The organism is Proteobacteria bacterium CG1_02_64_396, from assembly GCA_001872725.1.
Taxonomy (GTDB): domain Bacteria; phylum Pseudomonadota; class MNWR01; order CG1-02-64-396; family CG1-02-64-396; genus CG1-02-64-396.
On record MNWR01000032.1, the window covers coordinates 1 to 49,649 of the forward strand.

The 49,649-nt window shown below is 61.1% G+C and carries 47 protein-coding genes and 1 pseudogene; 31 read left to right on the forward strand and 17 right to left on the reverse strand.

Going from position 1 to position 49,649, the window contains the following annotated elements; all coding sequences use genetic code 11:
• Both AUJ55_03955 and AUJ55_03960 read left to right on the forward strand, forming a co-directional pair.
• A pseudogene (locus AUJ55_03955) lies at positions 1 to 246 on the forward strand (hypothetical protein).
• 98 nt (positions 247 to 344) lie between these two features.
• On the forward strand, positions 345 to 857 hold the full coding sequence (locus tag AUJ55_03960; GenBank protein ID OIO59068.1) for a hypothetical protein: 513 nt from the start codon (positions 345 to 347) through the stop codon (positions 855 to 857).
• Between the two features lie 81 nt (positions 858 to 938).
• On the opposite strand, the gene AUJ55_03965 is transcribed toward AUJ55_03960, so the two are convergent.
• From AUJ55_03965 to AUJ55_03985, 5 genes are all read right to left on the reverse strand, one after another.
• Positions 939 to 3,404, reverse strand: coding sequence for a hypothetical protein (locus AUJ55_03965; GenBank protein OIO59069.1), 2,466 nt, complete (start codon positions 3,402 to 3,404; stop codon positions 939 to 941).
• Between the two features lie 88 nt (positions 3,405 to 3,492).
• Positions 3,493 to 4,932: a hypothetical protein gene (locus AUJ55_03970; protein ID OIO59070.1), complete on the reverse strand. Its 1,440-nt coding sequence runs from the start codon at positions 4,930 to 4,932 to the stop codon at positions 3,493 to 3,495.
• A 127-nt stretch (positions 4,933 to 5,059) separates the two neighbouring features.
• A complete protein-coding gene (locus AUJ55_03975) occupies positions 5,060 to 5,479 on the reverse strand; it encodes a hypothetical protein (protein OIO59071.1) in 420 nt (139 codons plus the stop codon).
• Between the two features lie 5 nt (positions 5,480 to 5,484).
• The gene (locus AUJ55_03980; protein ID OIO59072.1) at positions 5,485 to 6,036 is read right to left on the reverse strand and encodes a hypothetical protein; all 552 of its coding nucleotides are present in this window, start codon (positions 6,034 to 6,036) and stop codon (positions 5,485 to 5,487) included.
• Positions 6,033 to 8,189 (reverse strand): hypothetical protein, encoded by a 2,157-nt coding sequence (locus AUJ55_03985; GenBank protein ID OIO59123.1) that lies wholly within the window; start codon positions 8,187 to 8,189, stop codon positions 6,033 to 6,035. The genes AUJ55_03980 and AUJ55_03985 overlap by 4 nt, the downstream gene beginning before the upstream one ends.
• Positions 8,190 to 8,707: 518 nt before the next feature.
• Between AUJ55_03985 and AUJ55_03990 the strand changes: the two genes are divergently transcribed.
• The 11 genes from AUJ55_03990 (at position 8,708) to AUJ55_04040 (ending at position 19,694) form a co-directional block, all read left to right on the forward strand.
• Positions 8,708 to 10,078 (forward strand): hypothetical protein, encoded by a 1,371-nt coding sequence (locus AUJ55_03990; protein OIO59073.1) that lies wholly within the window; start codon positions 8,708 to 8,710, stop codon positions 10,076 to 10,078.
• Between the two features lie 90 nt (positions 10,079 to 10,168).
• Positions 10,169 to 11,818 carry a peptide-binding protein gene (locus AUJ55_03995; protein ID OIO59074.1) on the forward strand — a complete coding sequence of 550 codons (1,650 nt, stop codon included), beginning with the start codon at positions 10,169 to 10,171 and terminating at the stop codon, positions 11,816 to 11,818.
• Complete coding sequence (locus AUJ55_04000) at positions 11,815 to 12,798, forward strand: diguanylate cyclase (protein OIO59075.1); 984 nt, start codon at positions 11,815 to 11,817, stop codon at positions 12,796 to 12,798. The genes AUJ55_03995 and AUJ55_04000 overlap by 4 nt, the downstream gene beginning before the upstream one ends.
• Positions 12,795 to 13,640, forward strand: coding sequence for a peptide ABC transporter permease (locus tag AUJ55_04005; GenBank protein OIO59076.1), 846 nt, complete (start codon positions 12,795 to 12,797; stop codon positions 13,638 to 13,640). The genes AUJ55_04000 and AUJ55_04005 overlap by 4 nt, the downstream gene beginning before the upstream one ends.
• Positions 13,637 to 14,650, forward strand: coding sequence for a hypothetical protein (locus AUJ55_04010; GenBank protein OIO59077.1), 1,014 nt, complete (start codon positions 13,637 to 13,639; stop codon positions 14,648 to 14,650). The genes AUJ55_04005 and AUJ55_04010 overlap by 4 nt, the downstream gene beginning before the upstream one ends.
• A complete protein-coding gene (locus AUJ55_04015; protein OIO59078.1) occupies positions 14,647 to 16,317 on the forward strand; it encodes a hypothetical protein in 1,671 nt (556 codons plus the stop codon). The genes AUJ55_04010 and AUJ55_04015 overlap by 4 nt, the downstream gene beginning before the upstream one ends.
• A gap of 273 nt (positions 16,318 to 16,590) precedes the next feature.
• Positions 16,591 to 16,953, forward strand: a complete 363-nt coding sequence (locus tag AUJ55_04020) for a hypothetical protein (GenBank protein OIO59079.1) — start codon at positions 16,591 to 16,593, stop codon at positions 16,951 to 16,953.
• Between the two features lie 3 nt (positions 16,954 to 16,956).
• Positions 16,957 to 17,499, forward strand: coding sequence for an oligoribonuclease (locus tag AUJ55_04025; protein ID OIO59080.1), 543 nt, complete (start codon positions 16,957 to 16,959; stop codon positions 17,497 to 17,499).
• Between the two features lie 20 nt (positions 17,500 to 17,519).
• Complete coding sequence (locus tag AUJ55_04030) at positions 17,520 to 18,026, forward strand: D-beta-D-heptose 1-phosphate adenosyltransferase (protein OIO59081.1); 507 nt, start codon at positions 17,520 to 17,522, stop codon at positions 18,024 to 18,026.
• Positions 17,999 to 19,396 (forward strand): hypothetical protein, encoded by a 1,398-nt coding sequence (locus tag AUJ55_04035; protein OIO59082.1) that lies wholly within the window; start codon positions 17,999 to 18,001, stop codon positions 19,394 to 19,396. The genes AUJ55_04030 and AUJ55_04035 overlap by 28 nt, the downstream gene beginning before the upstream one ends.
• Before the next feature lie 25 nt (positions 19,397 to 19,421).
• On the forward strand, positions 19,422 to 19,694 hold the full coding sequence (locus AUJ55_04040; protein OIO59083.1) for a hypothetical protein: 273 nt from the start codon (positions 19,422 to 19,424) through the stop codon (positions 19,692 to 19,694).
• 61 nt (positions 19,695 to 19,755) lie between these two features.
• Here AUJ55_04040 and AUJ55_04045 read toward each other — a convergent pair whose 3' ends face one another.
• The 4 genes from AUJ55_04045 to AUJ55_04060 form a co-directional block, all read right to left on the reverse strand.
• Positions 19,756 to 20,160, reverse strand: coding sequence for a hypothetical protein (locus AUJ55_04045; protein OIO59084.1), 405 nt, complete (start codon positions 20,158 to 20,160; stop codon positions 19,756 to 19,758).
• Positions 20,161 to 20,384: 224 nt separating this feature from the next.
• The gene (locus AUJ55_04050; GenBank protein ID OIO59124.1) at positions 20,385 to 22,700 is read right to left on the reverse strand and encodes a carbamoyltransferase HypF; all 2,316 of its coding nucleotides are present in this window, start codon (positions 22,698 to 22,700) and stop codon (positions 20,385 to 20,387) included.
• The gene (locus tag AUJ55_04055) at positions 22,697 to 23,431 is read right to left on the reverse strand and encodes a hydrogenase accessory protein HypB (protein ID OIO59125.1); all 735 of its coding nucleotides are present in this window, start codon (positions 23,429 to 23,431) and stop codon (positions 22,697 to 22,699) included. Before AUJ55_04055 ends, AUJ55_04050 begins: the two co-directional genes overlap by 4 nt.
• Before the next feature lie 410 nt (positions 23,432 to 23,841).
• Complete coding sequence (locus tag AUJ55_04060) at positions 23,842 to 24,915, reverse strand: hypothetical protein (protein ID OIO59085.1); 1,074 nt, start codon at positions 24,913 to 24,915, stop codon at positions 23,842 to 23,844.
• A gap of 144 nt (positions 24,916 to 25,059) precedes the next feature.
• Here AUJ55_04060 and AUJ55_04065 point away from each other — a divergent pair, with 144 nt between their 5' ends.
• The 6 genes from AUJ55_04065 (at position 25,060) to AUJ55_04090 (ending at position 31,563) form a co-directional block, all read left to right on the forward strand.
• Positions 25,060 to 26,436: an MFS transporter gene (locus AUJ55_04065; GenBank protein ID OIO59086.1), complete on the forward strand. Its 1,377-nt coding sequence runs from the start codon at positions 25,060 to 25,062 to the stop codon at positions 26,434 to 26,436.
• Positions 26,437 to 26,560: 124 nt separating this feature from the next.
• Positions 26,561 to 27,154: a superoxide dismutase gene (locus AUJ55_04070; protein ID OIO59087.1), complete on the forward strand. Its 594-nt coding sequence runs from the start codon at positions 26,561 to 26,563 to the stop codon at positions 27,152 to 27,154.
• 274 nt (positions 27,155 to 27,428) lie between these two features.
• The gene (locus AUJ55_04075) at positions 27,429 to 28,457 is read left to right on the forward strand and encodes an ADP-ribose pyrophosphatase (protein OIO59088.1); all 1,029 of its coding nucleotides are present in this window, start codon (positions 27,429 to 27,431) and stop codon (positions 28,455 to 28,457) included.
• 297 nt (positions 28,458 to 28,754) lie between these two features.
• Positions 28,755 to 30,167 carry a nicotinate phosphoribosyltransferase gene (locus AUJ55_04080; protein OIO59126.1) on the forward strand — a complete coding sequence of 471 codons (1,413 nt, stop codon included), beginning with the start codon at positions 28,755 to 28,757 and terminating at the stop codon, positions 30,165 to 30,167.
• Between the two features lie 136 nt (positions 30,168 to 30,303).
• A complete protein-coding gene (locus AUJ55_04085) occupies positions 30,304 to 30,999 on the forward strand; it encodes a quercetin 2,3-dioxygenase (protein ID OIO59089.1) in 696 nt (231 codons plus the stop codon).
• A 9-nt stretch (positions 31,000 to 31,008) separates the two neighbouring features.
• Positions 31,009 to 31,563, forward strand: coding sequence for a hypothetical protein (locus tag AUJ55_04090; protein OIO59090.1), 555 nt, complete (start codon positions 31,009 to 31,011; stop codon positions 31,561 to 31,563).
• Between the two features lie 95 nt (positions 31,564 to 31,658).
• Here the strand turns inward: AUJ55_04090 and AUJ55_04095 are convergent, their stop codons facing one another.
• Both AUJ55_04095 and AUJ55_04100 read right to left on the reverse strand, forming a co-directional pair.
• Complete coding sequence (locus tag AUJ55_04095; GenBank protein ID OIO59091.1) at positions 31,659 to 32,120, reverse strand: hypothetical protein; 462 nt, start codon at positions 32,118 to 32,120, stop codon at positions 31,659 to 31,661.
• Between the two features lie 11 nt (positions 32,121 to 32,131).
• Positions 32,132 to 33,166: an EF-P beta-lysylation protein EpmB gene (locus AUJ55_04100; protein ID OIO59127.1), complete on the reverse strand. Its 1,035-nt coding sequence runs from the start codon at positions 33,164 to 33,166 to the stop codon at positions 32,132 to 32,134.
• A 160-nt stretch (positions 33,167 to 33,326) separates the two neighbouring features.
• On the opposite strand from AUJ55_04100, the gene AUJ55_04105 reads away from it, so the two are divergent.
• Positions 33,327 to 33,884 (forward strand): elongation factor P, encoded by a 558-nt coding sequence (locus AUJ55_04105; GenBank protein OIO59092.1) that lies wholly within the window; start codon positions 33,327 to 33,329, stop codon positions 33,882 to 33,884.
• Between the two features lie 73 nt (positions 33,885 to 33,957).
• Positions 33,958 to 34,920, forward strand: a complete 963-nt coding sequence (locus tag AUJ55_04110) for an EF-P lysine aminoacylase GenX (GenBank protein ID OIO59093.1) — start codon at positions 33,958 to 33,960, stop codon at positions 34,918 to 34,920.
• Positions 34,921 to 34,960: 40 nt separating this feature from the next.
• On the opposite strand, the gene AUJ55_04115 is transcribed toward AUJ55_04110, so the two are convergent.
• From AUJ55_04115 to AUJ55_04140, 6 genes are all read right to left on the reverse strand, one after another.
• Positions 34,961 to 35,413, reverse strand: coding sequence for a hypothetical protein (locus tag AUJ55_04115; GenBank protein OIO59094.1), 453 nt, complete (start codon positions 35,411 to 35,413; stop codon positions 34,961 to 34,963).
• A gap of 16 nt (positions 35,414 to 35,429) precedes the next feature.
• Complete coding sequence (locus AUJ55_04120; GenBank protein ID OIO59095.1) at positions 35,430 to 36,542, reverse strand: hypothetical protein; 1,113 nt, start codon at positions 36,540 to 36,542, stop codon at positions 35,430 to 35,432.
• Between the two features lie 53 nt (positions 36,543 to 36,595).
• Positions 36,596 to 37,375, reverse strand: coding sequence for a hypothetical protein (locus tag AUJ55_04125; GenBank protein OIO59096.1), 780 nt, complete (start codon positions 37,373 to 37,375; stop codon positions 36,596 to 36,598).
• A 92-nt stretch (positions 37,376 to 37,467) separates the two neighbouring features.
• Complete coding sequence (locus AUJ55_04130) at positions 37,468 to 38,271, reverse strand: tryptophan synthase subunit alpha (GenBank protein OIO59097.1); 804 nt, start codon at positions 38,269 to 38,271, stop codon at positions 37,468 to 37,470.
• Positions 38,268 to 39,464 carry a tryptophan synthase subunit beta gene (locus tag AUJ55_04135; protein ID OIO59098.1) on the reverse strand — a complete coding sequence of 399 codons (1,197 nt, stop codon included), beginning with the start codon at positions 39,462 to 39,464 and terminating at the stop codon, positions 38,268 to 38,270. Before AUJ55_04135 ends, AUJ55_04130 begins: the two co-directional genes overlap by 4 nt.
• A gap of 83 nt (positions 39,465 to 39,547) precedes the next feature.
• The gene (locus AUJ55_04140; protein ID OIO59128.1) at positions 39,548 to 40,168 is read right to left on the reverse strand and encodes a hypothetical protein; all 621 of its coding nucleotides are present in this window, start codon (positions 40,166 to 40,168) and stop codon (positions 39,548 to 39,550) included.
• A gap of 83 nt (positions 40,169 to 40,251) precedes the next feature.
• Between AUJ55_04140 and AUJ55_04145 the strand changes: the two genes are divergently transcribed.
• The 10 genes from AUJ55_04145 to AUJ55_04190 all read left to right on the forward strand — a co-directional run bounded on the left by AUJ55_04145 (position 40,252) and on the right by AUJ55_04190 (position 49,467).
• Positions 40,252 to 41,751 carry a hypothetical protein gene (locus tag AUJ55_04145; protein ID OIO59099.1) on the forward strand — a complete coding sequence of 500 codons (1,500 nt, stop codon included), beginning with the start codon at positions 40,252 to 40,254 and terminating at the stop codon, positions 41,749 to 41,751.
• Between the two features lie 51 nt (positions 41,752 to 41,802).
• Positions 41,803 to 43,284: a hypothetical protein gene (locus AUJ55_04150; GenBank protein ID OIO59100.1), complete on the forward strand. Its 1,482-nt coding sequence runs from the start codon at positions 41,803 to 41,805 to the stop codon at positions 43,282 to 43,284.
• Positions 43,285 to 43,309: 25 nt separating this feature from the next.
• Positions 43,310 to 43,966, forward strand: a complete 657-nt coding sequence (locus AUJ55_04155; GenBank protein OIO59101.1) for an anthranilate/aminodeoxychorismate synthase component II — start codon at positions 43,310 to 43,312, stop codon at positions 43,964 to 43,966.
• Positions 43,963 to 44,991 carry an anthranilate phosphoribosyltransferase gene (locus AUJ55_04160; GenBank protein ID OIO59102.1) on the forward strand — a complete coding sequence of 343 codons (1,029 nt, stop codon included), beginning with the start codon at positions 43,963 to 43,965 and terminating at the stop codon, positions 44,989 to 44,991. Before AUJ55_04155 ends, AUJ55_04160 begins: the two co-directional genes overlap by 4 nt.
• A complete protein-coding gene (locus tag AUJ55_04165; GenBank protein ID OIO59103.1) occupies positions 44,984 to 45,796 on the forward strand; it encodes an indole-3-glycerol phosphate synthase in 813 nt (270 codons plus the stop codon). The genes AUJ55_04160 and AUJ55_04165 overlap by 8 nt, the downstream gene beginning before the upstream one ends.
• A complete protein-coding gene (locus AUJ55_04170) occupies positions 45,793 to 46,197 on the forward strand; it encodes a hypothetical protein (protein OIO59104.1) in 405 nt (134 codons plus the stop codon). Before AUJ55_04165 ends, AUJ55_04170 begins: the two co-directional genes overlap by 4 nt.
• A gap of 9 nt (positions 46,198 to 46,206) precedes the next feature.
• Positions 46,207 to 47,106, forward strand: a complete 900-nt coding sequence (locus AUJ55_04175; GenBank protein ID OIO59105.1) for a hypothetical protein — start codon at positions 46,207 to 46,209, stop codon at positions 47,104 to 47,106.
• A 57-nt stretch (positions 47,107 to 47,163) separates the two neighbouring features.
• Positions 47,164 to 47,835 (forward strand): hypothetical protein, encoded by a 672-nt coding sequence (locus tag AUJ55_04180; GenBank protein ID OIO59106.1) that lies wholly within the window; start codon positions 47,164 to 47,166, stop codon positions 47,833 to 47,835.
• Positions 47,836 to 47,923: 88 nt separating this feature from the next.
• A complete protein-coding gene (locus tag AUJ55_04185; GenBank protein ID OIO59107.1) occupies positions 47,924 to 48,859 on the forward strand; it encodes a mononuclear molybdenum enzyme YedY in 936 nt (311 codons plus the stop codon).
• Positions 48,859 to 49,467 (forward strand): hypothetical protein, encoded by a 609-nt coding sequence (locus AUJ55_04190; GenBank protein OIO59108.1) that lies wholly within the window; start codon positions 48,859 to 48,861, stop codon positions 49,465 to 49,467. The genes AUJ55_04185 and AUJ55_04190 overlap by 1 nt, the downstream gene beginning before the upstream one ends.
• The last annotated feature ends 182 nt before the right edge of the window (positions 49,468 to 49,649 follow it).

Consider the following 49,649-nt stretch of genomic DNA (forward strand, 5'->3'; position numbering starts at 1 on the left):
CAACAGATTCTCATCAGCATGGACGGACGGGGCCGGGCGCTGGACAACGTCTTCATCGAACGTTTGTGGCGCACGGTGAAGTACGAAGAGATCTACCTGTACGACCATGCCGATGGGGTGGCGCTGCACCAGGGGCTCGACCGCTACTTCCGGTTTTACAACACCGAGCGCCCCCACAGTGCCCTCGGCGGCAAGACCCCAGAACAGGTCCATCAAACCCACGGCGGAACCACCCACCGCCACTAACCGTTTACAAATTTTCGCCCCCAAACTGTCCAAGGAGTGGGGTCCACCCCAAGGTGGGCAGCGATCTATTAACCTTTGAGGAGGGATTAAAAGCGGCAATGCGTGAAAATCCCGACATTATTCAGGCGGGGGAAATCCGCGATGTACGCATGGTTGAGATCGCCTTAACGGCTGCGGAGACTGGCCATTTGGTATTAGCCACGGTTCATGCCAACACCTCGCTCAACGCCTTGCTCCGCCTGTTGGCTGTTTTTAAACAGGAGGATCAACCGCTGGCCCGTTCCCGATTGGCCGAAAACCTTCGAGCCATCATAACCCAGCGTCTTCTTCCTAGAGTGGATCGCCCCGGTCGAGTGGCTGCCTGCGATGTGCTCATCAACAACAGCGTGATTCAAACCCTTATCCGAGACCCCGACAGAACCGACGAAATACCAAAACAGATGGCCGAGGGTCGGACCATTTACGGCAGTCAAACCTTGGATCAAAACCTCATGGAGCTTATCGAAGCCCAAGAAATCAAACTTGAGCACGCGCTGGAGCAGGCAGTCCATCCTGAGGATTTGCGAATGAAGCTGAACCTTTCAGGAAAATTTGACATGGAAGGTCTATGAGTTTTTTGGAATACCCAACCCCACTCCAATAAAAAATGGCCCCGATTGGGGCCATTTTTTATTGGAGTGGGGTGGAGTGAATTACCCGCGTTGGGCCAACTCCATCAATGTCTGAATCATCGAACCCTGTTCCAAATCCTGCTTAATCAAGAATGCATCCGCACCCAGCTCGAAGGACTTGCGTTTGTCTTCGTCCGACTCACGAGTAGTAATGAACACAATCGGAGTTTGAATAAAACGGCGATCACTACGAAGTTTCTGAATTAACCCATAACCGTCCATCCTCGGCATCTCGATGTCGGAAATAATGATGTCAACGGCGGTGTTCTCGAGTTTTTCAAGGGCATCCACCCCGTCGATCGCCGTTTCGACGTCAAAACCATTTTTTTCAAGGACCGCCCGTTCAACTTGACGGGCAATCAAGGAGTCGTCCACCAACAGCACCTTGACCGCCCGATTTGAGCGGCGTCCCGTTTGCGCGGAGGAGGGTCGCAGATCGGAAGCGGACTCAATATGCATCGGCGCCGTACGGGCCATCTCCTTGATACCTTGCGGTTCAAGGATCAACGCGATCATCCCATCGCCCAAGATGGTAGACCCTAAAACCCCTTGGAGCTGGAACCGCTTCAAGTAGGGGTCAAGGTCGTTCACCACAATTTCGACCTCATCGATCACTTGATCGACGATAAGCCCGATTTCGCCCTCAAGGTGCTTGGCAATCAAGATCGTCCGTTCGGTGTCGTCGCCACTATGGTACGACTCGTCGGTTCCGAAAATCCGTCCCAAATTCACCAATGGGATAATGTGTCGATCCCTGCGAATCACCTCGCGACGCTCAACCTTTAAGATCTCAGCATTTGCATGCCGGATCGCCGAAGAAACCATGTGCGACAACAGGGCGTAACGGCGTTTGCCCAGGGTGAAAATCACCGCTTTTTGAACCGCAATTGTCAGGGGAATGGTTAAAGTAAAGCGGGATCCCTCTCCAAGGCGGGTATCCACCTTGACCGACCCGGTTAGACGACGGACGGTGCTGCGAACCACATCCATGCCGACGCCACGTCCGGAGATATCAGAAATCCCCGATGCGGTTGAAAATCCTGGCCGAAAAATCAATTCGATTAGGTCGCCGGGCAACATCTCGGTGGCTTCTCGGGCCGTCGTTACGCCTCGACTAACCGCAACCCTTCGGATCTCTTCGTGGTCAATTCCGCGGCCATCATCCTCAATGTGGATGACCACCTCGGATCCCATCTGCCGCGCATGCACCCCAATGTATCCCACGGGGTTTTTCCCTTTTTCACGGCGCACATCGGGTTGCTCGACACCATGGGCAATAGCGTTGTTGATCAAGTGGATCAGCGGCTCCATCAACGCATCTACCACAGAGCGATCCAGCTCGATCTCCTCACCCGAGGTAATAAGCTCAATCTGCTTGTCGTAGCGACGGGCCAAATCGCGTACCGAGCGGGGTAGGGCCAGAAACAACGACGCTAATGGCTTCATTGCCAAAGCCAAAACTCGGTTTCGCAAGTCTTCCATCAACAAATTGCGGCGGAAAATCTCACTTTTCAGATCTTGTAAAAACCGCTCCAACCGACGTTGGATTTCTACAAATCGGCGATCCACATCCTGCAAATGCTCGACATCACCACCACTCAGGTAGCCTGAATCCTGCAAGAAGTCATGAATTTCAGTCCACGCCCGCAGTGTGTATTGATGATCGTCGACCAATCGCTGGAAAACCCGGCTCCCCTCCTCCGCCTGGGATTTATCGATAGTCAATTCAACAATATGGGTTGAAAGCGCCTCTATACGCTCAACTGGAAGGCGAACGCTCCGACCACTCGGGGTAAATGAAGAGGATCCGCTCCCTCCATCGGTAACTCGGTGATCGCTCGGAATAAAGGGGGAATCTTTGGAATCCTCGCGTCCACCGGTCGGGGGGGCGGCGCGGTCCCGTTTCTCAGGGGATTCCTTTTCTTTAGAGGGTTCTTCCTGCCGCGAAGGACGCACTTCGGCAGCTGGACGGGAAGAAGCAGGCACTTCATCGGATATTTGCTGCGGTTTTGGAGATGCTGAGGGTGGTGCCGCAGACGGGGGTGCCGCGACCTGGGAGGATGGCTCAGGGGCGGTTGCCACCCCTTTGTCTCCCGCCGCCAAAACCTGAGTCATCGATTTGGAAAAACGCTCCGTATCTAGCAATTTTGGCGCGTTTTGGGTTTCAAGCAGGGTACTCAAGCGCTCACCGAGCGCATCGGTCATTTCAAGAAGCAAATCGACCAGATCTCGACTGGCCTGTTCGGGATTGGTCTTGAGCCGATTGAGCGCATCTTCCATTACATGGCCGGTCTTACCGATGTCGGTAAGACCCAACATATTGGCCGATCCTTTGATCGTATGGGCGTTTCGAGCCATTTGGGCAAGGATGTCCTCATCCTTTTTGCCCTGTTCCAACGCCAACAACCCGCGGGAAAACTCCTGGAGTCGCTCGGTCGCCTCCTCCACAAACCCCGCGTAGAACGCGGTCATGTCAAGCTGGGTCATGGAGCGCTCCTGAATCGGGCATCAAACGAGTTGCAAACAGCTTGGCCAACAAAATTGCCGAGGTTTTCGAGCCTCGAAATATGAGGCGTCACACGATCTGCCGCAGGCGGGTTGCCTCCTCATTGAGGCGATAAGTGATGGCGCGGGTCTCGCCCATCTCCTCTGCGCTTTCGTTCAAAACGTTCGAAATCTCGCGCATCGTTTCGGCAATTTCTTCTGAACTCAGCTGCTGTTGCTTGGTGGCCAAGGTGATCTGTTTGGTCGCAAGCGCCGTCTTGTGGGTCATTTTCACGATACCATCCAACGCCAAACCGGCCTCACGAGCCACCGACGCACCCTTTTCACCCTCCTCCTTACCGATCTCCACCGCTTGCACCGAAGCCTGGGAAGCGCGCTGCACCTCGGTAATGATGTCCCGAATGTCTTCAGTGAATTCGCGGGTACGTTCTGCCAGACGCCGCACCTCGGCGGCCACCACCGAGAACCGTTTGCCGTATTCGCCAGCAGCAGCCGACTCAATGGCGGCGTTCAACGCCAGCAGGTGGGTTTCGTCGGCAATCGACTTAATCTGCTCCACCACGTCGCCAATTTCGATCGACTTTTGACCGGTGTACGAAATCTTTTCGGCGATCTCGTTAATCTCGTCACGAATCCGCTCCATGTAGGAGACCGCATCGGTCACCTGTTTGGCCCCGGTTTTCGCCGTTTCAGAGGTCTGGTTCGCGATCTCCTCCACACTGCCGGAGTTAACCGCGATCTGTCGGGCCGCATCCGACATATCGATGAGCATCTTCGAAATCTCGGTCACCGACGCCGCCTCCATCAACGCCGCATTGGCCTGGGATTCAACGGTGGCCAGAATCTCGGTGGAGGCGTCACCCACACCCACCGACGATTGCAACACCCCCGAAACCACATTCCCGGTGAAGCGTTGAATCAGGAACAGAGCAACCAAGAGGGTTGCTACCGCAACACCCACCGCGAAAATTTGCGCGGTTTGTGCCGAGGCGAGCGCTCCGTCCACCTCGGTTTGGCCGCGTGACTGAAGCGTGTCGTTAATCTGAGCCAGCTTTTGCACGCCGATCTGCGCCAGGGTATCCATAACCCGCAACATATCGGTTGAAGAATCGCCGGGGTTTTCCATGCCCAAGATCAAGTCGCCGGTCTGAACCACGTTCTGAACCAGACCGTCGATCTCTTTCAACGATTGGCGCTCTTCCGAAGACAATCCCGACATCCCGGCCAAGCGGCTGGAAAGTTCGGTGTAATTCTCGACCGCTTTGTCAAAGGTCTCTTGCTGCTTGGGGTCTAGGTTAACCGTGTATTCCCGGACCGGGGTACTGAGGGTCAGCAGCCGTGTCTCAATTGAGAACATCAAGCGGCTCTTTTCAAGATTTTCTTGAAGAAGCCCTAACGCTTTCACCCCACTCTGATACCCCCCCAGATACACCGTAAGACCGGAAGCAATTAAAAGCCCGGTGATGATCCCGATGTAGGTAAATAGCGTTCGGCGAATACGACTTTTCATGGTAGCTCCTCAACAATCTGCGAGCAGGGGGCCATTGGAGGCACGTCTTGGTCCGCGATACGCCCTGTTGCGCTGAATGGGATCACCCAGCTCAAATATTAAAAACTTAGCGACAACACCAAATGAATTAGCGAACAAGCCCGCCTATTGTGGCTTTAGAGAGAAGACGGGGTACATCCATCAAGGGTACAACGTCTCCGGCTCCCGCCCTGGGGGTAATAACCGCCCAAAACGGGATTACCCGGGCAACCCCAGGTGGAAACGTCTCAATCGCCTCTGGGGTAACAGAGTAAATGTCTCCCAAGCGATCCACCAGAAGCTGGACCCCCTCCTGATCCTTGCTTTTGCGTAGCAGAACGGAGGACAGCTTCTTGCTGCCTACTTGGATGCTCGGATTGAAATGGTGTCGCAAATCAAGCACCTTGACACCTTGAAGCTTCTCGGTCGGCAACAACTCAAGAATCTCGCTCATCAGAAGACCGACTTTGAAGCCCGAGGCTTCAACAACCAAAATGTCGATCAGGCGACCGCCATCTGAAAGCGCCATCTCGACTACCGCAACATTCGAGTGAGATCAACCATCGGAGTTAAACCGCCATCCCGCATCACCTCGGCATCCAATAGGTTTTTCAGGTCTGGGTGCAACGACGGCTCACCGGGATGAATATCACGGTCCGAGGCCTCGACAATGTCTTCGACCTCCTCAACCAAAATCCCCAATTGCTCCTTGCCTTCGTAGACCACCAAAACCTTAGCAAGCTCGCTATTGGTAACCCGCCCCATTCCCAGGTAGCCATGAAGGTCGATCAAGGTCAAAACACGACCGCGCAGATTTCCCAGACCCATCACATACTCAGGCGCAGTAGGGATGGGTGTGATGCCGCCGATCTTCGGCAGAGGAACTACTTCACGTAGGTGTTCGATGGCCATTGCCACCCGCTTGCTACTGAGTTTGAACAGAATCAGCTGATGGAGCACACCACGGTCTTCGTCCCCCGATTCGCCGCCGAGATTCTGACGGGCCGACAACAACTCGGCATAGCGGGAAGAGATGGCGTCATCCGCCACCACATTTTGTTCGGATTGGGCAGTCTTATCACTCACGCTTGCATCCGCTTGTATAGTTTGAGGACTTTCCGAACGCGGGCCGCCAACTTGGCCGGTTCGATAGGCTTGCCGATATAATCGTCGGCACCTGCAGACAAACCCTCGACCTCACTGTCTTCCTCTCGCCGTGAAGTCAGCATGATGATTGGGATGTCGGCGGTCGAAGCAGAAGAACGTAGTTTCTTGATTAGCTCCAGACCATCCATTTTGGGCATTTCCCTATCGGTCATAATCAGATCAGGGCGCTGTTTGCGCAAGACCTGAAGGGCAGCTTGACCATCCTCGGCCTCAAGAACCTCAAACCCGTCGTTGGTCAGGATGAAACGAACCAAGTTTCGAATGGTGGCCGAATCGTCCACCACAAGGATGAGATTGTTCTCCCTCTCTTGGTTTTGCTCACTGTAACGAACATCGACCCGCTTCTCATAGGCCTGAAGGTAGGCCTTCATGAGGTAAGAACCATCGATCTCCAAGTCGGTTGGTTCAGGCAACACGTCAATGAACTCGCCCCACGAGACCAATCCCCTCATGACCTTGACCAAGCCATCCTCGAACATGGTCATCATGCCTTGGTCCCGACCGGTATCGCGCAATTCGAGCTCGGTGGCACGCCTGGAAATCATCTCCTTGATGGCGTCGTTCAGAAACAAAACCTCATAGGCACCGATACGTCCCTTATTGCCCGATCCCCCGCAGGTGTCGCAACCTTTTCCATGGTAGAAAACAATCTCTTCGGGAATGTTGTATTTTTGCCGTAGCTGGGGCGTCAAAGAATCGTCCGGCACCTTGCAGTTGGGGCAAATCTTCCGCAGCAAGCGCTGGGCCTCGACCATCGTTAAGCTGGAGGAGATCTGATATGGCTCAAGCCCCATCTCCACCAAACGACCAATCGTTTCAGCAGCACCGTTGGTATGCAGAGTCGAAAGCACCATGTGGCCGGTCTGGGATGCGTGCATGGCGGTTTCTGCTGTTTCGAGATCGCGGATCTCACCCACCATGATGACGTTGGGATCTTGGCGCAGGATCGATTTCAACGCGGCGGCAAAGGTCATCCCTGCAGCCGGATTGATGGGAACCTGATTGATCCCCTTGATTTGGAACTCAACAGGATCTTCAACCGTGATGATGTTGGTGTCTTCAGAGTTGAGGTAGTTGAGGACCGAGTAAAGGGTTGTGGTTTTTCCCGAACCGGTCGGACCGGTTACCAGGATCATCCCCTGGGGGTAACCTGCGCATTTCTGCATCAGGTCCAATTCGCCCTTATTAAAGCCAAGCACCTCAAGACCAAGATTGATCGCCCCCTTATCCAAAATACGAATCACCACCTTCTCGCCAAAGTAGGTCGGCAAGGTGGAGACGCGCATATCGAAGGACTTTTGACCAACCTTGAGCTTCGTTCGACCGTCCTGGGGGGTGCGCGTGTTGGAGATATCGAGGTTGGAGATGATCTTGATGCGACTGGCTACCGGCTTGCTGTACTGCTTCTGCAGTTTAAAAATCGGTCGCAACTTGCCATCGATGCGGTAGCGGACCACCAATTGGGTTTCGGTGGGCTCGATGTGGATGTCGCTGACCCCCTTTTTGATGGCCTCGGCCAAAATACCGTTGACCATTTTGATGACCGGGGAGTCCGAAGCGGCGCGCGCTAGGGATTCAGCATCCTCCTCCTGCTCCTCGCTCCCATCATCCTCACGAACCTCGGCATCTTCCAAGCTCTCCGATAAACCCGCCATGGCGTCGTCGGCACTGCTGCCGTAGATGGCCTCTAGTCGTTTTTGGATGGCACTCGGGGTGGCGAACACCCCCTTGATGGGGCGGTTGAGGGTAAAGCGGATTTCGTCGACCGCTTTCAGGTCAAGAGGGTCGATCATGGCCACCAACAACTGGCCGTTATGTTCTTGCAGGGGAACGATCTTGTACTTCATGGCCGCTTTTTGCGGCACCTGCTCGGCCATTTCGGCACGGACGGGAAAGCGTTCCAGATCAATAAAGGGGACGTGATAAAAAGAAGCCAGCTTGGTCACCAAGTCGCGCTCGGGGACCTTCTGATCTTGAACCAGTGTTTGGATCATCGCCCGACCGTTCAGGCCGCGGACCTTCTCCCACTGTTCAACGGTAATTAAACCCTGTCCAACAAGGTGATTCCCCAGAGCGGCTCGGGGACCAGTGACATTACCTTTTGGGGCGGCTTTTGCGTCGACCACGGGTGCTCCTCAATAACTTGCGAACGATGTGAACCATCGCTCCAACGTGGCGCCAATCATGCGGGCTCTTCGATTTCATGGCATGATTCGGTCGGTTCGATCAGGGGCATGCGGAATCCATTGGGAAGAAAATCGATCCAGTCTCGTCGCAACCGATCCTGACAACAGACAAGAACTTCCCGCTGCATCTCACAGGCCGAACAAGCCTTTCCATGTGACCCGTTCTTGTCAAGAAATTATTTCTTTACATGGGGTTGGGACGAGTAACTCGTCCAATACTTCAAAAGTCGAATTCCTTTCGCCCAACTCCATTAAGGGACACAACCGACATCATGGCATGTACTCGGAGCAACCCCGATTGGCGGCATCGTTGGGTCCAAACGGGGGCCTTCCTCGCGATCATAGGGGTGCTCGCTTTGGGGCCAAGCCTCCAAGCGGAAGCGCTACCCCCTTCATGGGAGCGATTGGCCAACGAATTCGCGCTGGAGGTTCCGCAACAACCGGTCATCGAGCGGTGGCGCCAGTCACTGGCGGGCGATCTTCACGATTTATCAACCACCTTTGCCCGAGCCTCAACCTATTTGCCCATTATTCTACCGATCATCCGCGAAGAGGGTCTACCTGCGGAGCTGGCATTGCTCCCCTTTGTCGAAAGCCGTTTCGACCCGTTCGCGATCAGCCCCTTCCGGGCGACCGGATTATGGCAGTTTATCCCAGCCACGGCGCGGCGTTTCGACCTTGTGCCAACGGCTTGGATCGACCCCCGCCGCGATCCCGAGGCCTCTACACGGGCGGCTATGAGGTACCTGGCTTCATTGTACCGTCGTTTCAACGACTGGAGTTTGGCCGTTGCTGCCTACAATGCGGGGGAAGGAAATATTGCCCGAGCCATTCGTCATTACACCGTGAAGGCTGGCAACGAGGCCAGCAGCCCGGTTTGGTTTCTCGATCTTCCCTCTCAAACCGACGTGTATGTAGCGCAGTGGTGGGGCTTGGTTTCTTTGTTTCACGATCACCAAGAGCTATTGGACCCCCTCCTCAGCGATTGGACCCCTGTTTTACACGTCCCTATCGAGGGGCCGGTCGATCTAACCGTCCTAGCCAAGGTTGCCGATGTCCCTTTGGAGGAACTCTACCGACTCAATCCCGAATTCAATCGTTGGGGAACCCCCCCAAAAACCGGCATCTGGCACTTGAGGGTGACGCCCGAGTATGCCAACGCCATTCGCAGCGCCTGGGCACGACTGCCCTCCTCGGAACGGGTCGCCTGGATTCGCCATCGTGTCCTTCTCGGTGAAACCCTCGACAGCATTGCCCGCCGCTACCGGGTCGACTTGGAAACCCTTCTGTCGATCAATCACGCTGTCGATCCCAGGCGACTACGCATCGGCACCGTTTTGGTGATTCCTCAATCAGCACGCCGGGGCAACACCTTCAACGTTGCCCTTCAAGAACGCCAGCTCCTGACCTCATCGGCGGGGTATCTTACCTACAAGGTGCAAACCGGCGATTCACTTTGGGATTTGGCCCGACGTTTCGATAGCTCGGTTTCCCGTCTGCGGGCGTTGAACGGAATCTATCAGGGTGGAGGGATCCAGGTTGGACAAACCATAAAAATCCCCCAAAAGGCGACACCCGCCACCATGGGCACCACCCGCAAAGTGGTTTACACCGTACGCCATGGCGACAGTTTGGCCTCCATCGCCACAAAGTTCGGTATTCAGGTCAGCGATGTCGTGGCCTGGAATCCCCAGTATCGCTCCCCTCTGATCCGGCCCGGACAAAAGATGATTTTGTATGTCCGCCCCACCGATATTGCCGATCGACTGATGTGACGTAGCAATCGCGCTGGACCCCGATGACGGAAGTTTGGAAGATCCCCCGAATGGTTTGGTCCCTCTTCCCCTTTCCCCCGTGGACGGCGTATGACCCGCAAACAATGGACAGAACTCTTGGTTCTGACCCTGCTGCTCGGCAGCTGCTCCAACGACACAAAGCCCTCTACCCCCCCCCCCTCTCCAGTCCAGCATGCCGCAAATGTCGCTCCTGAACTGGGAGGGATGCTGATCTCGGGCTCCATCGGAGAGGCTTCGACCCTCATCCCCCTACTCGCCTCAGATGCCTCCTCGCACGCCATCTCAGGCATGGTGTACAGCGGACTGCTCAGGTATACCGGCGATCTTCGTCTGGTTGGCGATCTGGCCGAATCCTTTGAGATCTCAAGAGACAACCTCACCCTGACCTTCCATCTGCGCAAGGGGGTGAAATGGCACGACGGCGCCCCTTTCACCGCCAAGGATGTCGCCTACACCTGGGACGTCACGGTCGATCCCAGCACCCGCACCGCCTACGCCGGCGATTTTCAGATGGTCGACACCCTTGAAACCCCGGACGATTTCACGGTGGTAGTCCACTACAAGGAGCCATTTGCTCCGGCACTGGCCTCTTGGGCGACCTCAATCCTCCCGGCCCATCTGCTAGAAGGCAAAGACATCCACACCTCCGAGCTTGCCTCCAAACCGGTGGGGACCGGCCCTTACCGCTTTGGCACCTGGGAGCGGGGGGCGCAGATCACCCTGACCGCCAACCCCGATTACTTCGGTGGCACGGTGTGGATCGACCGTGATCGCACCCGGGTCATTCCCGACACCGCCAGTCAGTTCTTGGAGCTCAAGAGCGGTGGGATCGACTCCATGGGGCTCACCCCGCCCCAGTACGTTCGCCAAACACAAGGGGCTGAGTTCCAAAAGAAATTCGAGGTCTACCGCTACGTCTCCAACAGCTACACCTACCTAGGTTTCAACCTGAAGAACCCCCTGTTTGAAGACGTGCGCGTGCGTCAGGCCATCGCCTACGCCATCGACACCAACGAGCTGATCGAAGGGGTACTGATGGGCCAGGGGATCGCCACGGCGGTCCCCTACAAACCTGGCCACTGGGCGGCCAACACCGCGTTGTATCCCTACCCCCACGATCCTGAAAAAGCCAAGGCGCTGCTCAAAGAGGCTGGCTGGGAGGACCACGACAGCGACGGTATTCTCGACAAGGATGGCCACCCCTTCCGCTTCACTGTGGTCACCAACCAGGGCAACAAGATGCGGGAATCGACCGCCATCATCCTGCAGCAGCGGTTGGCCAAGCTGGGGATTGAGATGAAGATCCGCATCGTCGAGTGGGCCGCATTCCTCAAGCAGTTCATCGACACCCGAGAGTTCGAGGCGACCATTCTGGGTTGGGGACTGGGCAATGACCCCGACCAATTCGACATCTTCCACTCCTCCAAAATCAAAGCCCCTCAGCTCAACTTTCTGAGCTTCGACAACCCCGAGGTCGACCGACTTTTGGTCGAGGGGCGTACCACCTTCGATCAAGCGACCCGCAAGAAAACCTACGACCGCTTCCAAGAGATTCTGCACGAGCAGGTGCCGCTCATCCCTCTCTACGCCCCTTATGCCCTGGTTGCCGTGGATCGGCGCGTTCACGGCATTGCGGTGCAAGCGGCGGGGATCGACTACAACCGGGAGGAGTGGTTCATCCCCAAAGCCGAGCAAGTCCACCCGACGGTCGCCCCATGATCCCCTACCTGCTGCGTCGTCTGGGGGGGATGCTCCCCCTGCTGCTAGGTATCACCCTCATCACCTTTGCCGTCATTCATCTGGCCCCCGGTTCGCCGGTCGATCAGCTCGGCGAGCTCAATCCCAAGGCGACCGAGCAGTCGCGTCTGAAGATGATTGAGGCCTACAACCTCGACAAACCGCTTTGGTTGCAATACGGCCTTTGGCTGGAGCGTCTGGCCACGCTTGATTTCGGGACCTCGTTCGCCCCCGATGGTCGCCCAGTCTGGGACAAAATCGTCGAGCGCATCCCGATTACTCTGGTCATCAACCTGCTCTCGATGCTGCTGATCGTCACCGTGGCGGTGCCGTTGGGGGTCGTCGCGGCGCTGAAACGCAACTCCTGGCTCGACGGCACGATTTCGGTCTTCGTCTTCATCGGCTTTGCCATCCCCACCTTTTGGCTGGCGCTGCTGCTGATGATCCTGTTCGGGGTGCAACTGGGCTGGTTGCCGATTTCGGGATTAACCGCCCCAGACCATGCCTCGCTGAGCTTTTGGGGACAGGTGGGGGACTATGCCAAACATCTGCTCATGCCTGTGCTGCTTTCGGCCTTCGGGGGTCTAGCGGGGTTCTCCCGTTTTATGCGCTCCTCCACCCTTGAGGTACTCCACCAAGACTTCGTCACGACGGCCCGGGCCAAGGGACTGCCCGAAGCGGTGGTGATCCGACGCCACATCCTGCGCAACGCTTGGCTCCCCATCATCACTCTGCTGGGGTTATCGGTACCGGGACTGATCGGCGGCTCGGTGATCTTCGAGACGATCTACGCCATCCCCGGCATGGGACAGCTCTTCTACCAAAGTGTGATGATGCGCGACTACCCTCTGGTGATGGGAATTCTGGTCCTCGGGGCGGTTTTGACGCTGCTGGGCAACTTGATTGCCGATCTGGCCGCCGCGGCCTCCGACCCCCGCATTCGTAAGGGACTGCAATCATGATCCAGCTGATGTGGCGCCGTTTTGCTGACCTTCCTCTGGCCATGGCGGGGTTGATCGCCGTCGCGATTCTTTTTGTTGTTGCCGTAACCGCCCCCTGGCTTGCCCCCTACGACCCGACCGCCATCGACGTAAGGGCAATTCTGGAGCCCCCTTCCGGTCAACACTGGCTCGGGACCGATCAACTCGGGCGCGATGTCGCCTCGCGCATGATCTTCGGCACCCAAATTTCGTTGCTGGTCGGTTTTGTGGCGGTGGGAATTTCGATTGCCATCGGCACCCTGATCGGCGCCTGGGCCGGAGCGATAGGAGGACGGGTCGACGCCGCCTTGATGCGGCTGGTCGACGTCATGCTCTGCTTCCCCGCCTTCTTTTTGATTCTGGCGGTGATTGCCCTGCTGGAGCCCTCGATCTGGAACATCATGATCGTGATCGGCGTAACCTCGTGGATGGGAGTGGCGCGATTGGTGCGCACCGAGCTGCTCAGTCTCAAAGAGCGGGAGTTCGTCCTGGCAGCCCGTCTGGCCGGAACCCCCAGCTGGATCATCACCCTACGCCATTTGCTACCCAACGCCCTGGCCCCCATCCTGGTAACCGCCTCGCTGGGGGTGGCGGGGGCGGTGTTGACCGAATCGGCGCTTTCGTTCCTCGGCATCGGAGTGCAGCCCCCTACCCCCTCCTGGGGCAACATCCTGACCGACGGCAAAGATGCCATTGAGGTCGCCTGGTGGCTGTCGCTCTTCCCTGGCTTGGCCATATTGCTCACCGTGATGGCTTACAACCTGATTGGCGAGGGGATCCGTGACGCCAGCGATCCCCGTCTGCTGGAGGAACAGGCTCGGTGACCCACCCCGCCCCCCTAAACGTCGGCGACATCGCCCCCTTGGTACACAAACTGGGGCGCCCCCCTCGGGTGGGGCTGGCGTTGGGGACCGGCGCGGCGCGGGGCTGGGCCCATCTGGGGGTGTTACAGGCGCTGGAGGAGGCCAAGATCCCAATCCATGCCATTGCCGGATGCAGCATGGGGGCCTTAGTGGGGGGGATGTACTGCGCCTCGGGATTGGGGCCATTGCAACACTGGGCAGGCAAAACCAGGATGCGGCAACTGCTGACCTTCATCGATCCGGTTTTCCCTCGTAGCGGCCTCATCGACGGCGAGAAGGTGCTCGATTTCATCCACGATCTGGTCGCCGATCCCCCCATCGAATCGTTCCCCATCCGCTTTGCCGCCGTTAGCACCGACCTGGCCCGCAGCCAGGCGGTATTCCACCTCGAAGGGCCGCTATTGGAGGCGATCCGGGCCTCGATTTCTCTGCCAGGCATCTTCACCCCCGCCCGAGACAACGGTCGCCTGTTGGTCGACGGCGGCTTGGTCGATCCGCTTCCAACCACGATTTTGAAGGAGATGGGAGCCGAGTGGATCATCGCCGTCGACCTGACCCTGAACGCCTCGATCCGCTTGGGCAAAAAGCGGAGTCATGTGCCGCACAAGGAGCCTCGCCTCGACCCACTGCCCTACGTCAAAGGGCCACTGCGTCGGGCTTGGCGGCGCCGGGTTGACGGCATCCGGCAATGGTGGGAGGCGGAGGGAGCCCAACCCAACATGGTGGAAATCCTCCTATCGAGCCTGTATACCATGCAAAGTCGACTGGTCGAGGAGTCATTGCAAGAAACCCCCGCCGACGTGCTGCTCCGCCCCCCTCTGGACGACATCCGCCTGCTTGAATTCCACCGTGCCTGGGAGGCGATCTCAGTGGGGCATCGGGTCATGCAAGAGGCGATTGCCGCTTGGGGTGGGGCTCAATGGTTCACCCCCACCCCCCCTACTCAACCCCGTGGAGCCGCCAATCCATGAGCACCCCACGCGATCAATGGCGTTCCCAAGTCGGGTTCATTCTGGCCGCAGCCGGTAGCGCCATCGGCCTTGGAAACATCTGGCGTTTTTCATATTTGACCTACGAAAACGGGGGCGGCGCATTTCTCGTCCCCTACTTGATCGCGCTGTTTCTGGTTGGCATCCCCTTGATGATCGTCGAGATGGGATTGGGCCATTTCATGCGCGCCTCGGCCCCGGTTGCCATGGGACGGATCTCCCCCCGTTTTCAATGGGTGGGATGGTGGGCGGTGCTCCTGACCCTGCTCGGCATCGAGATCTACTATTGCGTCATCATCGCCTGGTGCCTGGACTTTACCTTTTTGTCGCTAGGGTTGGCCTGGGGGAACGACCCCAACGCTTACTTCTTCAAGGATTTTTTGGGATTGAGTGAAGGTCCTTTCGACATCGGCCTGCCCAATCCTGTCATATTGCTCACCCTGGCCCTAGTTTGGGGGATCAACTGGTGGATCGTGCGACGCGGCGTAGCCCACGGGATTGAGCAGGCCAACAAAATCTTTATTCCGATCCTGATCGCCACCACCGCCATCCTGGTTTTCTGGTCGCTGAACCTGCCCGGGGCCATGGTGGGCGTCCACGCGTATCTTTCTCCCGATTGGAGCAAACTGGCCCAGGGCAAGGTCTGGATCGACGCCTTCACCCAGATCTTTTTCACCCTCTCCATCGGCTTCGGCATCATGATGGCCTATGCCTCATACCTGCCCAGGCAGGCGCCGGTAGTGCGCGATGCCCTGATCGTCAGCATTCTCAATTGCGGGTTTAGCCTGTTTGCCGGTTTTGCCGTTTTTTCCACCTTAGGTTTTATGGCCCAGGCCAAAGGGGTCGGCATCGACGAGGTGGTCGCCCAGAGCATCGGTTTGGCCTTCGTTGCCTACCCCGAGGCGATCTCTCACATGCCGTTTTTGCCTGGACTATTCGGCTTTCTCTTTTTCGCCTCGTTGACCATTGCCGGGCTTTCCTCCTCGGTCAGTTTGGTCGAGGCCTTCGTCGCCGCGCTGGGGGACCGTTACGGCCTGGATCGCAAGATGACGGTCGACCGTGTCTCGCTTCTAGGGTTTGCAGGGGGGATCGTCTTTACCACCGGAGCGGGGCTCTTTTGGCTCGACATTGTCGACCACTTCTTGACCCAATACGGCCTGACCATGATTGCCCTGTTCGAGGTGCTGGCAACTGGCTGGATTTTGAAATCCCAGCGTCTTGAAGAGCATCTCGAAAACGCCGCCCCGTTTCGGATGCGCAAGGTTTACGCACGTTTCATGCGGATCGTTATCTCATTGGCGTTGTTGGGCGGGTGGCTTGGTTTGACGGCTGCAGGGGACAGCCTGGGGGCGATGCTGGGACGACTGCTGCTGCTGCTAGCGCTGGCCTCGATTTGGGTGGCCCACTCCTGGTTCGACTTCTCGGTGCGGATCATCATCCCGGTGATTTTAGTCATCCTGCTCGATGGAGCGCTCACGCAAGAGTTCGCCCCGATCTTCCAGGATGGCGGTAAATGGTACGGTGGATACAATGGCGCCGCAGTCTTCCTTTTAGGGGGGGGATGGCTGCTGGGAACTCTGACGGCCGCCATCGCCGTCGACCGGCATCGGCCACATCCCCACCACGATCAGTGCCCTGCACCCGAATAAGAGCAAGTTGCCCTACTCGCGTTGATCGCTCCATCAGGACAATTTCCTGTGGCGGTCTTGTCGGGCCATCTTATGCTTTACCCTTGTTCAAGATTGAAGGTATTGTCTTGCGGTTGCGGGGATCAAAGGGGGTTCGCTCCCGGTCATGGACCGCCTGATCCCCCATTTCGTTAGCGTAATTTTCGACGCGCCCCAGCCCATTCATCGGAGGCGGAACGACCTATGGCGGATATGAAGTCACTCCCCGTTCGAACGCTCCTGACCCCTCATTTCATGTGGAAGCGGACCCGTTTTTGGACGATGGTCGGTGTTGCTGGCCTCTTTGTAGGGGTGTCGGGTGGTGCCTGTGCCGATACCGAAAACGGTGCCATGATCTTTGCCAACATCTGCTCCAGCTGTCACAGCATCGATAAAAGCAACGGTATCGGTCCCGGCCTGCAAGGGGTCATCAGTCGCGCCCCCAGCCTCGAATGGATCGACAAGTGGCTGCACGACCCCGATAAGGTGATCGAGAGCGGTGATGCGTACGCCAAAAAGCTACGGGAGGGGCGTATCATTACCATGCCGACCCTCAAGGTAATGCAGGACGCAGCCAACCGCCAAGATGTCATCGAGTACCTCAAGACTTTGAAATAATCGATGGGCAATAACCCCGACCTGTTGGTGTGGATCGACCTTGAGATGACCGGGCTCGATCCCGAGCGTCATACCATCCTCGAAATCGCCACCCTCGTGACCGATGCCGAATTGGCCCCTCTGGCGGAGGGGCCGGTTCTGGCCATCCGCCCCACCCCTCAAGAGCTGGAGGCAATGGATGGCTGGAGCCGGGAGCATCACGGCGCCTCCGGCCTATTGAATCGCTGTTTGTCCTCCCCCCACGATTTAGCTCAAGCTGAGGCACTTACCCTCACGTTCTTGAAGGAGCACGGGGTGGTCGAGGGACAATCCCCCCTGTGTGGTAACTCGATCTGGCAGGACCGTCGCTTCATCGCCCGCTACATGACCCATCTGGACCAGTTTCTTCATTACCGTTTGATCGATGTCTCCACACTGAAGGAACTGGCCAAACGTTGGTATCCCGAGCTCCAGCCCCCCGCCAAGAAAAAATCGCATCTGGCCCTTGACGACATCCGGGAATCGCTGGAGGAGCTTCGGTTTTACCGGCGCGCCATGCTGCGCTAATTCCCCCCTTGCGAGATCCAATGTTTCTCGATTCCACCCCCCCTTGGGCGCAGGCCCACCTTCGGCTTGAGGCGTGGCGTCGCACATCAAACGCCCGCGTGGTCTTCACCAACGGTTGCTTCGATATTCTTCACCCCGGCCATGTTACCTACTTGGACGAAGCTCGGGCCCTGGGCACCCACCTGGTGCTCGGCTTGAACACCGACGCATCGGTGCAGCGGCTTAAAGGGCCCAAACGGCCCATCCACACCACCATCGAGCGGGCCACCGTTCTGGCTGGCTTGCGGTCGGTCGACCTGGTCGTCCCTTTCGATCAGGACACCCCCTTGGAATTGATTCTGGCCCTGCAACCCGACGTATTGGTCAAAGGTGGCGACTGGGCGGTGGAGCAGATCTTGGGGGGCAAAGAGGTCATCGCCTGGGGAGGAGAGGTGCGCTCCCTGCCTTTTGTGGATGGCAAGTCGACCTCGGGGAGCATCGAGCGGATCATCGAGCGTTACTGCCCCAAAGCTGGAACCTCGTCGTGAAACTGGCCTTGGCGGAACTTGCCGCCCTTATCAACCCCACAGCGCTTGCAACCGACGCCGCCACCCTGGAGGCCTACGGTTTCGATGCCACCCGTACCCGGGGCGAGGTCTTGGCGGTGGTATGGCCGGCAACAACCGCAGAGGTTGCCGCCCTCGTACAATGGGCCCGCCGTTACCACACCCCGATCATCCCGCGCGGGCGGGGAACCGGCATGACCGGTGGCAGTGTGCCGATGACTCCATCTGTGGTGCTTTCTCTGGAGCGGATGACCGCCATCCACAGCCTCGACCTTTCCAATCGCTCGGTACGTGTCGAGCCGGGGGTCGTCAATGGCGACCTGCAGCAATTCCTGGCCCCCCACGGTTTCTTCTGGCCCCCAGACCCATCCTCCTCCCTCTATTGCAGCATCGGCGGCAACATTGCCGAGGGCTCGGGTGGCCCCAAGGCGGTCAAATACGGGGTCACCAAAGATTGGGTATTGGGACTGACCGCCGTGACCGGCAGCGGCGAGGTGATCCATACCGGAGCGGGGACCAGCAAGTCGGTGACCGGCTACGACCTGACCCGGCTGCTGGTGGGCTCGGAGGGGACGCTGGCCATCGTTACCGAGGCGATTCTCAAAATCGCCCCACAACCACAAACCAAGGCAACCATCCGGGCCATCTACCGGGGGGTCAAGGAGGCTGCTGAGGCGGTGGCCGCCATCATGAGCTCCCACATTACCCCATCGGCCCTTGAGTTCATCGACGCCGCCTCGTGTCGCGCCATCGAAACCTTCAATCCGGTGGGGCTTCCGGACGGAGCGGGCGGCATGTTGATGATCGAGGTAGAGGGTAGCGTCGAAGGGGTGGCAACCGAGGCTGCCGAGGTGGAACGGTTAGCGGCGGTCGAGGGGGTGATTTCGCTGCGCCGAGCCCAAAATGCCGCTGAAGCGGCCAGTTTATGGAAATCCCGCAAGGCGCTATCCCCCGCTTTACTGCGCATCAACCCCCAGAAAATCAACGAAGACATCGTGGTTCCCGTTGGTCGTCTGCCCGAGCTGGTGCAATGGCTGGAGGGGCAGTCCAAGGAACAGAACATACCCATTGCCAATTTCGGTCACGCTGGTAACGGCAACATCCACGTCAACCTGATGGTCGATCCCGCCGACACCGCCATGATGGCCCGAGCTGAGCCCCTGCTCGACACGCTGTTTCACAAGGTGATCGAAATGGGGGGGTCGCTTTCGGGAGAGCACGGCATCGGTACGATGAAATCGGCTTGGTTGGGGCTAGAGGTCGATCCCGCCACCTTGGCGACCATGCAGGGGGTGCGCAAGGTGTTCGACCCCGACGGGATTCTCAACCCCGGCAAGATCTTCCCCGCCTGATTTTTCTACGCATCTGGAATGCCCTATGAGCGACGCCCACACCCCCACCATGATCACCCTCGAAATCGAGGAGCATTACCGCCCTTTCGTCGAACTGATCGTGCAACAGATGCGGATCAACGACGACAAATACGGCCACAGCGATCCCAAACGGACCCTGCCGTACTTCATGGCAGTGTGTAACGAGCAGATGGGGAAGTTGTCGCTGGCAGCAGCCATGGGCAACCACGAAGAGGCCTTGGAACGCATCGGAAAAACCGCCGCCATTCTGGAGCCGGTCTTTAGGCGACTGAAATAAAAAACCCCGGCGCCCACATGGGCGCCGGGGTTCTCAAAAAAAACGCTCGCCTGTTTTGCGGTTATTTCTTCTTTTGCAGGTGCTCCCCGACGCGACGATCTTCGATCCCCACGTGTTTGACCAACCACTCCACCACCACTTTGTTGGTATTGCGCATCAAGGTCAGGCCGGGCCCTTTGGCTTCGAACTCTTCCTTGATCTTGGTGAACTCACCCAAAAAGGCCCGGTGAAGCTCCTGGTGCGCCGCGATGCCGGGATAAGCCGACTTCTTCATCAGCTCCTCCTCGGCCTTGAAGTGCTTGACCACATAATCGCCCAGAAAATCGATCAGATCCCCAAGCTGCTCTTTGTGGGGCATGCCACCGCTCAAATCGAAGACCTTGTTCACACGATCGAACAATTCGGCGTGCTGGTGATCGATCGCATCGACTCCAGTGGAAAGGACGCTCATCAGGTCGAGTTTCATGCAGGAGACCTCGTAGGTGTAAACAAAACCGGCCCCGTGGGTCCGGCGATACCAGTCACCCCCCGCATGGGTGAACCGATCATCAAGGACATGCAACGTCAGCGGATGTATTCGACATGCCCTGTATATCCACAGATCCATCACCCAAACGCGAACCGCTACGTCAACATGACGAGATGTTAACCCGCCCCCCGCCGCGAATCCAAGGTCAAGTATGCATTGTTTTACTGTTTCATGACTGCAATCCACACCTGACCTGCGGAGATACCCCCATCCCCACCTGGAATAATGCTGGCATTGGTTACGGATAGACCATGGAGCTCAAGTTGCATGCGCACGGCGTCGGTCAGCAGTCGATTATTCCAACACCCCCCACCCAGGATTACATCGGTCACATTTTCAGGTTTTGCGGCCTGAAGAACCCATTGAGAGATCCCTTTTGCGAGCCCTGCGTGGAATCCCACCGCCGCATCGGCCACACCCAGGCCACCCTGCTGACCCCTCAACACCCCCAGTAACAGGGGGGTGGGATCGAGCACCCCACAGGTGATGTCACAGGGTGGGAAATCCCCCGCGACCCCGTGCCGCGCCGCCCCCTCCAGCAGCATTGGTGCCTGCCCCTCGTAGCGATTGTCGACATCCCCAAGGATCAACGCCGCAGCGGCATCGAACAACCGTCCACACGAGGTGGTGGTGGCTGTTTCCTTGCCCGCCAATAGCCGCTGTACCAGGGGTTCGAGCAAGGGACGATTTGCGAAGCGCCGCTTGAGCTCGGGCAACGCCCCATCTCCCAACGCTTGGACCAGCCACGCCACCACCATCCGCCAAGGCTCCTTGGCTGCCCGATCCCCCCCCGGAAGCGCCACGGGGCGCAGATGACCGACCCGGCGCATCGATCCATCCCCATCGACCCGCAACAGCTCGCCACCCCAGGGTTGGTCATCCTCGCCCCAGCCGAAGCCGTCGAGTGCCACCCCGAGCACCGGACCCTGAAGACCCCGTTCGGCCATGACGGCGGCAATGTGGGCATGGTGATGCTGCACTCGAATCAGGGGCAAACCGTGGCGGGCAGCAAAAACCTCAGCCAGCCGGGTGGAACGAAAATCGGGATGGAGATCGCAGGCGACCCATTGGGGATGCAGGTCAAGCACATGCAGCAGGTGCGTGAGCGACTCCTCGGCAAAGGCGACGGTAGCCCCGTTGTCGAGATCGCCGATGTGCTGTGACAGGAAGATCTCGCCCCCCCGGCTGAAGGCCAAGGTGTTTTTCAGATCGCCTCCGAAGGCGACGCCGTCGCTCCCCCCCTCCAACCGCGCCACCGGTCTGGGAACGAACCCTCGCGCCCGGCGCAGAAACACCGGCGCCCGCCCCCCCAACACCACCGAGTCATCGGCCCGGATGACGATGTCGCGGTCGTGCAGCAGGGTGGCGTCAGCGATGCCGCCCAGGCGAGCCAGCGCCTCTGCGTTGCCGGTCACCAGCGGCTCCCCCCCCGGATTGGCCGAGGTCGCCACCAGCAATATTTCGCAAGGTCGCTCAAGCCAATCCCACCCGCTCGGCTCCCCCGCCAAGGCATGGAACAACAGAAAGTGAATGGGGGTATAGGGAAGCAGCGCCCCGATCCCCACCCCTCCGGGGGAGACCTGCTCCATCCACGGCTCTTGCTTGGCCGGATCGACCACCACAATGGGCCGTTCCACCCCCTCCAGCAGGGTTTGGCTGGCGGGATCGACGTTCAGCCAGCGGCGTAGCGAGGGCAGATTCAACCCCATCACCGCCAGTGGCTTGGCCTCCCGCTGTTTGCGGGCTCGAAGCCGGGCCACCGCCTCGGGGTTCAAGGCATCGACCAGCAGGTGGAAGCCCCCCAACCCCTTTACCGCCACGATCTTGCCCTGACGTAGCAAACCCGCCGCCTCAACAAAACAATCGCCCGGCAGCGGTTGTCCGGTTTCGTCGAGCAATCGAGCCATGGGACCGCATTCGGGGCAGGCGACCGGCTCGGCGTGGAAGCGGCGGTCGAGGGGATCGGTGTACTCGGCGGCGCAGGCGTGGCACAGCGGGAAGGAGGCCATGCTGGTGTTGGCCCGGTCGTAGGGGATCTGGCGGGTGATGGTGTAACGGGGGCCGCAGTGGGTGCAGGTGATCAGGGGATAAAGGTAGCGGCGATCGGTGGGATCGAAGAGCTCGCGCAGGCAATCGGGGCACAGCGCCGTGTCGATGCCGATTCGGGTTGTGACCTCGCCCCCCTGGCTCTGCCCGATGACGAACCCGGTCGCACCCACCGGCGGGATTTCACGGCGCTGGAACTGCTCGATCCGGGCGTTCTTGGGGGGCTGGGATTGCAGCCGGGTTTCGAAATCGGCCAGCCGCTCCCGCCCCCCCTCGACCTCGATCACCACCCCCCCCGCCGTATTGACCACCCAACCGGCCAGCCCCAGATCGAGCGCCAACCGATAGACGAAGGGACGAAAACCGACCCCCTGGACCTCGCCCCCCACCTGCAAACGCAGGCGGAGGGTCTCGGGCGCGGCAGTTTTCAGAGGGTCACCTTGACCCGTTCGGACTCGATCCACTCGTACCAGGCCGCCATCCCCTCGCCGCTGGTCGCCGAAACCTGAAGGACCTCTAGGCCGGGGTTGACCTTGCGCGCGTTGGCGATGGCGAGATCGACGTCGAATTGCAGGTAGGGGAGCAGATCGACCTTGTTGAGCAGCATCAGGGAGGCGGCGTGGAACATGTCGGGGTACTTGAGCGGTTTGTCCTCACCCTCGGTGACCGAGAGGATCACCACCTTGTGGTGCTCACCCAGATCGAATCCGGCGGGGCAGACCAGGTTGCCGACGTTCTCGATCATCAGCACCCCCCCGTGGGGGAGTTCAAGCTGGGGGTAGGCGCGGCCGACCATGTGGGCATCGAGATGGCACCCCTTGCCGGTGTTGACCTGCACGGCACGGGCTCCGGTGGCGCGGATGCGCTGCGCATCGTTGGCGGTCTGTTGATCCCCCTCGATCACCGCCAGGGTCAAGCGTTCGCGCAGGTCGTTCAGGGTGCGGGTGAGCAGCGTCGTTTTGCCCGAGCCGGGGCTGGAAACCAGATTGAGCGCCAGAATCTCGGCGGCCGCGAAGATCGCCCGGTTGTGGGCTGCCAAATGGTTGTTCTTGCCAAGGATGTCTTGCTCGATCTGCACCATGCGCGATTGCGTCATCCCCGGCGCATGGGCCCCCGCCGCCCCATGGCCGTAGTGGTGGTCGCCGTGGGCATCGATATGCAGTGGATCGTCGTGGTGATGGTGGTGATGTTCATGGCCATGATCGTGCGGGTGGCCATGACTGTGGTCGTGGGGATGTTCGTGGTCGTGGTGGTGCCCTTCGTCGCCGGGAGCATGATGGTGATGTTCGCTCTGGCCGTGACGGTGCTCGTGGTAGAACACTTTGCCGTCGGGGCCGACATGGGCGTGCCGCCCCTGCTCCCCCTCGATGTGAACCTCGCCTTCGCTGCAACCGCAGGTCGTACACATATCACCTCCAACCGGTAATGGATTCCCCTGCCTTCATCATCGCCACGACACTAGGGATGGCAAGGAGGGGGTGACGCCTGTTTCGAAAATGGAAGGGACCGTCAAGGAAAGCGCCGCTGGAACGGTGGATCAGCGCAGTGCATCCACCTCGTTGAGCAACAGCCCTACCCCCCCACCCGCACCACCCGGAATCCGATCAAATTGCTCACCCCCTCCTCCCCCCCGACGATCCTGGCAGCGGCGCGCAGGCTCATAGGAAAATCAAACCAAGAGCCCCCCTTGACCACCCGTCCGGCGCCCCCGACCTCCCAAGGGGTGTCGTCGCTTGGCGCACCCTTGTAGCCCCTGTGGAAGAGATCGGCGCACCACTCGGCGGCGTTGCCCGCCATGTCGTAGAGCCCCAGCGGATTGGGGGGGAAGCTGCCGACCGGCAGGGTTTGACGTGGCCCCTCGGATCCATGATTGGCCTGCCCCTCTTGCATCGCCGCTCCCCAGTAGTAGGGGGTGGTTGTCCCGCCCCGGTAGGCGTATTCCCACTGCGCTTCGCTGGGCAACCGGTAGTCGTGGCCGGTGACGTCGCTCAGCCACTGAGCGTAGGCGGTCGCCTCGACCCAACTGACGTTGACCACCGGGCGCATCCCCCGTCCCCACCCCTCGTCGGCGGGGGGGTGGCGGCCGGTTGCGGCGCAAAAAAGGTCGTATTGGGCAAAGGTGGTTTCGTGTTTCGCCATGGCAAACGGGGCGACCGTCACCGTGTGGGCGGGGGCCTCGTAACGGGTATGGCCGAGCTCGCTCTCCTGGCTGCCCATGACGAAGCGACCGCCGGGGATGGCGACCATGTCGGCCTCAATGGTCTGAATCTCGGCGGCATGCTCGCTGGCCCACCCCTGGGCCGCCTCGCGCCGGGCGCGCGCCTGTTGCTCCAACCTGGCGGTCCGCCGGGCCGAGGGCGACGTGCGGGTTGTCACGATGGTCATATTGGTTTGACCCGCCGAGATCGTCACCGTCTGCCCCCCCTCGTAGCGCCATTCCCCGTCGTCGCTCTCCCCCTCGACCACCAACTTGTGTTGCCCGGCAGACAGGGTCAGCAGGATCGGGGTTTTGCCGATGGCTCCCTGCCGCGTCCCATCGACCGACAAGGTCAACCCCTCCCGGTCACTCGCGACCTGGAGCTTGCCCTCGGAGGGGGCGCATGCGGTGAGTAGGCTTAACAGCAGCATGAAGATCCAGCTTTTCATGGTCTTCTCTCGGCTTTCATGGATTCATGAACCAGGGTTTCGGGTGGGTTCCGGGTTCGGCTTCGCCGCCCCGGAATGACGCGGCTAAATGGGTAGTTCCAGCACGATGTTAGTCAAACCGCCCGCCCCTGCTACCATCGCCCCATGACCCCACCCTCGACCCTGCAACGCTGGCTTGACGCAGCCGCCGTCTACACCGACCGGCGGGTGCTGGCGATCCTCTTTCTCGGCTTTTCCAGCGGCCTGCCGCTGGCGCTGACCGGCCAAACCCTCTCGATCTGGCTGACCGAGTCGGGGGTCGACAAGACCACCATCGGCCTCTTCGCCCTGGTCGGCATCCCCTACACCTTCAAATTCCTCTGGGCCCCCCTGATCGACCGGGTGCATCTGCCCTGGCTGACCCGTCGCCTCGGACGGCGGCGCGGCTGGTTGATCGCCACCCAGCTCACCCTGATGGGGGCGGTGGTCGGGCTGGGCGCAACATCGCCCCAGATCGACCCCTGGTGGACCGCCCTGATCGCCTTTGTCGTCGCCTTTTGCTCGGCCAGCCAAGACATCGTCATCGACGCCTACCGGGTTGAGATTCTGCGCGACGAACAGCAGGGGGCGGGGGCGGCCAATATCGTTATGGGGTATCGACTGGGGATGCTCGCCTCGGGGGCGGGGGGGCTGTATTTGGCGACCTACGTCGGCTGGATGGCGACCTACGGCGTCATGGCCGCCCTGGTGCTGATCGGTATGGCGACCGTGCTGCTCAATCCCGAGCCGAGCAAGACGGCAACCCCCGAATCGTTGGCAAGCGAGGCGCAGATCGAGGTTTGGCTGGAGGCCCGACCTCATCTGCGCGGACAAACCGCCCGCGCCTTAAGCTGGATCTACGGCGCCGTCGTCGCCCCCTTTGCCGACTTCATGAGCCGCAAGGGGTGGTGGCTGATCCTGCTCTTCATTCTGCTCTACAAATTCGGCGACGCCATTGCCGGGGTGATGAGCAACCCCTTCTACATCGAGATGGGGTTTTCGAAGATCGAAATCGCCAATATTTCGAAGGTCTTCGGGCTGTGGGCGACCATCGTCGGGGGGGTGATCGGCGGGGTGATCGTCACCCGGCTGGGGATCATGAAAAGCCTGCTGATCTGCGGCCTGTTGCAGATGGTATCGAACCTGATGTTCGTGCTGCTGGCCCAGGCAGGGCACTCGATCCCGATGCTGATCGCCACCATCGCGGTGGAAAACCTGAGCGGCGGCATGGGGACCGCCGCCTTCGTCGCCTACCTCTCGGCGCTGTGCAACGTCGCCTACACCGCCACCCAGTATGCTTTGCTTTCATCCTTCATGGCCTTCGGGCGCACGGTGCTGTCGTCCTCGGGGGGCTGGATCGCCGATCACGTCAGCTGGGTGAGCTTCTTTTTGCTCTCCACCGCTGCCGCCCTACCGGGGCTGCTTTTGTTGCTGTGGATGGCCAAGCGCTACCCGATTCACCCCCAAGCCAGGCAACCGGTCGCGGTCGATCCTTTTTCTTAAGATTGATAAGGAACGCGCCGGAGCATCGCCCGTCCCAAGAGACACCACCAGCCGCAATGGTTGGGCCAAGCGTTCCCCGGGGGATGCAGCCGGTCCCCCTGCCCGTTCCACGGAGGAGACTGTCATGGCCATTCAGCTTCCCGATCTTCCTTACGCTCCAACCGCATTGGAGCCCTACATCACGGCCCACACCCTGGGCTTCCACCACGGAAAACACCATGGCGCCTACGTCGCCAACGTCAATAAGATGATCGAAGGGACCCATCTGGCTGGCGCCAACCTCGAAACCATCATCCAACATTCCGCCGCCGATCCCGCCAAGGCGGGGCTGTTCAACAACGCCGCCCAGGTGTGGAACCACACCTTCTATTGGCGCAGCATGAAACCGGGGGGGGGCGGCCAGCCGAACGGCAAGGTGCTGGAGGCCTTGACCGGTGCCTTCGGCAGTTATGAGGGGTTTGTGGATGCTTTCAAAACTGCCGGAGCGACCCAATTTGGCAGCGGCTGGGCTTGGCTGGTCGACAAGGGGGGCAAGTTGGATGTGATGAAAACCGCCAACGCCGACACCCCCATGATCCACGGCGCCAAGGCGCTGCTCACCGTCGATGTCTGGGAGCACGCCTATTACCTCGATTACCAAAACCGCCGCCCCGATTACCTGAAGGACTTTGTCGAACGTCTGATCGACTGGGATTTCGTGGCAGGGAATTTGGGATAACGACAAGATCAAAGGCGACTCTCGGCAACTGCTCCTGCGTTGCGCTACCTCCGGCATCCATGCCGTCGACGCAAAAGCCGCGAAGGTGCTAAGAACGGCAAAAAATCGAAGCCGCGCTTGCAGGTGTTCTTGGTTTTTTTGCGGCCTCGCGGCTTTGCGTGAGCCAGATTTTGGGTTTTTTGTGCGATTGCTCTAAGCTCCGCCCCTCGCCGGATAGACCGGCGAGCTACATTCAGCGGGCCTCGTGCCCCCATGGTTCAAGGGGATTCCTGCCATGACTTGCGATTTCGACCTACTGGTTTTCGTAGGGCGGTTTCAGCCGTTCCACAACTCCCACGCCGCCATCGTCCAAACCGCCTTGACCAAGGGGCGTCAGGTGCTGGTGCTGATCGGCTCGGCCAACGCGCCCCGCTCCACCCGCAATCCGTTCACCGCCCGCGAGCGGGAGGTGATGATCCGCGAGTCCTTCCCCCTGATCGGGGAGCGGCTGGCCATCGCCCCCATCCGCGACTACCCCTACATGGACGACCTGTGGTTGCGTCAGGTGCAGGACGCGGTCAAAAGCGCCGCCCCCGATGCCCACCGCATCGGCCTGATCGGCCACCTCAAAGACGAAACCTCTTACTACCTACGGATGTTCCCGCAGTGGCAGCTGGTCGAGATGCCCAACATCGACGACCGCTCCTCCACCGAGATCCGCACCTTGCTTTTCGAGCCCCACGGCGAAGGGACGCGGATGGTGCTGCAATCGGCAGTGCCCGCCCCCTGCCTGACCTTCCTCACCGAGTTTCGCCGCCTGCCCCAGTTCGCGGCGCTGGTCGAGGAGTACCGCTTTTTGGCGGCCTATAAAAAGCAATTTGCCGACTACCCCTACCCCCCGACCTTTGTCACGGTCGACGCGGTGGTGATCCACTCGGGCCATTTGCTGGTGGTGGAGCGCAAGGCGATGCCGGGCAAGGGGATGTACGCCCTGCCAGGGGGATTTGTGGGGCAGGACGAACGGCTTCTCGACGCCGCGATTCGCGAACTCAAAGAGGAGACCCGGTTGAAGCTGCCGGCGCCGGTCCTCAAGGGGTCGATCAAGGGCAGCCGGGTCTTCGACGACCCCCACCGCAGCCAGCGGGGGCGGACGATTACCCACGCCTTCCACTTTGAATTCCCCGGCGGCCCCCTCCCCCCGGTAAAAGGGGGGGACGATGCCGCCAAGGCCAAGTGGCTGCAGCTGGCCGATTTTTATGCCCTGGACGGCGCCATGTTCGAAGACCACTGGCACATCGTGACGGCGTTTGTGGGGGGGGTTTGAGGAGGAAAAGCGGTCGCCCGCCCTTCGACAAGCTCAGGGTGCTCGGGAAAAACGGCTCCCACCACCCAAACGAAACGTTCATCTCGGGTGTAAGAGCCCGGTCCCCGGGCGACCCGCCATGCCGACATCGGCACAAAGGTGGATGCGCTGCGCTTATCCACCCTACGCCATCGCGGCGGTTTTGTAGGGTGGATAAGCGCAGCGCATCCACCACCAAGCGTTCCATTCCGGCGACCGGATAGACCGGCCGCCCTCATCCAGGGGTGTCTCACCCCTCTCATGTATGGGGATTCCATCATGAACACCTACAACCCGATCCTCGACACCGACTCCTACAAGGCCAGTCACTTCCTGCAATACCCCCCCAGCGCCCGTGGGCTGTTTGCCTACATCGAATCCCGGGGCGGGGTGCACGAGTCCACCCTGTTTTTTGGGCTGCAATACATCTTGGCCCGCTACCTTTCCACCCCGATCACCCACGCCATGATCGACGATGCGTGCGATCTGCTCACCGCCCACGGCGAGCCCTTCAATGAGGCCGGATGGCGTCTGGTGGTCGAGCGGCACGGGGGGCGGCTGCCGCTGGAGGTTCGGGCGCTGCCCGAGGGGAGCGTTGTCCCCACCGGCAACGCTTTGGTGACGGTGGAGTCGACCGATCCCGACCTTTTCTGGCTGGTCTCCTACGTCGAAACCATGCTGCTGCGGGTCTGGTACCCGATCACCGTGGCGACCCAGTCCTGGGCGATCAAGCAGGTCATCGCCCGCACCCTGGCGCAAACCAGCGACGACCCGGCAGGTCAGCTCGGCTTCAAACTCCACGATTTCGGGGCGCGGGGGGTATCGAGTTTCGAGTCGGCGGGGATCGGCGGGCTGGCCCACCTGGTCAACTTCATGGGGAGCGACACCGTCAGCGCTCTGCTCTGCGGCCGCGATTATTACGACGAGCCGCTGGCCGCCTTCTCGATTCCGGCGGCGGAGCACTCGACCGTCGTCGCCTGGGGGCGCGACGGCGAGGTCGATGCCTACCGCAACATGCTGACCCGCTTCGGTAAACCGGGGGCGCTGCTGGCCTGTGTTTCCGACAGCTACGACCTCTATGGCGCCATCGAGCACCTGTGGGGGGGAGCGCTCAAACAGCAACTGGTCGACTCGGGGGCAACGGTGGTGATCCGCCCCGACTCGGGCGATCCGGCCGAGGTGGCGCTCAAAACCACCGCCCTGCTCGACGCCGCCTTCGGCCACACGGTCAACGGCAAAGGGTTCAAGGTGCTCAACCATGTGCGGGTGATCTACGGCGACGGCATCAACGAGCGCTCGATCCGAGAGATCCTGAGCACCCTGACCGGGGCCGGATACGCTGCCGACAACATCGCCTTCGGCATGGGGGGGGCGCTGTTGCAACAGGTCGACCGCGATACCCAGCGCATGGCGATGAAGAGCTCGGCGATCTTGATGCCCGAGGGATGGCGGGAGATCTTCAAGGCCCCCATCACCGACCCCGGCAAAACCTCGAAAAAGGGGGTGCTGACCACCTGGCGGCACGAGGGGAGCGGCGCCTGGCAAACCGGTTTGCGGGGCGAATGCCCCGGCGCGGGGTGGGGAGACGCCATGCAAACGGTGTGGCGCGACGGGGCATTGCTGGTGCGGCAGAGCCTTGCCGAGATCCGGCAACGCTCTTGGATTCGCTGCCCCCCTGCCCGCTCATCCTGAGCCTGTCGACGGATGAGCCAATGATCCCTCGCCGATACCTTGGGGTGCGCCACCGGCCCCAAGGTGTCTCCCCCTGAAACCCTCGGCTTTCCTCAGCGTCGCACCTGTACCGCAGACCCACCAAAGGAGGCCCGCCATGATGCAGATCCGCCGCGCCGCCGACCGGGGTTACTTCGACCACGGCTGGCTCAAGACCCACCACACCTTCTCCTTTGCCGACTACCACGACCCCGCCCACATGGGGTTTTCCGCGCTGCGGGTCATCAACGACGACTGGATCGCCCCCCACCAGGGGTTCGGCACCCACGGCCACCGCGACATGGAGATCCTGACCTACATGGTTTCGGGGGTTCTGACCCACCGCGACAGCATGGGACACGAGCAGACGCTGGTACACGGCGAGGTGCAGCGGATGAGCGCCGGAACCGGGGTGCGCCACAGCGAAATCAACGAGGGGGATCAGCCGGTGCGGCTGCTGCAAATCTGGCTGCTGCCCGAGGAACAGGGGATCAACCCCCGCTATGGCCAGAAGCGCTTCGATCTGGAGGCGGGGCACGGCCATTTCACCCTGCTCGCCAGCCGCGATGGTGCAGAAGGGTCGCTGACGATTCATCAGGATGTGCGGGTCTACCGGGGGCTTTTGGACAGCGGGCAGGCGTTGGAACAAGCGCTCGACGTAGGGCGACGCCACTGGATTCAGATGGTTGACGGTACCGTCCACCTCAACGGCGAGCTGCTCCATCCCGGCGATGGCATCGCCCTGATCGGAGAGACATCGATGATGATCGAGGCGCAGGAGAACGCCGAGCTGTTGTGGTTCGACTTGGCGTAACTCAAGCTCATGCCGACATCCCTCATCCCCCTCCACAACCTCCACCCCGACCTGCTCTTCGAGCTGCGTTATGCCACGGCCGACAATTTCACCGGCCAGGCGCTCTACCCCCTCCCCTTGTGCCTGCTGCGCCGTCCGGTAGCCAAGAAGTTGGTGCAGGTGCAAATCGACCTCGCCCCTCGGGGTTTGCGGCTGAAAATCTTCGACGCCTACCGCCCCTTGTCGGTGCAGCGCCTGCTCTGGGCCCACACCCCCGACCCCCACTACATCGCGCCACCTTCAGAGGGGTCGCGCCACAACCGGGGGGCGGCGGTCGATCTAACCTTGGTCGATGCGGCGGGGAGGGAATTGCCGATGGGGACCGCCTACGACGACTTTACGCAGCAGGCCCACCGCACCTGCCGGGATCTGCCCAACGAGGTGCTGCGCGCCCGCGATCTGCTGGAGGGGGCGATGCAACGTAGAGGATTTGTGGGAATGCCGACCGAGTGGTGGCACTTCGACGACACCGATTGGCAAAGCTACCCGGTGTTGGATGTCGGATTGGAGGAGGTGGCGCTGTAGCGCCAATTCCGGCGAGGGTAAGGGGCAAACGACCGCCCTTCCGGCGAGCCCTTGCCATCGCGTTGAAATACCCCCTCCCCCACCTCTACCGTCTGCTAAGGCTTGGTTAGACGGGCGAGCAGGCGGTCCAGGGCGTTGGCGAAGTTCTGTTTGTCGGCGTTGCCGAACGCCGAGGGGCCACCCCCCTCCATCATGCCGCTGTCGCGCATTTGGGCCATAAAATCGCGCAGCGACAGCCGTTCGCGCACGTTGTTCGCGTCGAGCAGATCCCCCCTCGGATCGAGCACCCACCCCCCCCTTTCAACCACACGCGCCGCCAGGGGAATGTCGGCGGTGATGACCAGATCGCCCGCCTGGCAATGTTCGGCGATGTGATCGTCGGCTGCGTCGGGGCCGCCATTGACCCGCACCGAGCGATGCAGGGGGGAATCGGGGGTGGCGGGGGGGCGGTTGGCGACCGCGACGGTGGGAATCTGCACGCGCTGCGCCGCCCGATAGAGGATTTCGCGGATTGGACGGGGACAGGCGTCGGCATCGATCCAAATGGTTGGGGCCATCGGGGGGATTCCTATCGGTTGTGAGGGGTTGAACCGGAGGAGACCGTCTCAACCGGCACCTTAAACGGCGCCCCGGTTACCTCTCGCACCAACCTGGGCACCCCGTAGCCGGGCAGTTGGCTCCGCATCGCCTCCAGCAGCGCTTGGGCTTGCTCCTCAGCCACCTCAAAATGGGCCGCCCCCGCCACCCGGTCGAGCAGGTGCAGGTAGTAGGGGGCGATGCGGTGGTCGAGCAGGATTTCGCTGAGCGCCACCTGAGTCTCCACCTCGTCGTTGATCCCCTTGAGCAGCACAGCTTGGTTGAGCAGGGCCGCCCCGGCATCGGCGATGGCGCCCAGGGCGCGCAAGGTGGGGGGATCGAGCTCTTGGGGGTGGTTGATGTGCAGCACCACCCAGTGGCGCAGCCGCCCACCATGCAGCAGATCGAGCCACCCCTCGGTGACCCGCTCGGGAATCACCACCGGGGTGCGGGTATGCCAGCGGATGCGGGTGAGGTGGGGAATCGCCTCCAGCCGGGCGAGCAGGTCGGCCAGGGTGGCGTCGGGGAGCAGCAAGGGATCGCCGCCCGAGAGGATCACCTCCCGAATGTCGGGATTGGCGGCAATCCAAGCAATCCCCTGGCTGGCACCGGACGACAACCCCGCATCGGCCTGATAGGGGTAGTGGCGCCGAAAGCAGTAGCGGCAATGGATGGCGCAGGCCCCCGTAACAACCAACAACGCCCGGCCCCGGTATTTGCTCAGCACCCCCGGCGCCTTGCGGGCCGCTTCATCTCCCACCGGATCGAGGGCAAACCCCGCCCCCCCCGGCAACAACTCCTCTTGGCGGGCCAACACCTGAAGAAGCAAGGGATCGCTCGGATCGCCACGGCGCATCCGCGCCGCAAATGGGCGCGGTACCCGCAGCGGAAATCCGCCTGTCGATTCAAGAGCGTTTTGCACCAGAGGGTGGTCTGGAGCGAAACCGAGGTGGGCCAGCAGCGTGTGGGCGTTGGTGAAGGACTCACGCAGAACGCTTTGCCAAGATGCCTGCTCGGCCTTGAGGATTCGAAGGGACAAAAAAACTCCGAACTGATTGGCGAATATGGGTTTTTATCGTTGAAGAGCCGATCCGAACTTGCACCGACCGGGTTGGGCCGTTAGATTCCCGCCTCTTTTTTCAAGGGCGCCGCATGGTAGCCCAAACCGATTGTTCAGGTGACGGACGATGTTCAACCTCAACGAACTCAACGTGGGCCGCAAGGTAGAGGTCGATGACCTGCCTTGGGTCATTGTGGATGCCGATTTCGTCAAACCCGGCAAGGGCCAGGCCTTTACCAAATACAAGATCAAGAGTCTGATCGACGGTCGCGTGATTGAGCGGACCTGCAAATCGGGCGATATGGTCAAAAAAGCCGACGTCATGGATTCTGAAATGCAGTACCTCTATGCAGACGGCGACTTCTACCATTTCATGGATCCCGACTCCTACGAGCAGGTCGCCCTGGGCGACAAACAGGTGGGCGACACCAAGCTCTGGCTCAAGGAGCAGGAGACCTACCTGGTTACCATGTGGAACGGCAAGGCGATCTCGGTCGATCCCCCCTCCTCGGTGGTTTTGACCATCACCCAGTGCGATCCCGGCATTCGGGGCGACACCGTCTCGGGGGCAACCAAACCCGCCACCCTGGAGACCGGCGCCGTGGTCAAGGTCCCCCTGTTTGTGGAGGAGGGCGACTCGATCAAGGTCAACACCAAGACCGGGGAATACGTCTCCCGGGCTTGATCGGTTGAACCGGATTTGATGCAAAAAGGGCGCGGATTTCCGCGCCCTTTTTGTTGGCTCTGCTGGAGGAGCAATGATCGACTGGCACCCCACCGCCCCGTTGAACCACCTGCGTCTGCGCGCCGATGTCCTGGCACGTACCCGCCGCTTTTTTGTCGAGGCGGGGGTGCTGGAGGTCGAAACCCCCATCCTCTCCCCTGCCAGCGGCACCGATCCCCACTTGAGCCCCTTTGTCACCCGCTTCGAGCCCGAAGGGGGCGGGGCGGCGACCACCCTGTACCTGCACACCTCCCCCGAGCTGTACATGAAGCGGCTGCTGGCCGCCGGGAGCGGGCCAATTGTTCAAATCGGCAAAGTTTTTCGCAACGGCGAGGCAGGCAGCCGCCACAACCCCGAATTCACTATGGTGGAGTGGTACCGCCCCGGTTGGAATTTACTGGCGCTCATCAACGAGGTCGGCGCCCTGCTGCAAACCCTGCTCAATTGCCCCCCCATCACCACACTGACCTTTCAACAGGCTTTTGTGGCGCACGCAGGGGTCGATCCATTGGCGGCCGATCTCGCCACTTTGGCCGAGGCGACCCACCGTCTGCATCTCGATCCCCCGGAGGGGCTCGACCGCGATGGCTTGATCGACTTTCTGCTCTGCTTTGCCGTCGAGCCCCATCTGGGCCATGAGCATCCGGTTGCCCTAACCGCTTGGCCGGTCAGCCATGCGGCGCTGGCGCAGGTCAGCCCAAACGACCCCCGCACGGCGGAGAGGTTCGAGGTGTTTTATCAGGGGATAGAGCTGGCCAACGGCTTCAACGAGCTGTGCGACGCGGCCGAGCAGCGGCGTCGCTTCGAGGAAGACAACCGGTTACGCAAGCAGATGGAAAAACCGGCGTTGCCGCTCGACGAGCGGTTTTTGGGTGCGCTGGAGGCGGGAATGCCGCAGGGGTGCGGAGTGGCGTTGGGATTCGACCGGGTGGTGATGTTGGCGGCGGGGGCCAGTCGGATCGAAGAGGTGATGGGGTTCGGCTGGCGAGGGGTGTAAAGCAACGATCAAAGTGGCTCGCGCTCTTTGGTTTTCACGCCTAAATCGCCCGCCGCAGCACCACTGTTTTGTCGCTCACCAACAGCTGAAAATCGGCGTTGCCCCGGATTGCCTCGGGGACATCCTCCACCTCGACCTGGGCAAACCCGTGGCGCGCGAAGAAGGGGGCACCGATGGTCGAGACGATGAAGACGTCGGCCAACCCCTTTTGTTCGGCCAAGCGGATGATGTTCAGCAGCAAACGACGCCCCAGACCGCTCCCCTGTTGCTCCGGCTCGACCGCCAAGGAACGGATCAGGCCGTGATCCCCGTAGACCTCAAGCCCCACCATCCCCACCACCCGATCCTTCATGCGGGCGATCAGGTTCGATTCGTAATGCTGTTTGATGCCAATGGTCGGCAAACCCACCGCTTCGAGCAGTGACTGCACCTTGGGCACGTCGTGCAGCGGCAGGCGGACGATGTGGGGCTTGGCGGAAAGGGCCTCGAACATGGCGGACTCGGCGGGGTTAGATGGGGCAGGAAGAGACAACCGCTTCAGCGGATTCGACAACGCTGGGTTCTTCGCTGGGGGGCAAACTTAGTCGCCGCGTCGCCTCGCGTCCCAGCGCCTCCCAGCGCCAACCCTGCAACAACCGGGGGGCGGGGGCCCCTTCGACCAGATGGCGAGCCCAACTCAGGGCATCGCGGGAGGAGGCGATCAGCGACAGGGGCAGCTCAAGTTCTTCGGCCAGCACCCGCAAACACTTCCAGATGCGGTTGTGCTCGGCTGCGACTGCTGCGGTGGGTTTTCCGGCCACCATCAGCGCCCCGTCGGGGGGGATGGTTTCGAGCAGCGCCATGACCACGTCGCGGTACCGCCCCTTGGGCAGCACCGGCTCGTCGCGGCTGGCGCCGGTCAAAGCGGGATCGGCCAACACATGGCTGCGGGGACGATTCTTGCGTTGGGCGATCTCTTCGCGCCATACCAGCAGCGCCCGAGCCCGGAACCGTTCCTTGGGTTTGAGCCAGACCCCCGGTTTGAACCGTTGCAACAGGGTATCGCCATCGATCTGAAAGGGGGTTTTGTCGAGCAGACGCTCCCGAGAGGCGGCCACCACCCAGGGCCAACGAGCCTCCCCCACCTTGTCGCGCAGCAAATACCCGACCTCGACCAACTGGCGCACATCGGCTCGGGCATATTCGAGTTGCACGTCGCTCAAGGGGCGCTGGGTCCAGTCGCTGCGTGTCGCCTCGGGGGGAAGGGTGGTATCGAGCAGGGTCTCGAACATCTTGGCCGCCCCGATCTGCTCCCCCATCCCGGCAAAGGCGGCGGCAACCTGGGTATCGATTACTTGGGCGGGCAAGCGGCCACAAAGCAGGTGCAGGATCTCCATGTCTTGGCTGCCCGAGTGGATCCAAAAGGTGCGTTCCTCAGCGGCCAACGCATCGCAGAAGGGGGACCAATCGGTCAGTTCGAGGGGATCGACCAGATAGACCTGCCCGGCAATATCGGCCAATTGCACCAGTCCGGGGGTGGGGAAATAGGTCCGCTCGCGCACGAACTCGGTGTCGAGGGCAATGGCTTCCCCCTGAAGGGACAACAACGCCTCACGCAGCGCCTGGGGATCAGCAATCCACATCGGGCGCTCCCCGATCAACGGCGCAGGTCCAACCCATAGGATTCTTCACGCGATCAAAGTACGAGGGTTTCGCCCTGACGCAACGGGCGAACGTTCGGCAAATCGAGGGCATAGACCTCTTCGAGCAGGGTATCGAGGGTTTCGGGCTTCATGTGGGTGAGGTAGACCGGCACATCTTTGCTGAGCTTGCGCACCTCGTCGGCCATGGTCTCGGGGGTGTGGTGACCGCTGATGAGGGCCAGCTTACGGTACCGATTGGGGAAAGATGTATCGATGATGACCCCCTTGAGGTTGGGCAGCTTGTTGGCCGCCTCCCACAACGGATCGGTCGGTCCCGAGTCGGCGGTGAAGACCAGCTGCGCATTGCCATCGTCGAGAATCACCCCAGTGGTCGGCACCGGGTGATTCACCGGAACGGGGATGAGCCGGACGCTGCCGAAATCGTGGGGCTGCAAGATCGGAACCGGATGGAGTTTGAGGATGCCGGTTTCAAGGGTGGGGATCTTGGTGAAATCGGGCCAAATCCGGTCGTTGAGGAAGTCTTGTTTGAGCACGTCGATCACCCACTGCGAACCGTAGAGGTCGAAGTGGGGGTAGGAATTGGAGGCCACCAAGTTCTTGAGCGAGCGGTTGTCGGCCAAGAAGGCGATGTCTTTGATGTGATCGAGGTGGGTATGGGTGATGAAAATACTGCGGATGCCGTGCTGTTCCTCCAGCGTCAAGGTGGAGGTGGCGGCACCGCAATCGATCAACAGCTCACCGTCGACCAATAAAGAGGTCAACGAGAAGCCGGCAAGTTGCCCGCCATAGCAGCCGAGAATCCGAACTTTCATGAAGGCTTTCTCCCATACCCACGGCAACGGATGGTCGCAAATCCCAAATATTTGAGGAGACAAGCCTCAGCAACCACCTGCCCTCGTACAACTTAATGAGGATCGAGTGCCCGGCGCAACGACCGAACAAACTCGGCCACATCCTCGGCGATCTTATCCCGTTGTTCCAGCCCCTCTTCGATTTTTCGCACAACGGCCGATCCGACGATAACCGCGTCGGCAAAAGCGGCGATCTCGCGAACTTGTTCGGGGGAGCTGATCCCAAAACCAACGCCGATCGGTTGCTGGATGAATCGGCGGGCCTGTTCTAGATGGGCGCGCAAAGCATCCGAATGCGCCCGCTTTACACCCGTGACTCCGGTCACACTCACGAAATAGACGAACCCTTTTCCCTGCTGCCCCAGCGCCACAAGTCGGTTTTCTGTGCTGGTGGGGGCGGCCAAAAGGATGGGATCGAGCCCGTTTTCGGCCATTTGAGGGGCAAAGCTGTCCATCTCTTCGACTGGAACGTCCACCAGCAGCAGACCGTCGACCCCAGCCTCGGCCGCCTCGCGGCAGAACCGGGCGGTGCCGTAGACCTCCACCGGATTGGCGTAGGTCATGATGACGATGGGGGTCTGGTGCCGAGTGCGAAAATCGCGCACCAGACCCAGAAGATCCTCGGCCCGGGTTCCGGCCCGCAGCGCCCGCTCGCTGGCGGCCTGAATCACCGGACCGTCTGCCATCGGGTCTGAAAACGGCAGCCCCAGCTCAATGATGTCGGCCCCTGCCCCGGGAAGCGCCTCTAAAATGGCGCGACTGGTGGCGATGTCGGGATCGCCGCAGGTGATAAAGGGGATCAAGGCGGCCCGACCCTCCTTTTTGAGGGCCTCAAAAACGGTGGCGATGCGGCTCATGACACCACCCCCGGAGTCAGATGGGCGGCCACGGTATGGGTATCTTTATCGCCCCGTCCCGACAGATTCACCAAAATGATTTGATCCTGATCCATCTCGACCGCAGCCTTCAGGGCGTGGGCGATGGCGTGGCTCGACTCCAGCGCCGGAATGATTCCCTCAAGTTTGCAGCACCGTTGAAAAGCATCGAGCGCCTCCTCGTCGGTGATGGTGGCGGTCTCCATCCGCCCCGTTTCTTTCCAGTAGGCGTGCTCCGGTCCGACACCGGGGTAGTCGAGCCCCGCCGAAATCGAATGGGTGTGCAAAATTTGGCCGTGGTCGTCTTGCAGCAGATAGGTGCGGTTGCCGTGCAAAATGCCGACGCTGCCCCCGGTCAAAGAGGCCGAGTGCAGTCCGGTCGCCAATCCGTGCCCCGCCGCCTCGACCCCGACCATCCGCACCGGATCGTCGACGAAGGGATGAAAAAGGCCGGCGGCGTTGGAGCCGCCACCGATGCAGGCGATCAGCAGGTCGGGCAGTCGCCCTGCCATCTCTTGAATTTGCGCCCGTGCCTCGACCCCGATGATGCGCTGGAAGTCGCGCACCATGGCGGGATAGGGGTGGGGACCGGCGACGGTGCCGATAATGTAGAAGGTATGCTCGACGTTGCTCACCCAATCGCGCAGCGCCTCGTTGAGGGCATCTTTCAGGGTGCGGCTACCGGCGGTCACCGGATGGACCTTGGCCCCGAGCAGCTCCATGCGAAAGACGTTGAGCGCCTGACGCTCCATGTCTTCCTCTCCCATGTAGACCTCGCAGTTCAGGCCGAAACGGGCTGCCACGGTCGCCGAAGCGACCCCGTGCTGACCGGCTCCGGTCTCGGCGATCACCCGCTTTTTGCCCATCCGCTTGGCGAGCAGCGCCTGCCCCACGGTGTTGTTGATCTTGTGGGCGCCGGTGTGGTTGAGGTCTTCGCGCTTGAAGAAGATGCGGGCACCGCCGATGGCGTCGCTCAACCGCTGCGCGTAATAGACCGGTGAGGGGCGACCGACGAAGTGTTTGAGGTAGTAATCGAGCTCCCGCATGAATTCGGGATCGGTACTCGACGCCTTCCAGGCCTGTTCCAGCTCGGCCAACGCCGCCATCAGGGTTTCGGCCACGAAACGGCCACCGAAGCGACCGAAATGGCCGCGTTCGTCCGGTTGTTGGTACATCGTCTCGACTCCGGGGTCATGCGCCGCCTCAAGCGACGTCGGTTTTGAATTCGAACCCTTGCGAACCGGTGGTTCGCAGGGGGTCAGCGCGGTCCCACCGCTTTGGCTGCACGGATAAACTGCTCGACTTTATTGCGGTTTTTGATGCCAGGGGCATCCTCGACGCCGCTGGAGACGTCGACAGCGAAGGGGTGGGCCGTGGCAATCGCCTCGGCCACATTGCCGGGATCCAACCCCCCGGCCAGGATAGCGGGACGGCGATGGATCTCGTTGCCCAGCCACTTCCAGTTGAATTGTTTGCCGGTCCCCCCCGCCCTATTGGGTACATAGGCGTCGAACAAATAGGCGTGGGCGGGATAACGCTGAGCGCGGCGGATTGCATCGGGGGTATCAACCCGAAAGGCCTTGATGACGGGACGCGTCAGGCTGATTGCCATGCTGGGGGGCTCACTGCCGTGGAGCTGAATGGCATCGAGCTGGAGTTCTTTGGCGAGCGCCTCGATCTCTTCGGCCGTCTGGTCGACAAAGAGCCCCACCGCAGAAACAAAAGGGGGAATAGCCTCGCGCAACGTCATCGCCTTGAGCGGCGAGACATAACGGGGACTATCGGGGGTGAAAACCAATCCAATGGCATCGGCACCTACTTCCACCGCCGCCTGAATGTCGCGCACCCGTGTGAGACCACAAATCTTGACCCTGACCATGGGGCGAAGCATAAACGATCCGGAGAACCGGAACAGCACCCCCACGCCGATTTTCCCCGGCTTTTTCCCATTGCGGAGCCGCCTTGAATTCCAGCATCCCCCGCTACGGCAACTGGCGACTTCCTCCCGCGATTTGGCGTCTGGGCCTCGTATTGACCCTTCTGGGTCTGGCGACATTGGTAGGCCATCTGCTGTACGACGACCACACCCAGCGTCAAATCGCCCAAAAGGTTTTGCTTGAGGAGGCCCAAACCGTGGCCCCCCTGCTGGCCAAGCCCCATACCCTCCCCCTGGAGCCACTGGGACAAACCCTCTCTTTGTCGCCGGAAAACCCAGTGGTGGTTATTGCCCGGATTGAACTGTGGGATATGGCCGGACAAGCCCTATTGTGGACCAAGACCCGGGCGGGAACCGGCAATCTCAATGGCCTGCCCGGCGCACCCGGGGCGATCGCCCAGCCCCACATCCAAGAACACGAAAAACAGTGGTTTATCGCCACCGTTCCGATCCCCAACCAAAAGGGGCTGTTGCGACTGATCGGCCATCGCCCTGCGGGGACAACCTGGCTTCCCTCGCTGACGGTCGCGATGACGAGTTTTGTTGTATTTCCCCTGAGTTGGTGGTCCATCGCCTGGATGTTCAACCGGCAGCGGCTGCGTGATGAAATGGCGGTGGCCGCCCTGCTCGAATCGCTGACCGGAGCCAGCGCCCCGGAACGTAACGGCCAACACAGGATCGGCACCCTGATTCGCAAACTGCGCTTGCGCATTCGCCACATCGCCCACCGCCTCGACATTCAACAGGCGGCCCTGACCCTCTACCGTGCCGGCCCTATCCCCGAACGGGCCATTGCCCAGGCGCTGGAGCCCTTTCTTGCCGCCGGGAGGGGGCATCAAGCGCTGGTCACCGGAGGGGCATTGTTGCTTGCGGGTCACGACGAGATCCCCACCCTGCGAGTCGCCTGGTCGAGCGATTCCCACCTGCACAGCGAAACCCCCATCCCCCTACTCGACATGTCCCCACTGGAGGCGGTGCAGCAGTACGAGCCGCTGCAAGATCCCGACCGGGGCCAGTTGATTCTGTCCATTCCCCTATCGGGGAAAGAGGCGCCCGCCGGATTTTTGGTGCTGTTCGGGCACGACCTACTAGGGACGGTGGAGGATGAATGGCGCCGGTTTGCCCAGGATCTGGGGGTGGTGGTACAGCGCTGGGAGACGCTTTGCCAACAAAAAACCCTGCAGGGGTATGTTCAGGAGCTCTTCCGATACAGCGAACACCCCGCTTTTTTACTTGAGGAACGAGGACGGATTCTCGACCTGAATCGGGCCGCCGAACGGTTTTTGCAGCGCGGTCGACTCGAAACCGCCGGAAATCCACTTTTTAAGGTATTGCCTGAGGCGGCTCAGGAGCCCGCCTCCCAGGTGATCCGACTGTTGCAGATGCAGCGCCGGGTCGAACCGCGCCCTCTTACGGAACAGGGGACAACCCCCTGGATGGTCTCGGGGGAGCGGATCGAGGGGAGCGAGCCCCTTTTGCTAGTGAAGCTGCACCCGCGTCATACTTGGGCGAACCAACCGCCATGAAAGGCCGTGTTTCATTGACCCCATCTCCCCCCCTGCCTATCCTCCCGCCCCATGTCCAACCACCTTCATCCCCAAGATTTTGACCGTTTCCAGCAGCTGGCCGCCCAACATGCCGCCATCCCGGTGGCACGCACGATCAGCGCCGATCTGGATACCCCGGTCACCGCCTTCCATAAGGTCGCCTTCGGACGGCCCCATGCCTTCCTGCTCGAAAGTGTCGAGGGTGGGGAGCAATGGGGTCGGTACTCCTTTTTGGGGGCCGATTTTCGGGGCCGAATTCGGCTGTCGGGCGACAGCCTGACCCTGATTGCCCCCGACGGCGCCTCGACCACCCTTGACGGCGGGCTGGATTCCTTCCGCAAACTGGTCTTCGAAGAGATCGCCCCCCTACCCGACGCCCCCCGATTCTACGGCGGCGCGGTCGGGGTGATCGGCTACGACTGGGTGCGGCAGATCGAGAACATCGGCAACCGCCACACCGCTCCCGACGGCTGGGACGACATGGAGTTCTTGCTCACCGACACGGTGGTCATCTTCGACAACCTCAAGGGCAAGATGCAGGTGGTGACCGTGGCCCGCCCCGAACGGGAGGGGGGGGCCGAAGCCGCTTTTGCCGCAGCCCAGGGGCGGATCGCCGCCGTGGTCGCCCGTCTCAAAGGGGCTTTACCGCCCCTACCGGCGGCCAGTGGCCACCCCCCCGAATTCATCGTCGATACCTCCCCCGAGGCCTTTGCCGCCAATGTGGCGCGGGCGAGGGAGTACATCGCCGCCGGGGACATCATGCAGGTGGTGCTGTCGCGCCGTTGGAGCGCCCCCTTCGAGGAGGATCCCCTCAATCTGTACCGGGCGATCCGGGCGCTGAATCCCAGCCCCTACATGTATTTGATTCGCCTGAATGATCGGGCGGTGGTCGGCTCCAGCCCTGAAATCCTGGTGCGTATCGAGGATGGGGAAGCGGTGGTCCGCCCCATTGCCGGAACCCGGCGCCGGGGCCGTACCCCCGCCGACGACGCGGCGATGGAACTTGAACTGCTGGCCGATCCCAAGGAACGGGCCGAACACCTGATGCTGCTCGATCTGGGCCGCAACGATCTGGGGCGCATCGCCGCCACCGGCACGGTGCGGGTGCGCGAACAGATGGTGATCGAGCGGTATTCGCATGTGATGCACATGGTCAGCGACGTGGTTGCCATCCCCGATCCCGAGGTCGACGCCTTCGATATTCTCAAGGCGACCTTCCCGGCCGGAACGGTCAGCGGCGCCCCCAAAATCAGGGCGATGCAGATCATTGAAGAGCTGGAGGTCAACCGCCGCGGCCCCTACGCCGGAGCGGTCGGCTACATCGGGGCGAACGGCAACCTCGATACCGCGATCACCATCCGCACCGCCATCGTCGAACCGGGGGTGGTGCATATTCAGGCTGGCGCCGGTCTGGTCGCCGATTCTGTGCCGGAACTCGAAGAGCTCGAAACCCGCAACAAAGCCGCCGCAATGATGGCGGCGGTGCGCCAAGCGGCTCAGGGCTTGCCCTAAAAAGCCGCGACTTGAGAAAACAATCATGAATGCATCGACCAGCCAGCAACCGGGGCGGCGCCACGAAGGGCCGACCCGCCGGGTTTTGATGATCGACAACTACGACTCCTTCACCTTCAACGTCGTCCAGTACCTGGGGGAGTTGGGGGCGCAGGTCGAGGTGGCGCGCAACGACGCCATCACCGTGGCCGAGATCGAAACCTTCCATCCCGACCACATCGTGATCAGCCCCGGCCCTTGCACCCCCAGCGAAGCGGGGATTTCGCTGGAGGTCATCCGCCACTTCGCGGGCAGGATTCCGCTGCTCGGCATCTGCCTGGGCCACCAAGCGATGGGGCAAGCCTTCGGCGGCAACGTGGTACGGGCTCCGGCCCCGGTCCACGGCAAAACCGGCGATATTCTGCACGACGCTCGCGGCGTTTTTTCAGGTATGCCCTCCCCTTTTGCCGCCACCCGCTACCACTCGCTGGTGGTCGACCGCGCCACCTTGCCCGACTGCCTTGAGATTTCGGCTTGGCTGGAGGATGGACTGATTATGGGGCTCCGCCATCGCACCCTACCCGCCGTCGAGGGGGTCCAGTTCCACCCTGAGTCGATCATGACCCAAGGGGGGCACACCCTGCTGCGCAACTTTCTGAATATGTCGATTGCCCACCCGGCCCAACCTGGAGGCAAGCCATGAACGCCGTGCAAACCACCCTGCCCCTGCTGCTGCGCCGTGAAGATCTCAGTCAAGAGCAGGCCCACGACGCCATTGCCGCCATGATGGGGGGGCAGGTCGAGCCGGTGCAGATCGCCGCCTGGCTGACCGCCATGGCAATGAAAGGTGAGTGCATCGAAGAGGTTGCCGGCGCAGCCCGGGCCATGCGCGGTGCCATGACCTCGGTGACCCACACCCACCCCGAGGTGGTCGACACCTGCGGCACCGGGGGGGACGGCTCCCACACCTTCAATATCTCGACCGCCTCGGCCTTTGTGGTCGCCGCCTGCGGCGTGCCGGTGGCCAAACACGGCAACCGGGCGATCACCTCGAAATCGGGTTCTTCCGACGTGCTCGAAGCGCTCGGGGTCAGAATCGACCTGCCCCATTTGGCCATCGAACAGTTGCTGGCCAAACTCGACATCGCTTTTCTCTTTGCCCCCAGCCACCACCCCGCCATGCGCCATGTCGGGCCGGTTCGAGCCAAGCTGGGCTTTCGTACCCTGTTCAACCTACTCGGCCCCCTGACCAATCCTGCCGGGGCGCGCAAGCAGTTGATCGGGGTTTACAGCGAAGAGAAGGTCCCCTTTATTGCCCACGTCTGTCGCCTGCTCGATATGGATCGGGTCATGGTGGTCCACGGTCGCGATGGTCTGGATGAAATCACCCTGTGCAGCGAGACGGTGGTGGCCGAGCTGAACAACGGCATCGTCGAGCAACGCATCCTCACCCCTGAAGAGCTCGGACTGCCCCGCTGCGATCCCGAGGCGCTCAAGGGGGGCGATGCTACCCACAATGCCGCCATTGTTCGGGCGGTGCTGGGGGGCGAGCAGGGGGCCAGGCGCGACATCGTTGTGGCCAATGCTGCCGCCATGCTGGTGGTGGCGGGCAAGGCGAGCGATTTGCGCGATGGGGTGCGTCTAGCCGGCGAAGCCATCGATTCGGGCAATGCGCTCAAGACCCTCGACAGCCTGGTCCATGCTTCACAGGAGATCGGCAATGCCTGAAGCGCAGGGCAAGCCCGACATCCTGGCCACCATCATGCAAACCAAGCTGGAGGAGGTGGCCGCCGCCCGCGCCCAGGTCGACGAGGCGGCGCTGGAGCGCGCCATCGCCGAGCGTTTGGCCACCCGCCCCATCCGCCCCTTTGCCGCTGCCCTTAAAACCAAGGGTGCGGTGGGAGCCGCCGTCATCGCCGAGGTGAAAAAGGCCTCCCCCTCGAAGGGGATCATCCGGGCCGATTTCGATCCGGTGGCCATTGCCCAAAGTTACGAGCGCGGCGGGGCCGCCGCTTTGTCGGTGCTGACCGACCGCCCCTATTTTCAGGGTAGCCCCGAATACTTGCAGGTGGTCTCCAACACGGTTTCTTTGCCGGTTTTAAGAAAAGATTTCATCCGCGACCGCTACCAGATTTTAGAGGCACTGGCCTGGGGGGCCGATGCGATCTTGTTGATCGCCGCCGCCCTGCCCACCGAGCAGTTGGCCGACCTCTACTACGAGGCGACCTCGCGGGGGCTCGATGTGTTGATCGAGATCCACAACGCCCAGGAATGGGAGGCGGTCGCCCCCCTGAAACCGACGTTGATCGGGATCAACAACCGCGACCTGCGCACCTTCGTCACCGATCTGGCGGTCACCGAGTCGCTGCTGCCCCACTTTCCGGCCGGAACCTTCGTGGTCAGCGAAAGCGGTATCCATAGCCGCGACGACGTGCAACGCTTGCTCAGCCGTGGTGTCCATGGTTTCTTAATCGGAGAATCGTTGATGCGCCATGAAGATCCGGGCACAAAGCTGGCGGAGTTGCTGGTATGAGCGGAAAAACCTTAAAGGTCATGCTCGTCGACGACGAACCGATCATCCTCGATATCGTCGGTCGTTTTCTGAAGCAACTGGCCCAAGAGAAGGGGTTCAGGGTCGAGCTGTCCCCTTTTAAATCGAGCGTCGAGGCGCTCTTCGACGCCACCTCGGGCGACCTGCAATACGGTCTGATTCTGCTCGACGTACGTATGGGTGAGATGATGGGGACCGACCTCTTCACCTCTTTGATGGCGACCCACCCCCAGATCATCGACCGCACCCTGTTCATCACCGCCTTCGAGGGCGACCTCGAATCGATTGCCGATCAATATCCGATCAAGGTGCTGGCCAAACCCTTCCGCTACGAGCAGTTTCGCGAGGCGGTGCTTGGCGTCCTGGCCCGTCGCAATAAGTAACCCTTCCTCATGACCCCCCTGCTGCTGGGCCTGACCGGGTTGGAGCCCACCGCCGCCGAATTGGCGGCGCTGCGCGGTTTACAACCGCAGGGCATCATCCTCTTTACCCGCAACATTCAAGATCCCCAACAAACCATGGCCCTGATCGCCGCCTGTCAGGCGGTGGTCGACCATCGTTTGGCGGTGACCATCGACGAGGAGGGTGGACGAGTCAAACGGCTGCCCTCCGTTGAAGCCGAGGGGATTGCCCCCCCCGAGCGCCCCACCCCCTGGAGTCTGGCCGCCCGAGGGGTGGCCGCCTGTCGTCAGGCCGGATTCCAGCACGGGCGCTGGCTCAAGGCTTGGGGGATCACCCATAACCTCGCCCCCGTCTTCGACCTGGGCGACGGTGGTCATGGGATTGTGGGCGACCGCGCCTTCGGTGCCACCCCTGGCACACTTTCCCCCCCTGCCCTGGCCTGGTGTCGGGGGATGGCGGAGGCGGGCATTGCCCTGTGTGCCAAACACTTCCCCGGCCACGGCCTGAGTGGGGTCGATTCCCACCACGGCCTACCGGTTATCCCCAACGACGCCGATCTTCAAACCCATCTGGCCCCCTTTAGGGCGGCGGTACGGGCTGGCATTCAGTGGATGATGATCGCCCACCTCGATCTGCCACTGCCGGACGGTCGCCGCGAACTGGCCCCGTTTTCACCCTATTGGCTGCGCACGGTGTTGCGCGAACAACTGGGGTTTTCGGGGCTGACGATCAGCGACGATCTGGGGATGAAGGCGGTCGCCGAGGGACGCAGCGTGGCCGAAATCGCCGAAGCAATGGTCCGGGCCGGCTGCGACGTGCTCATCGAATCGCGCCCCGATCCCGAGGTTTGGCAACAGGCGGCCCAGGGGATCGCAAACGCCAAGGGCTGACAGATCCCCTGCCATTCGGCATCCTGGGGGTTCGGATCCTTTGCCCCAGGAGCAATCATGAACAACCGCCCCCCGCTGCAACTGGTCAGTTTTAAACTCTGCCCCTTCGTCCAGCGCTCGGTCATCACCCTGCTCGAAAAAGGGCTCGAACCGGGGCGCGACTTCGCGTTGACCTACATTCAACTCGACGCCAAACCCGATTGGTTTTTGGCCCTCTCCCCCATGGGCAAGGTACCGCTGCTCAAGGTCGGCGACACCCCACTGTTCGAATCGGCGGTCATCAACGAATACCTCGACGAGCTCCTCCCCCCCTCGTTTCATCCCGGCGACATCCTCAAAAAAGCCCAAAACAGAGCCTGGATCGAGTTCGCCTCGAACCTGAACATGTTGCTGCACGGTCTCTACACCGCCCCCGACGTTGCGGCGTTCGCCGAGAAAAACCGGGTCTTGCAAGGCGCCTTGGCACAACTGGAGGGGGTGCTCGATGACCAGGGGCCGCTGTTCAACGGGGCCGATTTTTCACTGGTCGATGCAGCCCTTGCCCCCTTTTTGCAGCGGGCGACCCTGGTCGAGGGGCTGGCGGGGCAGCCGCTCTTCAGTGCCGATCGACCAAAGGCTGTGCGACTGCGAGGAGCCCTGCTCGCCCGCCCCTCGGTACAAAGGTCGGTGGTGCCGGAATTTTCCGATCTCTTTCGGGGATTTATCACAATCAAGGGGGGGTGGCTGTAAGGAACCGGGTGCGGCCACGAAGGGCACCAAACGGGGGGGGCGCCATCCCACCCTACACGGCCCAACCCAACGAGGAAGGAGTGATCCGATGACCAAAATCCCACACATTCCGGCCAGCGAAATCACCGATCGAGAGCTTTACCTGCGCCGCCGCGATTTCATCAAACTGGGGGCCGCAGCCACCGTAGGCGCCCTGAGTTTGGCGGGGTTGCCCTTGACCGCCTGGGGCGCCCGCAAACTGCACGGCAAGCCGAGCCGTTTCTCAACCGACGAGACTCCCGCCCCGAAAAACGAGATCACTCAGTACAACAACTTCTACGAGTTTACGACCGACAAACAAGAGGTCGCCGAGGCGGCCCGCAACTTCAAAACCGATTCTTGGAGCGTGCAGGTCGAAGGGGAGGTCGAAAACCCCCGCACCTTCACGATGGAGGAGCTGCTCACCCGCTTCCCCCTTGAGGAGCGGATCTACCGGCTGCGCTGCGTCGAGGGGTGGTCGATGGTGGTTCCCTGGATCGGCTTCGAACTCAGCCATCTGCTGAAAGAGGTCCGACCCACCTCGAAGGGCAAATTCGTCGCCTTCGAATCGGTGTTGGATCCCAAACAGATGCCCAACCAGAACCGGGCACTGCTGCGCTGGCCCTACACCGAGGGGCTGCGCATTGACGAGGCGATGCACCCCCTGACTCTGATGGTGGTAGGGCTCTACGGAGAGATCCTGCCCAACCAAAACGGCGCCCCGATCCGTCTTGCGGTGCCCTGGAAGTACGGATTCAAAAGCGCCAAGTCCATCGTGCGCATCCGCCTGACCGAAACCCAGCCCCCCTGCACCTGGAATATCTCGAACCCTCGGGAATACGGCTTTTATTCCAATGTGAATCCCGAGGTCGACCACCCCCGCTGGAGTCAGGCAAGGGAGCGCCGTTTAGGGGAATGGACGCGCCGCCCCACCTTGATGTTCAACGGCTACGGCGACGAGGTGGCCCACCTCTATACCGGCATGGATTTGAGGAAGAACTTCTGATGCTGCGTCTGGCCCTGCACATCATCGCCTTGCTCCCCCTGTCCTGGGTTGCCTGGCAAGCGACCCATCACGGTCTGGGGGCCAACCCCATCGAGGCGGTCGAGCACTTCACCGGCCAGACGGCGTTGATCTTCTTGATCCTCACCCTGGCGGTCACTCCGCTGCGGATGCTTACCGGCTGGTCCAAGCCGCTGGCCTACCGGCGCATGCTTGGGCTGTTTGTCTTCTTCTACGCCACCCTCCACATGATCGTCTACTTGGTGATCGACCAGGGGCTGGCTTGGCCCTTCATTTGGGCCGACATCGTGAAACGCCCCTACATCACCATCGGCATGTTGACTTGGTTGATCCTGCTGCCGCTGGCGATCACCTCTCACAACAAGGTGCGTCGATGGTTGGGAATGGATCTGTGGCGCAAGATCCACCGCTGGGTCTACGTCGCTGCCGCGACCTCCATCCTGCACTTTAGCTGGGCGGTGAAACTCGACCAAACCGAGCCGCTGCGCTATGGGGTGATCCTCTTCTTGCTGCTGCTCGCCCGGCGTTGGCACCTCAAACCACTGCTCGCCCCCAAGTCCAAAACCAAAGCACCCCCCACCCTCTCATGAGCCCCGTCCCCGTCGATACCCCCCATTGGCACCACCTTTCAACCGATGAGGTGTTGGCAATCCAGAGCAGCCGTCGCGAGGGGCTGAGTAGTACCGAGGCGGGCGATACGGGGCACTTCAAGACGATTCAGATCAATCAAAATGCGGGTAGTGCGCAGGCGACTTACCAAAAAGCGCTCTCC

Bases quoted from the DNA above. Each gene is read 5' to 3' on its own strand.
- AUJ55_03960 (OIO59068.1), top strand. From the start codon at position 345: ATGCGTGAAAATCCCGACATTATTCAGGCGGGGGAAATCCGCGATGTA.
- AUJ55_03965 (OIO59069.1), bottom strand. From the start codon at position 3,404: ATGACCCAGCTTGACATGACCGCGTTCTACGCGGGGTTTGTGGAGGAG.
- AUJ55_03970 (OIO59070.1), bottom strand. From the start codon at position 4,932: ATGAAAAGTCGTATTCGCCGAACGCTATTTACCTACATCGGGATCATC.
- AUJ55_03975 (OIO59071.1), bottom strand. From the start codon at position 5,479: ATGGCGCTTTCAGATGGCGGTCGCCTGATCGACATTTTGGTTGTTGAA.
- AUJ55_03995 (OIO59074.1), top strand. From the start codon at position 10,169: ATGACCCGCAAACAATGGACAGAACTCTTGGTTCTGACCCTGCTGCTC.
- AUJ55_04000 (OIO59075.1), top strand. From the start codon at position 11,815: ATGATCCCCTACCTGCTGCGTCGTCTGGGGGGGATGCTCCCCCTGCTG.
- AUJ55_04005 (OIO59076.1), top strand. From the start codon at position 12,795: ATGATCCAGCTGATGTGGCGCCGTTTTGCTGACCTTCCTCTGGCCATG.
- AUJ55_04015 (OIO59078.1), top strand. From the start codon at position 14,647: ATGAGCACCCCACGCGATCAATGGCGTTCCCAAGTCGGGTTCATTCTG.
- AUJ55_04020 (OIO59079.1), top strand. From the start codon at position 16,591: ATGTGGAAGCGGACCCGTTTTTGGACGATGGTCGGTGTTGCTGGCCTC.
- AUJ55_04025 (OIO59080.1), top strand. From the start codon at position 16,957: ATGGGCAATAACCCCGACCTGTTGGTGTGGATCGACCTTGAGATGACC.
- AUJ55_04030 (OIO59081.1), top strand. From the start codon at position 17,520: ATGTTTCTCGATTCCACCCCCCCTTGGGCGCAGGCCCACCTTCGGCTT.
- AUJ55_04040 (OIO59083.1), top strand. From the start codon at position 19,422: ATGAGCGACGCCCACACCCCCACCATGATCACCCTCGAAATCGAGGAG.
- AUJ55_04045 (OIO59084.1), bottom strand. From the start codon at position 20,160: ATGAAACTCGACCTGATGAGCGTCCTTTCCACTGGAGTCGATGCGATC.
- AUJ55_04060 (OIO59085.1), bottom strand. From the start codon at position 24,915: ATGAAAAGCTGGATCTTCATGCTGCTGTTAAGCCTACTCACCGCATGC.
- AUJ55_04065 (OIO59086.1), top strand. From the start codon at position 25,060: ATGACCCCACCCTCGACCCTGCAACGCTGGCTTGACGCAGCCGCCGTC.
- AUJ55_04070 (OIO59087.1), top strand. From the start codon at position 26,561: ATGGCCATTCAGCTTCCCGATCTTCCTTACGCTCCAACCGCATTGGAG.
- AUJ55_04075 (OIO59088.1), top strand. From the start codon at position 27,429: ATGACTTGCGATTTCGACCTACTGGTTTTCGTAGGGCGGTTTCAGCCG.
- AUJ55_04080 (OIO59126.1), top strand. From the start codon at position 28,755: ATGAACACCTACAACCCGATCCTCGACACCGACTCCTACAAGGCCAGT.
- AUJ55_04085 (OIO59089.1), top strand. From the start codon at position 30,304: ATGATGCAGATCCGCCGCGCCGCCGACCGGGGTTACTTCGACCACGGC.
- AUJ55_04090 (OIO59090.1), top strand. From the start codon at position 31,009: ATGCCGACATCCCTCATCCCCCTCCACAACCTCCACCCCGACCTGCTC.
- AUJ55_04095 (OIO59091.1), bottom strand. From the start codon at position 32,120: ATGGCCCCAACCATTTGGATCGATGCCGACGCCTGTCCCCGTCCAATC.
- AUJ55_04105 (OIO59092.1), top strand. From the start codon at position 33,327: ATGTTCAACCTCAACGAACTCAACGTGGGCCGCAAGGTAGAGGTCGAT.
- AUJ55_04110 (OIO59093.1), top strand. From the start codon at position 33,958: ATGATCGACTGGCACCCCACCGCCCCGTTGAACCACCTGCGTCTGCGC.
- AUJ55_04115 (OIO59094.1), bottom strand. From the start codon at position 35,413: ATGTTCGAGGCCCTTTCCGCCAAGCCCCACATCGTCCGCCTGCCGCTG.
- AUJ55_04120 (OIO59095.1), bottom strand. From the start codon at position 36,542: ATGTGGATTGCTGATCCCCAGGCGCTGCGTGAGGCGTTGTTGTCCCTT.
- AUJ55_04125 (OIO59096.1), bottom strand. From the start codon at position 37,375: ATGAAAGTTCGGATTCTCGGCTGCTATGGCGGGCAACTTGCCGGCTTC.
- AUJ55_04130 (OIO59097.1), bottom strand. From the start codon at position 38,271: ATGAGCCGCATCGCCACCGTTTTTGAGGCCCTCAAAAAGGAGGGTCGG.
- AUJ55_04135 (OIO59098.1), bottom strand. From the start codon at position 39,464: ATGTACCAACAACCGGACGAACGCGGCCATTTCGGTCGCTTCGGTGGC.
- AUJ55_04140 (OIO59128.1), bottom strand. From the start codon at position 40,168: ATGGTCAGGGTCAAGATTTGTGGTCTCACACGGGTGCGCGACATTCAG.
- AUJ55_04150 (OIO59100.1), top strand. From the start codon at position 41,803: ATGTCCAACCACCTTCATCCCCAAGATTTTGACCGTTTCCAGCAGCTG.
- AUJ55_04155 (OIO59101.1), top strand. From the start codon at position 43,310: ATGAATGCATCGACCAGCCAGCAACCGGGGCGGCGCCACGAAGGGCCG.
- AUJ55_04160 (OIO59102.1), top strand. From the start codon at position 43,963: ATGAACGCCGTGCAAACCACCCTGCCCCTGCTGCTGCGCCGTGAAGAT.
- AUJ55_04165 (OIO59103.1), top strand. From the start codon at position 44,984: ATGCCTGAAGCGCAGGGCAAGCCCGACATCCTGGCCACCATCATGCAA.
- AUJ55_04170 (OIO59104.1), top strand. From the start codon at position 45,793: ATGAGCGGAAAAACCTTAAAGGTCATGCTCGTCGACGACGAACCGATC.
- AUJ55_04175 (OIO59105.1), top strand. From the start codon at position 46,207: ATGACCCCCCTGCTGCTGGGCCTGACCGGGTTGGAGCCCACCGCCGCC.
- AUJ55_04180 (OIO59106.1), top strand. From the start codon at position 47,164: ATGAACAACCGCCCCCCGCTGCAACTGGTCAGTTTTAAACTCTGCCCC.
- AUJ55_04185 (OIO59107.1), top strand. From the start codon at position 47,924: ATGACCAAAATCCCACACATTCCGGCCAGCGAAATCACCGATCGAGAG.
- AUJ55_04190 (OIO59108.1), top strand. From the start codon at position 48,859: ATGCTGCGTCTGGCCCTGCACATCATCGCCTTGCTCCCCCTGTCCTGG.